Raw genomic sequence first — 54,484 nt, forward strand, 5'->3', positions numbered from 1 at the left:
CGACTCCGTCAAGCCCGCCGGTCCCGGCCCGTCGACGATGTCGCAGGGCGGGATCACCATCGGGCAGGGTCTGCAGCCCGTCGGGGCGCCCGCGTCGCCGTCGCCGAGTGCGACCGACGCCTCGGACCCGGTCCGCATCACCATGTACGTCGACTACCTCTGCGACACGTGCGCGCAGTTCGAACGGGCGAACGGCGACTACATCGCGAGCCTGGTCGACTCCGGCGCCGCCACGGTCGACATCCACCCGGTGGCCGTGCTGACCAACCGGTCGCAGGGCACGAAGTACTCGCTCCGGGCGGCGAACGCGGCGGCCTGCGTGGCCGACCGCTCCCCGGGGCAGTTCTACGCCGTGAACCAGGCGCTCTTCGCCCGGCAGCCCGAGCAGGGCACGTCCGGTCTGACGAACGCGCAGCTCGAGCGGATCGTCACCGGCGTCGACGGCGTGCAGGACCAGGCGGCGATCCGCGACTGCATCCAGGACCAGACGTACGCGAAGTGGGTCGACGAGCGCACGACCGACGTGACGGACGGCGACATCCCGGGCTCGACGCTCGACGCCTTCCCCGGACCGCCGCTGGTGCTGGTGAACGGCAAGCAGTACGAGCTGACCTCGCCCATCACGAACGACGACTTCCGCACGTTCGTGGTGTCAGCGGCCGGTTCGACCGAGTCGACGCCCACGCCGACCCCCTCGGCCAGCGCGACCCCGAGCCCGTCCGGCGACTGATCAGCCGGTCCGGATCTCGGTCAGAGGGACGACCCCGGCACGCTGAACGTGTCGCACGCGGTCGCGCCGCGCTCGTACCCGCGGGTGAACCAGGCCTGGCGCTGCTCGCTGGAGCCATGCGTGAACGAGTCCGGGTCGACGCGACCGGTCGCCCGCTCCTGGATGCTGTCGTCGCCGACCGCGCTCGCCGCGGACAGGGCATCGGCGATCTGTGACCGGCTGATCGGCTCGAAGAACGTCCGGCCGTCCGCGTCCTCGGTCGTCGCGGCCGAACCGACCCACGCCCCGGCGTAGCAGTCCGCCTGGAGCTCGACGCGGACGCTGCCCGACGACGCCCCGGTGCCGGAGCGGTCGGTGTCCGCGAAGGTGCCCTGGAGCTGCTGGACGTGGTGCCCCCACTCGTGCGCGACGACGTACATCTGGGCGAGCGGACCGCCGGAGGACCCGTACTGCGACTGCAGGTCGTCGTAGAAGGCGGTGTCCAGGAAGATCGAGCGGTCCGGCGGGCAGTAGAACGGGCCGGTGGCGGCGGAGGCCTGACCGCACCCGGTGCCGGTCGACCCGTCGAAGAGCACGAAGCCGGGCGTCTCGTACGAGATGCCGAGCTGTCGGGACTCGTCGGTCCAGTAGTCGTCGAGGGACTCGGCGGCGCCCTCCATCCGGCACTCGACCCGCTGGTTCGCGTCGCGGCCGGTCCGGCACTCCTCGGCCGGCTGCACCGTCTGGCCCTGGTCCTGGACCTGCGTGGTGCCGTCGTCGACGAAGCCGCTCAGGTCGACCCCGGTGAACTGCGCGATGAGGAACACCACGATCGCGCCGATGCCGACCGTGCCACCGCCGATCGCGGCCGTCCGTCCGCGGCGCTGCACCTTCCCGCCGCTGAGCTTCGAGTCGTCGTTGAACGTCATGCCGCAGACCGTACCCGCAGCCGGCCCGCGTAGCGTCGGGCTCGTCGTCTGAGCCGACACCTGTCGTGCAAGCGCTCGTCACCACCCGGAAGGAAGCAGCACCATGGCCACTCCGATCAGCACCGTCATGAGCCCCGCCCGCTACGTGCAGGGCAAGGACGCGATCACCCGCGTCGGCGAGTTCGTCGCCCCGATCGGCCGACGCCCGCTCCTCGTGGCGGACGACGTCGTCTGGGGCATCGTCGAGGAGGCCGTGCGCACCTCGTTCGCCGACGCCGACCTGCCCGTCGAGCGCGTCGGCTTCGGTCGGTTCGCCACCCCGCAGGCCATCGACGACCTCGTCGAGACGATCCGCGCGACCGACAGCGACGTGGTCGTCGGCCTCGGTGGCGGTTCGGCGATCGACGCCGCGAAGGCATCCGGGCACCTCGCCGGCATCCGCTGGGCGAGCGTGCCGACCGCCGCGAGCACCGACGCCCCGACCTCCGCGCTCGCGGTCGTCTACTCGGAGGAGGGGGAGTTCATCGAGTACCGCTTCTTCCCGCACAACCCCGACCTCGTGCTCATCGACACGAAGCTCGTCGCCAACGCCCCCGTGCAGTTCCTCGTCGCGGGCATCGGCGACGCCCTCGCGACCTGGGTCGAGGCCCGGGCTGCGAAGCGCGCGAACGCCGACACGATGGCGGGTGGGCTGCAGACCGAGACCGGTGTGGCCCTCGCGAAGCTGTCGTGGGAGCTCCTGCACGACAACGCGCTCCAGGCGATCGAGTCCGTGAAGGCGAAGGTCGTCACGCCCGCGCTCGAGAAGGTCGTCGAGGCGAACACGCTCCTCTCCGGCCTCGGCTTCGAGTCGGGCGGGCTCGCCGCGGCGCACGCGATCCACAACGGCCTGACCGCCGCACCCCAGGCGCACGGGCTCGCGCACGGGCAGAAGGTCAACGTCGGCACGATCGCGCAGCTCGTCCTCGAGGGCGCCCCCGCCGAGGAGATCGAGGACTTCGTCGTGTTCACCACGAAGGTCGGGCTGCCGAACACGCTCACCGAGATCGGTCTGACGGTCGACGACCGCGACGTCCTGCGGGCGGTCGCCGACGCCGCCACCGTGGAGGGCGAGACCATCCACAACATGCCGTTCCCCGTCACCGCCGAGGCCGTCGTCGACGCGCTCGTCGCGATCGAGGGCATCGCGCGCAGCATCCGTGCCGCCCACGGGCTGCCGGCGCCGGAGCTGTACCGCGCCCACTGAGTCCGCACCGAGGGGGTGCGAGCAGCATGGCGGCATGGCCGACCTCGACGAACAGCACCCCCTCTTCCTCCTCGCGATGGACCAGCGTTCCTCGCTCCTCGAGCACACCTACGGCGACGAGTCCGGCGAACCGGCCGACGAGGCCGACGCCCAGCGCGTCCGCGCCGGCAAGCAGCTGGTCTACCGCGGAGTCCTGACGGCGCTCGCCGCGGGGGCATCGCGGACACGCACCGGCGTCCTCGTCGACGAGCGGTACGGCGCCGACGTCGCCCGGCTGGTCCGGGAGGCCGGCCTCCAGCTCGCGATGCCGATCGAGCGCTCCGGTCGCGCCTGGTTCGAGCTCGAGTACGGCGACGACTGGATCGCGCACGTCGACTCGTTCGACCCCGACTTCGTGAAGGTGCTCGTCCGCGACAACCCCGCCTTCGACGCCGACGACCGGACGGCGCAGGCCGAGCGGCTCGCCGAGGTCTCCCGCACGCTGCACGACGCCGACCGGGCGTTCCTGGTCGAGCTGCTCGTGCCCGGCACCGACGAGCAGCAGGCGCAGGCCGACGACTACGACCGCGACGTCCGCCCCGGGCTCGTCGTCGAGTCGATCGGGTTCCTGCAGGAGCACGGCGTCGAGCCCGACGTGTGGAAGCTCGAGGGCCTGGACCGCGCCGAGGACGCCGAGCGCGTCGTGGCCGCAGCCCGTGCCGGTGGTCGTGACGGCGTGCAGTGCATCGTGCTCGGTCGGGACGCCCCCGAGGAGCAGCTCGACCACTGGCTCCGCACCGCGGCACCCGTCGACGGGTTCGTCGGCTTCGCGATCGGTCGGAGCAACTGGGAGGACGCCCTCGACGACGTCGTGCAGCAGGGACTCGACCACGAGGCGGCCGAGCAGCTCATCGCCGCGAACTACCGGCACTTCGTCGACACCTGGCTCGAGGCCCGTCCGGACGTGGTCGACGGGGTCGACGCCGGCGCGGCCTGACACCACCGATCAGGTGCGGACCAGCGGCTCCACGGTCGCCAGGTCCGCACCGATGCCCACGTCGACGAGCTCGATCCGACCGGCGAGCGTCGCGCCGGGGCCGGTGAGCAGGCCCGCCTTCACCCCGCCGAACGTCACCGTGACGTCGGCGTGCAGCACGTGCTCGTCCGCGACGGCACCCGTGTCGACGTCGATGCCGCTCGGCACGTCGACGGCGACGACGAACGGGGCGCGCTGGTCGCGGGCGAGCTCGCGGATCGCGTCGACGACCTGCCGAGCGGGAGAGCGCAGGGGTGTGCCGCCGCCGGCGCCGATGCCGAGGATGCCGTCGAGCACGAGGTCGGTCGCCGCGGCGGCCTCGGCGGCGACCGCCGCCAGGCGCTCGGCGTCCGACGTCGCAGCCGCCCGCAGGATGTCGGCAGCGCCCGCGTCGTCACGGTCCGCCCCGGGGTCCGACGGGCCGTCCAGGAGGCGCGCCCCGGCGTCCAGCGCCGCTGCCAGGCCCGCCTCGTGGACCCGTGCGCCGACGCGCAGCACCGCCACGTGCCTCCCGGCCGACGCCAGCCGCGCACCCGCGAACAGGGCGTCACCGCCGTTGTCGCCGCTGCCCACCAGGAGCAGGACGGACCCGGACCCGTCCTGCGGGCGCACCGCCGGGTCGTCCAGCAGGTCGCCCACGATGCGGGCGAGCCCGTCCGCCGCACGCTGCATGAGGGGTTCGCCCGCCTCGAGGTGCGGCCGCTCCGCCGCCCGGACCTGATCGCCGCCGTAGCCGTCCATGGGGACCACCATGCCCCGGTAGCCTGGTGGGGACATGTCACTCGTCCCCGAAGCGCCCCGTCCCCGTGCCGTGATGTCCCCGGACGGCCTGAAGCTCGCGACGTACGACTTCGGTGACCCGGACGCCCCCGTCGTGGTGGCCGTGCACGGGTTCGCCTCCGGCGCCGTCCTCAACTGGCACGCCTCGGGGTGGACCCGCGACCTCGTCCGCGCCGGCTACCGGGTCGTCGCGCTCGACCAGCGCGGCCACGGGGCGTCGTCGAAGCCGCACGACCCGTCGGCGTACTCGATGGAGCTGCTCGTCGCCGACGTCACGACGGTCGTCGACACGTACCTGCTCACCGACGTCGCCTTCCTCGGGTACTCGCTCGGCGCCCGGGTCGGTTGGCACACCGCCGAGCAGATCCCCGACCGCATCTCGCGGGCCGTGCTCGGCGGGATCCCCGACGCCGACCCGATGCGACGGGTGGCGGTCGACCAGGCGAAGGCGTACATCGCCGACGGCACGCCCGTCGAGGACCGCGTCACGCGCGGGTACCTGCAGATGGCCGCGAACGTCGAGGGGAACGACCTGCGGGCGCTCGTGGCGATGGTCGAGGGGATGCGGAACAGCGTCGAGCCGACGCCCGAGAACGCACCGGCGCAGCCGATCCTGATGGCGGCGGGCAGCGAGGACGGCATCCGGGACAGCGCGGTGCGCCTGGCCGAGGCGGCGCCGGACGCGTCGTTCTTCGAGATCCCGCGGCGGAACCACTTCAATGCGCCGACGTCGCGCGACTTCCGCGAACGAGCGATCGCCTTCCTGTCCCAGGGGCGCTGACCGGGCAGTGCGCTTCCCCTGACGGGTACTGGCGGGTCCCCTCGGGGCCAGCCGACCGGGCGTAGCGTCCCGCCCATGGACTACAGACTCCTCGGCAACAGCGGGACATCGGTGTCGACGCTGACCCTCGGCACCATGACGTTCGGCAGCGAAGCCGACGAACCCACCTCCCACCAGATCATCGACACGTTCGTCGCCGCCGGCGGCACCCTCGTCGACACGGCGGACGTCTACTCGGGCAACGAGTCCGAGCGGATCATCGGCCGATGGCTCGCCGCGCACCCGACCGAGGCGCAGCAGGTCGTCCTCGCCACGAAGGGCCGCTTCCCGCAGGGCGACGGCCCGAACGACCTCGGGCTGTCCCGCCGACACCTCCGGGTCGCCCTCGACGCCTCGCTCGAACGGCTCGGCGTCGAGCACATCGACCTGTACCAGATGCACGCGTGGGACGCGCTGACGCCGATCGAGGAGACCCTCCGCTTCCTCGACGACGCCGTGTCCGCCGGCAAGATCGGCACCTACGGGTTCTCGAACTACCTCGGCTACCAGGTGACGAAGGCCGTCTACGAGGCGAAGGCCCACGGCTGGGCGCCGCCGGTGACGCTGCAGCCGCAGTACAACCTGCTCGTCCGCGACATCGAGCACGAGGTCGTCCCGGCCTGCCTCGACGCCGGCATCGGCCTGCTGCCCTGGTCGCCGCTGGCCGGCGGGTGGCTCTCCGGCAAGTACCAGCGCGACGAGGCCCCCACCGGCGCGACCCGCCTGGGCGAGGACCCGAAGCGCGGCATGGAGGCGTGGGAGGCCCGGAACGCGGACGAGCGCACGTGGCAGGTGCTCGACGCGGTGTCCGCCGTCGCCGACGCGCACGGTGCGTCGAGGTCGCAGGTCGCCCTCGCCTGGCTGCTCGCCCGCCCGGCGGTCACGAGCGTCATCCTCGGTGCCCGCACGGTGTCGCAGCTCGAGGACAACCTCGGTGCGGCCGACCTCGTGCTCACGGACGAGGAGCTCCGCAGCCTGACGGACGCCAGCGCACCGCGCATCGACGACTACCCGTACGGCACGGCCGGCGTCGCCCAGCGCGAGCGGCGCATCACGGGCGGGCGCTGAGCGTCCGTCCCGGGCGGTCGTCGGGCAACCGCACGGCGACCGCCAAGCCCGGACGCAGACGGGGCAGCCGCTTCCTGCAGATCCGTGCGGGAACCCGCGGAACCGGGAGGATCGGTGGTCGCGGGACGCCGAACGGTGCGACCATCGAGGGACGACCGGCTGGTTACCGCGTCGAGCGCCCGGAACGCCCCCTGATCCGCGTTCCACGCGCCGAAGGGCCCGGACGGCTTCCGTCCGGGCCCTTCGTCTTCGTACCGGGGCCGGCAGCGGGACTCGAACCCGCAACCCCCGTATTACAAGTACGGTGCGCTACCAATTGCGCCATGCCGGCTGACGCGCCCATCCTAGCGGCGGACACGACGGGCGCGTCGGGGGGTCACTCGGCCGAGGAGTCCGCCGAGAAGTTCAGCGACAGCGAGTTCATGCAGTACCGGTCGCCGGTCGGCGTGCCGAAGCCGTCGGGGAACACGTGGCCCAGGTGCGAGCCGCAGTTCGCGCAGCGGACCTCGGTGCGGACCATGCCGAGGGACTTGTCCTCGATGAGCTGCACGGCCTCGGGGTCGACCGACTCGTAGAACGAGGGCCAGCCGCAGCCGGAGTCGAACTTCGTACCGCTCTTGAAGAGCTCCTTGCCGCACGCCGCACACGTGTAGATGCCGGCGCGCTCCTCGTCGAGCAGCTCACCGGTCCACGGACGCTCGGTCCCGGCCTGCCGGAGCACGGCGTACTGGTCCGGGGAGAGCTCCTCGCGCCACTGGGCGTCGGACTTGTCGACGTTGTACGCCATTGCTTCCTCCTGCTTCCGGTCGAGGCTCGATGGTGGTGCCCGACCCCTTCAGTAAACTCGCCACGATGTCCGAGCATTCCGTGCGCCACGTCCGCTGGACCCGCCTGACGACGGACGAACTGTACGGCATCGTGCGGTTGCGGAACCGCGTCTTCGCGCTCGAACAGCGCGTCACCGCCGAGGACCTCGACGGCCGTGACCGCGAGCCCGAGACGGAGCACTGGTGGTTCGGAGCGGACGCCGATCCGGTCGGGTACCTCCGGCTCGTCCGGCCCGCCCGGGACGAGGCGCACCCGTCGGGTCTCCAGCCGCCGGCGTGGGTGATCGGACGGGTCGCCACGCACCCGGACCACCGCGGGCAGGGGATCGCGGGTCGGTTGGTCGCCGCGGTGCTCGACCGGCACGGGCACGAACCGTTCGCCCTGCACGCGCAGGAGTACGTCGCGGGGCTGTACGAGCGGCACGGCTTCGTCCGCTTCGGGGAGCCGTACGACGAGGCCGGCATCCGTCACGTCGGCATGCACCGCCCGTGACGAGCACCCGGCAGCGCTACGCCGCCTACGCGGACCGCATCGCCGCGGTCTCGCCGTCGTACGCCGCGTGGGCCCGGTCCGTCGACGACGGCCTGGTCGCGCTGCTCGACACCGTGCCCGAGCAGCAGCGGCAGCCCGAACTCGTGTTCGCGGTCGCCCGGCGGCTCGGCGCCGACCCGTCGGACCCCGGGGCGCTGTGCGCGCTCGGACGGGAGGCTCCGCTCCCCTTCACGAGCGCCCTCGCGACCGCCACGGTGCAGGCGAACGACCCGCGGCGGCTCGGACCCGTCGTCCCGCTCTTCGCGGCGCTCGCCGCGGCCGCGGCGCGGACCGGCGACCCGCGGCCGCTCGGCCTCGTCGACGCCGGTGCGGCCGCCGGGCTGTGCTCGATCCCGGACCGGGTGACGCTCGACCACCGGACCGGGGACGCCACCGTCCGGTTCGCGACCGCGCTGGAGGACCCCGCCCTGCACCTCACCGTCGAGGTCCGGGGCACGGTCCCGGCACCCGCGACGGTGCCGGTCCGGATCGGAGCCCGGGTCGCCCTCGACCCGGCACCGATCGACCCGGGCGACCCGGACGCGTTCGCGCGGCTGGTCGAGGCGGTCCCGCCCGAGGCGACGGACCGCACCGCCCTGATGCGCGAGGCGGCGCGCGCGACGCTCGCCGTGCCTCCCGTCCGGATCCGCGGGACGCTGCCCGGCGACCTCGACCGTGCACTGGACGCCCTGCCGGACGGAGTGCGGCCCGTCGTCCTGACGACGGGCACGCTGGTCTACGTGCCCGGCGCCGACCGGCAGCGCGTGGTCGACCGGCTGCGGGAGCGGCGGGTGCACTGGATCGCCCTCGAACGCACCGGCATCCTCGGCGGTGTGGCCGCGACGCTGCCCGACGACGTCGACCAGTCGGACCCGGCCGCGTTCGCGACGGTCTCGCTCGACGGTGTCGCCCTCGCCGTCTGCGACCCGTTCGGCCTCCGCGTCCGCTGGTTCCGCCGGCCGCTCGCCTGAACCGGGCTTCGCGACAGTCCAGCCGCGTGCCAGGGTCCGGCCCCGGACCACCCCTACGATGTGCGAGACCCGTGACCCGACCGTGACCGGAAGTGCCGTGACCGCCCTCCCCACCGACGAGCTCAGCGAGCTCGACCAGCGCGTGCTCGCGTTCGAGCACGACCGGGCGCAGCACGACCGCACGAAGGAAGCCGACATCCGCGTCGAGTTCGACATGTCGCCGGCGCGCTACTACCAGGTGCTCAACCGCGTGATCGACCTGCCCGCCGCCCTCGTCCTCGACCCGCAGCTGGTCGGACGCCTGCAGCGCCTGCGGCACGCACGCACCCGCGCACGAGCGGCACGCGCCTTCGTCGCCCCCGCGCCCGATCCCCGTGAAGAGGAACGATGACCCAGAGATTCCCGCGAGACCGGTTCGACGACGCGACCGACGGGCCCCGGGTCGGCGCGCACCGTGGTGCCCGTCGTCGTGGTCGCGGGTGGATCGCGTTCGCCTGGGCCGCGCTCGCCACGGGCGTCCTGGTGCTCGTCGGGGTCCTCGTGCTCGCGCTCCTGAACGGCAGCACGTCGTTCCCGGGCGTGGCCTCGCCGTCGTCGACGCCCAGCGCCTCGGCCTCCGCGTCGGCCGCGCCGTCCGGGGAGCCGTCGGCGTCGTCCTCGTCCTCCGCCTCGCAGGCACCGAGCGCCGCGACGTCCGCCGACCAGGGTTCGACGAGCGTCGTCGTGCTGAACGGCACGACCACGACCGGGCTCGCCGCCCGGGGCAGCACGGCGCTGACGAGTGCCGGGTGGCGCGTGACCTCGACCGGCGACGCCGGTACGACCGGGGCCACCGGGTCGGTCGTGTACTACCAGCAGGCCGACCAGCAGGCGGTGGCGCAGGGCATCGCGAACGCGCTCGGCATCACGGCCGTGCAGCAGTCCGCCGCCTTCCCGAACGCCGACGTCAGCGTCGTGCTCGGGGCGGACTACCGCGGCTGATCCCGATCGGCGACCGCCCGTGTGTCGGGCGTGTTTCCGACACGTTGATTTCTGACGGCATCGTCGTGAAACAACGTCACACCTCTTGCCCTCCCGCGTGCGTTCCAGCAGAGTCGTCGCCAGACGGCGACTGCGTCGTTCGCACCAGCAGCACCAGGGAGCAAGAGATCATGGCCAACGGAACCGTGAAGTGGTTCAACGCCGAGAAGGGCTTCGGCTTCATCACCGTCGATGGAGGGGGCCAGGACGTGTTCGTGCACTACTCGGCGATCGACATGTCGGGCTACAAGGTCCTCGAGGAGGGGCAGGCGGTCACGTTCGACGTCGGCACCGGCTCGAAGGGGCCGCAGGCCGAGTCCGTCCGACCCGCCTGACGTCCCGGAACCACTGCGAACGCGCCGTCCCCTCGGGGGCGGCGCGTTCGTCGTGTCCGGCGGGCCGCGCCGTCCGCGTGGCCGCGGTGGTCAACGCCGGGCGGGGTGTGTCCTGGGAAGTCGACCCGTGCCTCCCGGCTGTGTTGCACTCGCAACCGGCGAGTGCCAGAATCGGCGTTGGCACTCGCTCACGCTGAGTGCCAGCAGGACCCCCATGCACGACGTCCGGGAGGGACGAGAAACTCACATGGCTAAGATCATTGCTTTCGACGAGGAGGCCCGTCGTGGCCTCGAGCGCGGCCTGAACACCCTGGCCGACGCCGTGAAGGTGACGCTCGGCCCGCGCGGCCGCAACGTCGTCCTCGAGAAGAAGTGGGGCGCCCCCACGATCACGAACGACGGTGTCTCCATCGCCAAGGAGATCGAGCTCGACGACCCGTACGAGAAGATCGGCGCGGAGCTCGTCAAGGAGGTCGCCAAGAAGACCGACGACGTCGCCGGTGACGGGACGACCACCGCGACCGTGCTCGCCCAGGCGCTCGTCCGCGAGGGCCTCCGCAACGTCGCCGCCGGTGCCGACCCCGTGTCGCTCAAGCGCGGCATCGAGAAGGCCGTCGCCGCCGTCTCCGACCAGCTCCTCGCCAACGCGAAGGACATCGAGACCAAGGACCAGATCGCCGCGACCGCGTCGATCTCGGCCGCCGACCCGACCATCGGTGAGCTCATCGCCGAGGCGATCGACAAGGTCGGCAAGGAGGGCGTCGTCACCGTCGAGGAGTCGAACACCTTCGGCACCGAGCTCGAGCTGACCGAGGGCATGCGCTTCGACAAGGGCTACCTGTCGCAGTACTTCGTCACGGACCCGGAGCGCCAGGAGGCGGTCTTCGAGGACCCGTACATCCTCATCGTCAACTCGAAGATCTCCAACATCAAGGACCTGCTCCCGGTCGTCGACAAGGTGATCCAGGCGGGCAAGCAGCTCCTCATCATCGCCGAGGACGTCGACGGCGAAGCCCTCGCGACCCTCGTCGTGAACAAGATCCGTGGCATCTTCAAGTCCGTCGCCGTCAAGGCTCCGGGCTTCGGTGACCGCCGCAAGGCCATGCTGCAGGACATCGCGATCCTGACCGGTGGCCAGGTCATCTCGGAAGAGGTCGGCCTCAAGCTCGAGAACGCGACCCTCGACCTGCTGGGCAAGGCCCGCAAGGTGATCATCACCAAGGACGAGACCACGATCATCGAGGGTGCCGGCGACGACGAGCAGATCGCGGGCCGCGTCCGTCAGATCCGCTCCGAGATCGAGGCGACCGACTCGGACTACGACCGCGAGAAGCTCCAGGAGCGCCTCGCGAAGCTCGCCGGTGGCGTGGCCGTCATCAAGGCGGGTGCCGCGACCGAGGTCGAGCTCAAGGAGCGCAAGCACCGCATCGAGGACGCCGTCCGCAACGCGAAGGCCGCCGTCGAGGAGGGCATCGTCGCCGGTGGTGGCGTCGCCCTCATCCAGGCGTCCGTCGCGCTCGACTCGCTCGACCTGCAGGGTGACGAGGCGACCGGTGCGAACATCGTCCGCGTCGCCATCGACGCGCCGCTCAAGCAGATCGCCCTGAACGCCGGTCTCGAGCCGGGCGTCGTCGCCGCCAAGGTCCGCGAGCTCGAGTCGGGTCACGGCCTCAACGCCGCGACCGGTGAGTACGTCGACCTCGTCGCCGCGGGCATCATCGACCCGGCCAAGGTCACGCGCTCGGCGCTGCAGAACGCTGCGTCGATCGCCGGTCTGTTCCTGACCACCGAGGCCGTCGTCGCCGACAAGCCGGAGAAGAACCCGGCCATGCCGGCCGGCGACCCCACGGGTGGCATGGACTTCTAGGCAGTCCTGACGGAAGGGCCCCGCACGCTGCGCGTGCGGGGCCTTTCCGCGTGCCGGGGCGGGGGCGGGGCGGGGCGGGGCGGCCGAGCGGGCCGAGCGGGCCGAGCGGGCGCGGGCACGTGAGTCGCGAGGTTCCAGAATTACGACATCTCGCGTGCTGCTCGCCGCAGGCGTGGGACCTCGGCGCGCCTCACACGGCAAGTCGTGGAACCTCGGTGGACTCCCGTCGCGGGTGTCGGCCGGGAGGCACGGCGCACGTCGTTCTCCACAGGCACCCGGGTAGGCGGTCACCACCGGCGAAACGTGCACGATGCTCGGTCCATGGGGAGTCGGATCGAGCTGGAAACGGGTGCCGGACCGTTCCGGGTGCGTGATGCACTGGCCGAGGGCGCGACGCGGACTCGACTCACCAGGAAGGACCTGCGGGCACCCCTGCACGGTGTCCGCGCTCCTGCGCAACTGCCACTCGAGTTGGTCGAGGCGGTGGCGACGGTGCTCCGGTCGGACCAGTTCGTCAGCCACGTCAGTGCAGCCCGACTCTGGGGAGTCCCGCTACCTCCACGGTTCGACGGAGGACCGGTGCACGTGTCATCGATCGGCACGGCGCCGGTCATGCGTCGTCCTCAGGTCATCGGTCACCGCGCTCGAGGAGACGTCGCAGTCGCCACCGTCCGAGGCGTTCGGGTGAGCGCACCAGGCCGCGCGTGGTTCGAGTGCGCGTCGCTCCTGACGCACGAGGAGCTCGTCGTCGTCGGAGATGCGCTCGTCGGCCCGGACGGCCCGGCCACCGCCGACGACCTGCGTCGCGCGATCGTCGCCGGCGCGCGCTCGGCCCACACCGCTCGCATCGCGCTGAACCGGGTGAGGAGCGGAGTCGAGTCCCCGATGGAGACCCGCTTCCGACTCACGGTCGTCGACGCGGGCTTCCCGGAACCGGAGGTGAACGTCGACGTGTCCGACGATTCCGGCACGTTCCTGGGGCGGGTCGACCTCGCGTGGCCGAGGCTGCGGATCGGGCTGGAGTACGACGGCGACCACCATCGTGACCGCCCGACGTTCCAGCACGACCGACGTCGGTCGAACGGCTTCTCCGTGAACGGGTGGATCCTCATCCACGCCACGGCGGCGGACGCTTCCCGCCCAGCCGTGCTGTTGGAGCGGCTCCGGCAGGCCTTCGTGCAGCGGCGACTCGAGGACCGCAGCGGTCGGTGAGGGCTGGCGCGCACGGTCTCTGCCGGCGAGGTCCCACAACACGCCGCGTGAGTGGCGCCGCGGTCGCACAGAACGCGGTCGTGCGCGCCGAGAGCGCAGAATTGCGGAACCTCGGCGGCGGCCGCCCTCGGGACGGGCGGGCGCAGCGGGTGGGCGGGGCAGGGCCGCGCGGCCGCGCCCGCCGGCGGCGTCAGGCGCCGGGGGCCGGGGACGCGTGGGTGGGGGTGTAGTCGCGGGGGAGCAGGGGGAGCCAGACGCGGAAGGTGGCGCCGCCGCCCTCGGTGTCGAAGACTTCGACGGAGCCGCGGTGCGCGTGCACGATGCCGGAGACGATCGCCAGGCCGAGGCCGGAGCCGCCGGTGTCGCGGGCGCGGGAGGTGTCGGCCCGCCAGAAGCGCTGGAAGATCTTCTCGCGCAGCTGCGGCGGGATGCCCTCGCCGTGGTCGATGACGTCGAGATGGGCCATGCCGCGCTCGTCGTCGACGCCGATGCCGATCTCGATCGGGTCGTCGTGCTCGGTGAACCGCATCGCGTTGCCCATGAGGTTCGTCACGATCTGCCGGATCTTGTTCTCCTCGGCGAGGACGATCGGCGGACGGGCGGGCAGCACGACCGTCGGCAGGGGCGAGGTCTCGTCGGACGGCTCGAATCCGTCGAGGCCCATGGCCCGGGTCCGACGGGCACGCAGGCGCGCGATGGTCTGCCGCGAGAACGCGATCGGACCGGTGGTGTTGGCGGAGGGCGGCGACACCGGGGCCTCGCCGGTGTCCGAGCCCTCGGTGCTGACCGGCCGCACGGCCTGCGGCACGCTCACGCCCGTCACCGAGTCCTCGACGAGCACCTGGATCTCGCGGTCCGGGTTGGAGGCCATGGTGTCGAGCGCCGAGTCGCGCGCGATCGCGACGAGGTCGACCGGCCCGAGTTCGAGCGGCTTGGACTCGTCGATCCGGGCGAGCTGGAGCAGGTCCTGCACGAGCAGGCCCATGCGCTGGGCCTCCTTCTCGATGCGGTCCATCGCCTGGGCGACGTCCTCGTCCTTGCGCAGGGCACCCATGCGGTACAGCTCGGCGTACCCGCGGAGGGACACCAGTGGCGTCCGGAGCTCGTGCGAGGCGTCCCCGACGAAGCGGCGCATCTGTGCGATGGTGCGCTCGCGGTCCTCGAACGCCGAGTCGATGCGCTCGAGCATCGCGTTCAGCGAGCGGTTCAGGCGGCCGACCTCGGTGTTCGGGGTGTCCGCCTCGAGGCGCTGGTTGAAGTCGCCCGCGGCGAAGCGTGCCGCGGTGTCCTCGACGTCGCGCAGCGGGTCGAAGGTCGCCGTCACGAGCAACCGCGTGAGCATCGCGCCGAGCAGGATGACCGAGATGCCGAAGCCCAGGAAGATCACCGTGAACCGGGCGATGGTCTGGTCGGTGTCGGCGCTCGACACCGCGACGAGCACGAAGCCCGTCTCCGAGGTCCCGCTCGACTGGTTCTGCAGCGACGCGGGGATGACCTGGGCCCGCCACTCGTGGTTGTGCTGGCTGTCGTACAGCGAGAACCGCTGCGACGACTGGGCCGCGGCGGGGAAGTCGAGGCTGCGGATGTCCGGCCGGCTGGCCGCGCGCGTCTGGCAGATCTGGTCGCCGCGGGCGTCGTACGCGGCGACGTAGGCACTCTGCGACAGCACGATCGAGAGCGTGCAGTACTGCTGGCCGTCGCTGATGTTCTGGCCCTCGAGCTGCTCGGTCGTCTGCTTGACCGTGTTGTCGAGCTGCTGCATGAGGTACGTCGACAGCACCGTCATGGTGCCGAGCCCCGCGACGAGGAGTCCGAGCGCGACGAGGAGCACCGTGATCCCGGTGATCTTCGTGCGCAGGGAGATCCCGTCCCACCAGCGGCTCATTCGCGTGTGCATGCTGCCCCAACGATAAGCGGCGACCGCCCGGTGAAACCGGACGGTCGCCGTGTGCCCGACGTCAGGACGCCTTGGTGGCCTTCAGCATGTAGCCGAACCCGCGCTTCGTCTGGATGATCGGCTCGGTCGAGTACTGGTCGAGCTTGCGCCGGAGGTACGAGATGTAGGACTCGACGATGCCCGCGTCGCCGTTGAAGTCGTACTCCCACACGTGGTCGAGGATCTGCGCCTTCGACAGCACCCGGTTCGGGTTGAGCATGAGGTAGCGCAGGAGCTTGAACTCCGTCGGGGACAGCTCGATCTGCGCGTCGCCGATGGTGACCTCGTGCGTGTCCTGGTCCATCGTGAGCTCGCCCGCGCGGATGATGGCGTCCTCTTCGTCGTTCATCGTGCGACGCAGGATGGCCTTGATGCGCGCGACGATCTCGTCGAGGGAGAACGGCTTCGTCACGTAGTCGTCGCCGCCGACCGTGAGTCCGGTGATCTTGTCCTCGGTGTCGTCCTTCGCGGTGAGGAACAGGATCGGCGAGGTGTAGCCCGACGACCGGAGGCGCTTGGTGACGCCGAAGCCGTTCATGTCGGGGAGCATGACGTCGAGGATGATCAGGTCGGGCTCCTCCTCGAGCACGGCGGAGATCGCCTGGGCACCGTTGCCGACCGCGCGGACGGCGAACCCGGCGAAGCGCAACGAGGTCGTGAGGAGGTCGCGGATGTTCGGTTCGTCGTCGACGATCAGGATCTTGGGGCCATCGGTCATGGAACCATCCTCTGACCGTTCCCTAGAGGTTTCCTGGGAGCGGGACGTGTGGTGGCTACGCGGCAGCCAGGACCTGGTCGGCGTCGAGGATCGTGTAGGCGTACCCCTGCTCGGCGAGGAACCGCTGCCGGTTCTGCGCGAAGTCCTGGTCCACCGTGTCCCGTGCCACGAGGGTGTAGAACGACGCCGGCAGACCGTCCTTGTTCGGCCGGAGCAGTCGGCCGAGCCGCTGGGCCTCCTCCTGCCGTGAGCCGAACGAGCCGGACACCTGGATCGCCACCGTGGCGTCCGGCAGGTCGACCGAGAAGTTCGCGACCTTCGACACCACCAGGACGTCGATGGACCCCTCGCGGAACGCCTGGAACAGCCGCTCGCGTTCGTCGACGGGGGTCGACCCCGTGATCTCCGCGGCGTCGAGCGACGCGGCGAGCTCGTCGAGCTGGTCGATGTACTGCCCGATGACGAGGATCTGCTCGCCGTGGTGCTTGCCGATGAGCTCGCGCACGACCGGGGTCTTCGCCGGCGAGGTCGCGGCGAGGCGGTAGCGCTCGTCGTCACCGGACGCCGCGTACTCCAGGCGGTCCTGGTGCGGCAGGTCGATGCGGACCTCGTAGCAGGCAGCGGGGGAGATGTACCCCTGGGCCTCGATCTCCTTCCACGGGGCGTCGTAGCGCTTCGGCCCGATGAGCGAGAAGACGTCACTCTCGCGACCGTCCTCGCGCACGAGCGTCGCCGTGAGCCCGAGCCGGCGACGTGCCTGCAGGTCGGCGGTCAGCTTGAACACCGGTGCGGGCAGGAGGTGGACCTCGTCGTAGACGATGAGCCCCCAGTCGAGCGCGTCGAGCAGCGACAGGTGCGTGTACTCGCCCTTCCGACGGGCGGTGAGGATCTGGTAGGTCGCGATGGTGACCGGTCGGATCTCCTTCGAGGTGCCGGAGTACTCGCCGATGTCCTCGGACGTGAGCGTGGTGCGGCGGAGCAGCTCGTCGCGCCACTGCCGCGCGGAGACGGTGTTCGTGACGAGGATGAGCGTCGTCGCCTTGACGGTCGCCATCGCCCCGGCGCCGACCAGCGTCTTGCCCGCACCACAGGGCAGCACGACGACGCCGGACCCCTGCGCGAAGAACGTGTCGACGGCCTGCTCCTGGTACGGACGCATGTGCCACGACTCGGTGTCGAGGTCGATCGGGTGCGGCTGCCCCGGCGTGTAGCCCGCCAGGTCCTCCGCCGGCCAGCCGAGCTTCACCAGCTCCTGCTTGACCTGACCGCGGGCCCACGGCTGCAGCGCGACCTCGTTCGGGGACCGCTGGTCGCCGAGCAGGGGCTTGATGCGCTTCGACCGGGTCACCTCGGCGAGCACCGCCGGGTCCTCCGCCGTGAGCAGCAGGACCGGCTGGCGCTCGAGCTCCTCGGTCGGGGAGTTCGCGATCGCCGGGGCGTCCTCGCGCTCCTCGCGCCGGATGACGAGTCGTCCGTACCGCGAGACCGTGTCGCGGATGTCGACCGTGACGCTCTGCGGGACCGGGAACTTGGCGAACCGCTCGAGCGTGCCGGTCATCGAGTCGGCGTCGTGTCCGGCCGCGCGGGCGTTCCACAGACCGAGCCGCGTGATGCGGTACGTGTGCACGTGCTCGGGCGCGCGTTCGAGCTCGGCGAAGGCCGCGAGTTCGTGCCGGGCGTCCTCGGCGTCGGGGTGGGCGACCTCGAGGAGCACGGTGCGGTCACTCTGCACGATCAGCGGTCCGTTCATGACGGATCAGCCTAGGCGGCGCGCCTGCGAGCAGTCGCCGTCAGCGCGCTGTGGTGGAGAACCGGCCCCTCCGGCACGGGTGTGCAGGACGGCCCGGGGCCTCACGCCTCGCTGTCGACCGCCACGACGAGCGACAGCGGCAGCGTGCGCTCGACGTCCACCGCGGTGTCGCGGCCCCGCACGCGGCCGGCCGCGACGGACGTCGGCACGATGGAGAACGGCCGCTCGGAGCCGTCCGGCATCCGCACCGTGAGCCGGATCGGCGTCTTGCCGCGCACCGCCAGGTCGATCTGCCGACCGAGCCACTCCTGCTCCGGCTCCGCCTCGCCGCGCTCGGTCGTCAGCCGCAGCCGCTCCACGAGCGCGCGGGCGGCCTGCTCCGGCGTCCGCCCGGCGGCACGGCGACGGACGGGAGGCGCGTCCTGCGTCACGGGTCGGGCCGCGGCCGTCAGCACGGCCGGGTAGCGCTGCTCCTCGAGCGCCGCGTGCACCACGTGCGGCGGGTGGGCGGTCGCGAGGGTCGTCAGGTCGAGGCGGTCCCAGCCCAGCTGCCGCAGCTCGGCGTCGACCCCGACCAGGTCGAGCTGGTCGGGCGTCCCGACCACCCGTGTCCCGGTACCGGTCGGGTCCACATCGACGACGATGCCCCCGTCGCGCGCCGCGACCTGGTCGACGACGTACCGCAGCGGTTGGGGCACGTCGGTCGCGGACAGGCGGTCGAGCAGCGCGAGCAGGTCGTCGCGGGTCGCACCCGCGCGGAGGGCACGGCGGACGGAGTCCTCCGAGACGCGGTACCGCGCGGCGAGGCCGGGCGCCTCGAGGTCGGCGACGCTCCGGAGCGCCTCGTCGTCCGCGGGGGAGAGCGGGCCGGGAGCGATGACGGTCAGGTCGTGCTGCAGGTACACGCCCTCGACGGTCGGCGGCAGGTCCGCCGTGGCCGCCGCGACGTCGCCGTCGAGCACCGCACGGCCGGTCGGGGTCACCCGGCCGTCGACGGCGGTGCCGAGGACCTCGGCCGTGCCGCCGACGTCGAGCAGGACCGCGTCGAGCCAGCGCGCCCCGGCCGGGAACGCCCAGCGCCCGACGGACACCAGGTCGCGGAGGTCGTCGTCCGCGGCTGCGAGCACGTCGTGGACGGCGGGGTCGAGCGACCGCCACCACCGCGTCGCGAGGTCGACCCAGCGCTCCGGCCAGGCGGTGCCGAGCCAGGAGCGACCGTCGTCCGTGACGCTCCACCGGCCCTCGCCGGCGTCCGCGAGACTCGTCCGACCGAGCAGGGCCAGGCGGTCCGGCACCACCTCGGGCTCGGCGCCGACGCGCTCGCCGAGCGTCCGGGCGAGCGGTGTGCCGATGCCGCCCTTGACCAGTTCGCGGACCTCGCCCGCGTCGACCGCGCGCAGCAGCTCGGCGAGCACCGTCATCGTCGCGAAGGCGCGCTCCGCTCCGGTGGCACGGGCGCGGGCCGGATCGGTGTCTGTGGCTGTGTCGGCCGTCTCCGGAGCGGCGGCCGCGGGGCGGGGCTCCTCCGTGCCTCCCGTCCGCAGCGCCGTGACCTCGGGGGAGGCGGCCAGGCGGGCGGCGACCGCGTCGTCGACGGCGCCCGCGTCGTCCGCCAGGCCGAGTGCGACCGCAGGTGCCAGTGCGTCGGGGTCCGCGGCGCCGTCGCGGAGCGCGAGGAGCGTGGCGCGCGGCAGGTGCTCGAGCGCGGCGTCCACCGCGTCGTCGGTGCGGAGCGCCTCGGCCAGGTCGAAGAAGTCGGACGCGTGCTGGGGCCCGGAGTCGGCGAGGACGGCTGCGGGCAGCCGTCGGGCGACGACGAGCCGCTCGAGCTCGTCGTCGGGCATCGCCCGGAGGCGGGCGGCCAGGTCGGCGGTGGTCGTCATCGTCCGCCCCGACGGTCGGCGCGGGGGATCAGCGTGCCGACCGGTTCTCGCGGGCGCGCTTCGACCACGTGATGCCGAGCAGGACGATCACGAGCACCATCCCGATCGGCAGACCGATCAGCGGGATCGCCATGATGACCGGCCAGGGCATCGAGCCGTTGGCGCTCGGCACCGTCAACCACATCACGACCATGGCGATGATGCAGAGGATGCCGGCGACGAAGATCCCACCGATCATGAACCCGAGGACGCGTTCGGTACGATTGAACGTCATCGAGGGCTCCGCTGCTTCGCGGGGGGTCCCGGTGGATCGGGTCGGCTTGGCCATCGGCCCAGGATATCCGACGCACCACGGCCGTTCCACGACCACGAGGAGACCACGCATGCCCACCGGCAAGGTCAAGTTCTACGACGAGCAGAAGGGCTTCGGGTTCATCACCGGCGACGACGGCGAACCCGTGTTCCTGCACGCGTCCTCGCTGCCGGACGGAACCACCTCGGTCAAGGCCGGCACGCGCCTGGAGTACGGCGTCGTGCAGGGCAAGAAGGGCTCGCAGGCGCTGACCGTGCGGCTGCTCGAGACCCAGCCGTCGCTGTCGAAGCGCTCCCGGCGCTCGGCGGACGACATGGCGGTGATCGTCGAGGACCTCGTGAAGGAGCTCGACAGGATCAGCGGGGACCTCCGCCGCGGTCACTACCCGAAGAACGGCGAGCGTCTCGCCGCGATCCTGCGCCACGTCGCAGACCAGCTGGACGCCTGATGGAGGACGTCACGGAGCTCGCGCGCACGGCGCTGCTCGAGGTCACGCCCGAGTCGACGGTCGGTCAGCAGGTCGGCACGGTCGACGAGGGCGACGGGGTCGTCTCCGTCCTCTTCGCGAACCGCATGCCCGGCTACCCCGGCTGGCGCTGGACGGTCTCGGTCGCGCAGGTCGAGGGCGACGAGCCCACCGTGCTCGAGGTCGAGCTCATGCCGGGGGACGGGTCGCTGGTCGCGCCGGAGTGGGTGCCGTGGGCCGACCGGATGGCGGAGTACCGCGCCGGACAGGACGACGAGGGCGACGACGACGAGTCGGACGACGAGGGCGACGACGAGGGCGACGACGACGACCTCGACGAGGACGCCGACGAGGAAGCCGACTACGAGGACCCGGACGACGACGAGGCGGACGACGACGCCTCGGACGACGACGACGACGCCGACGACGACGAGTTCGACGACGACGAGGACGACCTCGGGGAGTCGGACGACGACGAGCTCGACGGGGTCGACGTGGACGCTGCCGCCGAGCAGGACGACGCCGAGCAGGACGAGGGCGACGCCATTGACGAGGAGACCGTCCCGACGCGCTCCCGCGGCGCCCGCCGCCGGGCGTCCCGCGTCCGTCCGACCGACCCCGACGAGGATCTCGAGGTCGACCGGCTCGACCCGGGGGAGACGGACCCGGAGCGCCACGGGGCCTGACCGCGGGTCACCCGGTCGGACCTGACGGACGACGGACGGGAGGCGCGGTGCCAGCCGGCACCGCGCCTCCCGTCCGTCGTGCTGGTGCGTCAGCCGCGCAGCGCGTCGACGACGTGGTCGATCGCCCGGACGAGCTTCGCGACGTCGTCCGGGTCGATCGCCGTGAAGGTCGCGACGCGGAGCTGGTTGCGGCCGAGCTTCCGGTACGGCTCGGTGTCGACGATCCCGTTCGCGCGGAGCGTCGCGGCCACGGCCATCGCGTCGACCGAGTCGTCGAGGTCGATGGTCGCGACGACCTGCGACCGGGCTGCGGGGTCCGTCACGAACGGCGTCGCGTAGTCGGAGGCCTCGGCCCAGTCGTACAGCGTCGAGGACGACGTCCGCGTCCGGGTGTCCGCCCACGCCAGGCCACCGGACTCGTTGATCCAGCCGATCTGGTCGTCGAGCAGCAGCAGGGTCGCGAGCGCCGGGGTGTTGAGGGTCTGGTCGAGCCGGGAGTTGTCGACGGCGTTCTTGAGCGACAGGAACTCGGGCACGTACCGGTCGCTCGCGGCGATCCGCTCCACGCGCTCGAGCGCGGCGGGGGAGAACAGCGCGAGCCAGAGGCCACCGTCCGACGCGAAGTTCTTCTGCGGGGCGAAGTAGTAGACGTCCGTCGCGGAGACGTCGAACGCCGCACCGCCGGCGGCGCTCGTGGCGTCGACGACGGTCAGTGCGCCCGCGTCGCCCTCGGCCCGGACGACCGGGGCCATGACGCCGGTCGAGGTCTCGTTGTGCGGGTACGCGTAGACGTCGACGCCCTCGACCGGTTCGAGTGCGGCGAGGGAGCCGCCGGGTGCCTCGACGACGTGCGGCGCCTCGAGCCACGGGGTCTGCACGGCCTTGGCGAACTTGGAGCCGAACTCGCCGAAGGACAGGTTCTCGGCGCGGCGCTCGACGAGCCCGAAGGCGGCGGCGTCCCAGAACGCGGTGGAGCCGCCGTTGCCGAGGACGACCTCGTAGCCGTCCGGCAGCTGGAAGAGGTCGGCCAGGCCACGGCGGACGCTGCCGACCAGGTCCTTGACGGGCTTCTGGCGGTGGGACGTGCCGAGGATCGTCGCCCCGCGGGTCACGAGGGACTCGAGCTGTGCGCCACGGATCTTGGACGGGCCGCAGCCGAAGCGTCCGTCGGTGGGGAGGAGTTCAGCGGGGATGACGATGTCTGCCATGCGCCGATCCTAGCCAGTGGTATCCCAGCGCTCCCGCCCCTGGACCGGCCGGACGGGGCGGAGGTGCGCCGTGCCTCCCGTCCGTCCAGCGTGCCGGCGGTGCCGCCTCGTCGTCGTGCTCAAGTAGGGTGGACCGGGCTGGTCCCGGACATGAGAGGCGACACGCGTGACCGATCTCGTCGACACCACGGAGATGTACCTGCGGACGATCCTCGACCTCGAGGAAGAGGGGATCGTCCCGCTGCGCGCGCGCATCTCCGAGCGGCTGGGGCACTCCGGTCCGACGGTCTCGCAGACCATCGCCCGCATGGAGCGCGACGGCCTGGTCGTCGTCTCCGGCGACCGGCACCTGGAGCTCACCGGCGAGGGACGCTCCCGCGCGACCCACGTGATGCGGAAGCACCGGCTCGCCGAACGCCTGCTCGCCGACGTCATCGGGCTCGACTGGGCGTTCGTGCACGACGAGGCCTGCCGGTGGGAGCACGTGATGAGCGAGCAGGTCGAGGTCCGCCTGCTCGAGATGCTCGGCAACCCGACCGAGTCCCCCTACGGCAACCCGATCCCCGGGCTCGCCGAGATCGGCGGTCCCACCGCCGGACACTTCCTCGACGGCGTGCAGAACATCGTCGCGGCGACGGACGGCACCGACGCGGTGGCGACCGGTGTCGTGCGGCGTCTCGGGGAGCCCGTGCAGTTCGAACCGGAGCTGCTGCACCAGCTGCGCATCGCGGGCGTCATGCCCGGTCGCGTCGCGAGCGTGCAGCGTGCCGGGGCGTACGTGGCTGTCCGGGTCGAGGGCGAGGACGCCGGCATCGAGCTGCCGACCGAGGTCGCCCAGCACGTCTACATCGAGCGCTCCTGAGGCGAGCCGGAGCCACCCGAGCCTGAGAATGGGCTCATGCTGGCGCCCGGGTCCCGCTCCTGACCAGGGCTTCGTGATCGTTCCGTTACCGAACGGTCGTTTCGTCTCGACAAGGTAACGGCCCCCACGTACACTCGTCGAGTCCCCGGGCCGCCCACAGAGGCCCAGGACCCGTGGCAGGACGTCTCGACCCGTCTCCTGCCTGGATCGGAGACGATGACGAACGGATGGGGTCCACCCCTCCGCCCCACCCAGGCGGAGACGGGGGACGAGACGCCGGAGACACCGCCCTTGACGCAGACCGGTTCCGCCGCGGACGCCCCGACGCCCGCAGCTCCGACGCCCGCCCTTCCGATGGCCGCAGCCCGCACGACCACCGCGGACGCCACCGCCGCGCCGCTCACCCGACGAGCAGCCCGCGAGGCCTCGACGCCGGTCCGCCGCGTCACCCCGGTCCGCGACGCCCCGCTGCCCGGCGGACGCCGTGCCGCGCAGGCCGCCCGCGCCGCCGAGACCGCCAAGGCGAGCATTGCGGCCCGCAAGCGTCGCTTCCTCGCCCCGGTGGTGCTCACCGTGGCCGCCGGCATGTTCGGCACCGTCGCCGTCGCCCCGGCCTTCGCGGCGACGCAGCAGACCGGGACCGACGCCGCGACCGCGCAGCGCCAGGTCCGTGCCGCCGAGGCGCAACAGTTCTCGGTCTCCGACGCCGTCGCCCTCGCCGGGACCTCGCGTGACGGCTTCGGTGCCACCGCGCAGTCGACGCTCGACGCCGAGGCAGCGCAGCAGGCCGCCGCGAAGGCAGCGCAGCAGGCCGCGGCGAAGCAGGCCTCGGACGCGGCCGCCACGCAGGCAGCGCGCGCCCAGACCGCGAAGCAGTACTCGTCGTACAGCGGCCCGAGCGCCGACGAGATCGCCACGTCGGCGACTGCCGCGAACACCCCGTTCTCGCTCCCGGCCGTCGTCGCGACCGCGAAGCAGTACATCGGCACCCCGTACGTCTTCGGCGGCGCCGACCCGTCCGGCTTCGACTGCTCCGGCTACGTCATGTACGTGTACGCGCAGTACGGCATCAGCCTCGCGCACTCCGTGCCGCTGCAGGACCAGGCCGGCACCACGATCCCCGAGTCCGAGGCGCAGCCCGGCGACGTGGTCATCTTCAACAACGAGGCGCACGACGGCTTCTACATGGGCAACGGCATGATCATGGACGCGCCGAAGCCCGGCGGTGCCGTCTCGATCCGCCCGATCTGGACGAGCGACTACCACATCGTCCGCTTCGGCATCTGACGCCAGCCCGCGCACCACGTCGGACGGCCCTCGTGTCGTTCCCGTGAACACTCCCGGAAACCGGCCCGCACACCCTCGTGCTGGGCCGGTTCCTGACGTAGCCTGGTCCCGCACCGGTCCGATCCGGCCCGAACACGGGAGACCTCATGTCAGCGTTCCGCACGACCCGCACCACGGGTCGGCGCGCGCTCGTGGACATACGGTCGACCGCCCCCTGCGTGCACCATCACGCCCCTGTCTGACGAGAGCACTGCCCATCCGGGTGGTGCTCTTCGCGGTTCCGGGCGTGGTCGCAGACCGCGGTCCCCTGTCGGCGACGCTCGGCCCGACGCACCCGCAGCGCCTGGAAGCCGTCCAGGCACCGTCGGAAGGGAACCCATGCGCACTCTCGTCCTCAACGCCGGTTACGAGCCCCTCGCGGTGATCTCGGACCGACGGGCCCTCGTGCTGGTCATGAACCAGAAGGCCGCCATCGTCGCCGCCGACGCCGACCACCCGGTCACCGGGTCGACGACGAGCTTCGACCGACCGTCCGTCATCATCCTCACCCGGTACGTCCGCATCCCCCACGCGCGGCTCGTGCCCGTCTCGCGCCGCGGGGTCCTGCGGCGTGACGGCAACCACTGCGCCTACTGCGGTCGGCACGCGACCACGATCGACCACGTGCAGCCGCGGTCACGGGGCGGCCAGGACTCGTGGGAGAACCTCGTCGCCTGCTGCCTGGCGTGCAACAACACCAAGGGCGACCGCACGCCGCAGGAGATGGGGTGGCGCCTCCGGTTCCGGCCGAAGGCACCGCACGGGGCGTCCTGGGCCGTGCGCGGGATCGAGCGTCCGCAGTCGGAGTGGGACGAGTACCTGGTGGCCGCGTAGCGGTCAGTCGGGTCGCGTCGGGACGGACGGGAGGCGCGTGGCGGGGTCGCCACGCGCCTCCCGTCCGTCCGCGGTCGCGGTCGTGCGGGCGCTGGTGCCGGTGGGCGCTGGGCGCTGCTGCCGGGTGGTTCCGGGCGTACCGGGGCGGGTCGGGGGTACCTGGTCGTTCCGGACCACCAGGTACGCCCGATCCCGCTTCCCATCGCGACCGTCGTGGGAAGGAACGGGCGGGCGTAGCGTGCGCAGCATGAGCGAGACGCCGGTGATCGACGACGCCACCATCCAGGACCTCCGCACCCGGCTCCGTGCCACGCGCTGGCCGGACGCACCCGCCGGCACCGGGTGGTCGCTGGGCGTCGACGTGGACGAGCTCCGGCCGCTCGTCGAGTACTGGGCCGACGGCTTCGACTTCGACGCGCACCGGGCGGCGCTGGCGGCACTGCCCTCGCGCCGGGTGGCCGTCGACGGGATCGACTTGCACGTGCTCCATGCCCGGGCGGACACCGAGGACCCGCTGCCCCTGCTGCTGGCGCACGGCTGGCCGGATTCAGGGTGGCGGTACCGGAAGGTGCTGCCGGTGCTCGTCGCTGCCGGGTTCGACGTCGTCGTGCCGGACATGCCCGGGTACGGGTTCTCGGACGCGCCGCCGCGGGTGCTCGACGCCCGCGAGGTCGCCGGCATGTGGGCCACGCTCATGACCGACCTCGGGTACGAGCGCTTCGCCGTGTCCGGCGGGGACATCGGCACGCACGTCGCCCGGTACCTCGCGCTCGACCACCCCGACCGGGTCGTCGCCGTGCACCGGATCGACGGCGGCCTGGCCTGGCCGGGGCTCGACGAGACCGAGCTGTCGCCCGCGGAGCGCTCGTTCGTGCGTGCGACGGAGCAGTGGCGCACGGCGGAGGGCGCGTACGCGATGATGCACCGCACGAAGCCCCAGACCGCCGCGGTCGGCCTCACGGACTCGCCGGCCGGGCTCGCGGCGTGGATCGTCGAGAAGCTCCGGTCCTGGAGCGACTGCGGCGGCGACCTGTGGTCGGTGTACACGCGGGACGAGGTGCTCGCACTCCTGACCGAGTACTGGGCCACGGCGACGATCGGGTCGGCGATGCGGATGTACCACGCGAACGCGGCGATCCCGGCGGCGCAGCTGTCCCGTCGGGTCGAGGTGCCGTCCGGCTTCTCGGTGTTCCCGGGCGACATCGTCCGGGCGCCGCGGGAGTGGCTCGAGCGCACGACGAACCTCGTGTACCACCGGGAACTCGAGCGCGGCGGGCACTTCGCACCGTTCGAGGTGCCGGAGCTGTACGTCGAGGAGCTCCGGACGTTCCTGGAGCCGTACCGCGGGGCGATCCGCCGCTAGAGTGGTGGGGCCAGCCTCTGTAGCTCAACGGAAGAGCAGTTCCGTCCTAAGGAAACGGTTGGGGGTTCGAGTCCCTCCAGGGGCACATTTTCTCGAGCCGGACCGGGCCGGGTTCTCCACAACCGTCGCGCTGGACGGTAGCGCGGGCCGCGCGCCCCGTACGATTGACCCCGTGTCCAAGGTCCTGAGCAGTCTCCCCGTCGGCGAACGAGTCGGCATCGCGTTCTCGGGAGGGCTCGACACCTCCTGCGCGGTCGCCTGGATGCGCGAGAAGGGAGCGGTGCCCTGCACGTACACGGCCGACATCGGCCAGTACGACGAGCCGGACATCGACGCCGTCCCCGGTCGCGCGAAGGAGTACGGCGCCGAGATCGCCCGCATCGTCGACGCGAAGAGCGCCCTCGTGGAAGAGGGCCTCGTCGCGCTGCAGACCGGCGCCTTCCACATCCGCTCCGGCGGCAAGACCTACTTCAACACGACGCCCCTCGGCCGCGCGGTGACGGGCACGATGCTCGTCCGCGCCATGAAGGAGGACGGCGTCGACATCTGGGGCGACGGCTCCACCTACAAGGGCAACGACATCGAGCGGTTCTACCGCTACGGCCTCATGGCGAACCCGCGCCTGCGCGTCTACAAGCCGTGGCTCGACACCGAGTTCGTCGAGGAGCTCGGCGGTCGCAAGGAGATGAGCGAGTGGCTCGTCGCCCGCGGGTTCCCGTACCGCGACTCCACCGAGAAGGCCTACTCGACCGACGCGAACATCTGGGGTGCGACCCACGAGGCGAAGAGCCTCGAGGAGCTCTCGAGCGGTCTGGACATCGTCGAGCCGATCATGGGCGTCGCCGCCTGGCGTGACGACGTCGAGGTCGCCACGGAAGAGGTCTCCGTCCGCTTCGAGGCCGGTCGCCCGGTCGCGATCAACGGCACCGAGTTCGCCGACGCCGTCGCCCTCGTCTACGAGGCGAACGCGATCGGCGGTCGCCACGGCCTCGGTGCGTCGGACCAGATCGAGAACCGCATCATCGAGGCGAAGAGCCGGGGTATCTACGAGGCCCCGGGCATGGCCCTGCTCCACATCGCCTACGAGCGACTGCTCAACGCGATCCACAACGAGGACACCGTCGCGGCGTACCACAACGAGGGTCGCCGCCTCGGTCGCCTGATGTACGAGGGCCGGTGGCTCGACCCGCAGTCCCTCATGCTGCGCGAGTCGCTGCAGCGCTGGGTCGCCTCGGCCGTCACGGGCGAGGTCACGCTGCGCCTGCGTCGCGGCGACGACTACACGATCCTCGACACGACCGGTCCGGCGCTGTCGTACCACCCCGACAAGCTCTCGATGGAGCGCGTCGGCGATGCGGCCTTCGGTCCGGACGACCGGATCGGCCAGCTCACCATGCGGAACCTCGACATCGCGGACTCGCGTTCGCGCCTCGAGCAGTACGCGGCGGCCGGGCTGATCGGCGGCGCGACGGGCGAGCTCGTCGGCGAGCTGCAGTCGGGCGAGGCGGAGGAGATCCTCGGCGGAGCGATCGTCTCCAGCGAGGACGAGGCGCTCGGCCGCGCGACCGACGCGGCGTCCGAGGGTGCCGCGTTCGACTCCGGCACGGACTGACCCGCACCGCAGACGGACGGGAGGCGCGGTGCCAGCCGGCACCGCGCCTCCCGTCCGTCTGCTGTGACCGACTACCGCCGCTCGGCGGTCTCCGGACGCTTCTGCCGCCAGGGCAGGGCCGGCTGGCCCGGCGCGTCCCACACCTGCACGGCACCCCAGGCCGCCGCGAGCAGCGGGACCGAGATGATCGCACCGGTGATGCCGGCGAGGACCGTACCGGCGGTCAGGCCGATGAGGATGACCAGGCCGTGCAGCTTGAGCGTCTTGCCCATCAGGACCGGCTGCAGCAGGTTGCCCTCGAGCTGGTTCACGAGCACCACGACGCCGACGACGAAGAGCGCGGCGACCGGCCCGTTCGCGACCAACGCGACGAGCGCGGCGAGGATCCCGGCGGCCGTGGCACCGACGATCGGGATGAAGGCGGTGATGAACACGACGACGGCCAGGGGGAGCGCCAGCGGGACCCCGATGATCGCCAGACCGACGCCGATGCCGACCGCGTCCACCGCGGCGACGCTCGCCGTCCCGCGGACGTAGCCGCCGAGGGTCTGCACGACGCGGTCACCCACCCGGCGGGCGCGCTCGTAGCGGGCGCCGGTGAACGGGCGCAGCAGGAACTCCCAGATCGCCGGGCCGTCCTTGAGGAAGAAGAAGAGCACCACGATCATCAGCACGAGGCCGGTGAGGAAGTTCGCGGTGGCGGATGCCCCGGCCAGTGCGCCGGAGCCGAACTGCGAGCTGGTCAGGAAGCCCTGGACGCCCTTGACGGCCTCGTCGACCTGCTGGTCGGAGATCGCGAACGGCAGGTGCGCCACGAAGTCCTGCAGCTGGCCGAAGCCCTCGACGGCGGACTTCTGCAGGTCCGGCCACTGTGAGATCACCGCGACGACGATGAGCCAGCCGACGAGCCCGAGGACGATCAGCACCCCGACGAGGACGATCAGGGTCGCCAGCACGGACGGGACCTTGTGGCGGCGCAGCCAGGACACGACGGGGTGCATGGCCGAGGCGATGATGAGTGCGAGGAGCACCGGGATCGTCACGACGCTGAGGGTCGCAGCCGCGTAGACGATGCCGATCGCGATGACCAGCACGATGATCACCTGCAGGCACCGGGTGGCGAGGCTGCCGAAGCCGTCCGTCCACTTGCGGACGAAGGGGCCCGGGGTGGCGTCGGACGGGGCGGCGGTGTTGCCGAACAGGGGCATGGGGCTCCTCGGTGTCGTGCGGAGCCACCACGCTACCGATGCCGCGGCTCCTCGGGTCGGGCACCGACGGACCCGTGGAGAGCGCGGTCAGCCGACGGGCGCACGCGGATGCGGTCGCCGGTAAACGCATCGTCGTGGACGCGTGGTCCACCCACTCCTACCCTGGAGCAACCGGGTTCTCCTTCAGGGTCCCGTCGTCACGATGCCCTCGCGGTCTGCGAGGTCTGGCACAGCGGGACGGCCCGGTCGGATCCGGAGTGCGCACCACTCCGACGGAAGGCTGTCTCGTGACCGCCATGCGCTGCACGTGCTCCACGCACCTCGACTTCTCCGCGGGCCAGACCCGCTACCCCGTGTCCTCCCCCTTCGTCACGACCGCGCTGTCGGTGCTCTCGTGACGCCCCGCTTCGCAGAGGACTGGCACCGGCACGGCCTGCGTTCCCCCGACGAGGTCGCCCAGATGATCGCCGACCGCGTCGGCGGTACCTCCGACGCCGCGGGCCCGGCGGGCGCCGACCACGACGAACCGTCCTACGCCGACTTCCTCGGCAAGCAGGTCTGACGGCCGAGCAGGTCTGACCGCCGCGGCTACGGGACCCCCGGACAGGGGTATCGCGGCGCGGTGTGGCCCACGTGGAGAATCTCGGCAAGGGCTCCCAGGAGCCCTCCTCCGCCTCACCAGCGGAGTCCGGATCAGGGAGGACCCGACGTGCACGACCACGACACCCATCCGTTCGACCGTCACATCGGACCGCCGCACGTCGAGCGGTTCCGGTTGAGCCGCACCGACGAGACCCTGCGGGTCGTCTGCACGTGCGCGATCGGGGCGGACCACGACAACACGATCCGGCACGTCGCCCCGACGATCGGCTGAGTCCGGCCGGACGAGTCGGCCCGGTGAACGGGAGCCGGGTGCCCGCGGTGAATCCGGGCGCGGGTGGGGACGGCGCGCGATACTGGTCGCGTGCGTGAACTCCAAGCCACCATCGCCGCGGACCTCGACGTCCAGCCGACCATCGACCCGGAGCAGGAGGTCGCCCGACGCGTCGGGTTCCTCCGTGACTACCTGACCACCACCGGTGCGAAGGGCTACGTCCTCGCCGTGAGCGGCGGCCAGGACTCGACGCTCGCCGGGCGCCTCGTGCAGCTCGCCACCGAGTCCCTCCGGGCCGAGGGGCACGACGTCCGCTTCGTCACCGTGCGGATGCCGTACCGGGTGCAGGCGGACGAGGACGACGCGCAGCTCGCCCTGCAGTTCATCGCCGCCGAGCCGGGCATCGTCGTCAACATCGAGCACGGCGTCGACGGGGTCGTGCAGGACACGGCGGCGTCGGGCGTCGAGCTGAGCGACTTCGTCAAGGGGAACGTCAAGGCGCGGACGCGGATGGTCGCGCAGTACGCGGTCGCGGGGCAGCTCGGGCTCCTCGTCGTGGGGACGGACCACGCGGCCGAGGCCGTGACGGGCTTCTTCACGAAGTACGGCGACGGCGGCGTGGACCTCACGCCGCTCACCGGCCTCACGAAGACGCAGGGCCGGCAGCTGCTCGAGCACCTCGGTGCTCCGGCCCGCCTCTACGAGAAGGCACCCACCGCGGACCTGCTCGACGACCTGCCCGGTCAGACGGACGAAGCGAACCTCGGGCTCACCTACCTCGAGATCGACGCGTACCTGCAGGGGCACGACGTGCCGGACGAGGTCGCCGAGGCGATCGAGACGCGCTACCGCGCGACCGAGCACAAGCGTCGCGTCCCCGCGACGCCCTTCGACGAATGGTGGCAGCAGGGCGCGTAGGCACCCGACGCGACCACCGGACGGGAGGCGCGGTGCAGGTCCCGACCTGCACCGCGCCTCCCGTCGTGTCCGGCGGGGTTCTCCACAGCCCCCGTCCCGGGGCTGCCGCGGCACCGCGCCGCGCTCCTAGGATGGGCGCAACGGAACAACAGATGCGGAATCCCGGTCACGACCGACCGTGGCGGGCCCGCTCGGGGGAATCACCATGGAAGTCCTGCTCGCGCTCGGCGCCGTCCCGCTCGTCATCGTGGGGATCGTCGTCCTCGCCGTCATCGTGCTCGTGTACGCCAAGCTCGTCTACCGCAACGCCGGTGCGGACGAGGCGCTCATCATCACCGGCAAGCGGTCCCGCAAGGTCAAGAACCCGGACGGCACCGAGACGGTGGAGTCCGGCATCAAGGTCGTGCTCGGCGCGGGTGTGCTCGTCCGGCCGTTCTTCGAGCGGGTGGCGAAGATCTCGCTGTCCTCGCGGGCGATCGACATCAACGTGAACGCCCAGGACTCCCGCGGCGTCACGATCGACGTCGAGGCCGTGGCGCTCGTCAAGGTGGGCGAGGCCGACGCGTCGATCCGCGCGGCGGCGCAGCGCTTCCTCGGCCAGGAGAAGAAGATCGACGACTTCGCACGGGAGGTCCTCTCCGGATCGCTCCGCGCCTCGATCGGTGCCACCGACGTGTCGACGATCATCCGCAACCGCGACCAGCTCACGGTCGCGGTGCTCGACGTTGCGAAGGACGCCCTGCACAGCCAGGGGCTCGACGTCGACTCGTTCGAGATCAAGGGCATCTCCGACCGCAACGACTACATCAGCGACCTCGGTCGGGCCGAGCGTGCCCGCGTGCGGCTCGAGGCCGAGAACGCCGAGGCGCAGGCCGACCGCGAGGCACGTGAGGCCCGGGCCACCGCGGACCAGGCGATCGCCGAGGCCGAGAACACCCTCGCCATCCGTCGTGCCGCGCTGCAGCTCGACGCCGACCGTGCCTCCGCCGAGGCCGCTGCCGCCGGCCCGCTCGCCCAGGCACGGGCGTCCCAGGGCGTCGTCGAGCAGGAGCAGATCACCGCGCAGAAGCGAGCCGAGCTCCGTCGAGCCGAGCTCGAGTCCGAGGTCTCCGCCGTGGCCGAGGCGAACGCACGGAAGACCCGGGTCGAGGCCGAGGCCGCCGCGGCCGCACAGGTCGAGACCGCCCGCGCCCAGGCCGAGGCCCGCCGCATCTCGGCCGAGGCCGTCGCCGCCGAGGCGCAGGCCGAGGCCGCTGCCCGCAAGCTGGCGGCCGACGCCTCCCGTGCCGAGGGCGAGGCCGCCGCCGACGCGATCCGCGCCAAGGGCCAGGCCGAGGCCGACGCGACGAAGGCCCAGGCGGACGCACTCGCGCAGCACTCCGAGGCCGTCCTCCGCGTCAAGGCCATCGAGACGCTGCCGAGCATCGCCCGCGAGCTCGCCGCCCCGATGGGGAACATCGACAAGCTCACCGTGGTGTCCTCGGACGGCGCCGGTGCCCTGTCCAAGAGCGTCGTGAGCCAGTTCAGCGAGGTCGACGCGCTGCTCGGGACCACGGCCGGGTTCACGCTGAGCGACATCGTCAAGAGCACCACGACCGGCCAGGCCGCGGCGCGTGCCGTCGTCCGTGAGCAGGAGACCGCGACCGCGGACTGATCGGACGACCGGGCACGTCACGACGGGCGCGGCGGGATGCTCCCCGCCGCGCCCGTCGTCGTCCGTCCGGATGGTCCCGCCGTGGGACGGTCCCGGTGTCGGTCAGTCCTGCTCGCTGCCGTCCTCGTTGCGACGCTGCTGGCCGCCGGCGTCCTCGCGCTCGCCGAGCCCGTCGCGCTCCGCCGCCAGCCGCTGCTGCCACACGACGCTGCGCGCAGCACCGCCGAGGACGTCCTCGACGCTGCCGCCCGTCTTCGCCGCGAGTGCGCCGCTCAGTCCGGCGGTGAGCGTGCCACCGGCGGCGGCGAGCCGCTCCACCACCTCCTCCTGCCGCGGGGTGAGGGGTTCGTCGACCATGCTGTCGACGGTGTCGCGGATGTTCGCCTCGCTGGCGTCCAGCGCGGCGTCGTCCCCGGCGTGCAGGGCAGCGGCCTCGCCGACCACGACGAGTCCGAGTCGTGCAGCGTCGTCCTCGGGGCGGGAGCGTTCGGTGTCGTCGGTCATGGCGGGGACGGTACGCGCTGCACCCTGGGTCCCCCGGCATCGCGTGCGACCCGGGTGCGCCGAGCCTTGCGGTACGACGACGACACCCCGGGCCCGCGTCGTGCGGTCCCGGGGTGTCAGCGGTGCGGGAGGCTGCGTCAGCGGCGCGCGCCCCGCCCGGCGAAGCGCGTGTAGAGGAACAGGACGATGACGGCACCGATGATCGAGCCGATGATGCCGGCCGGCTGGAAGAAGCCGTCCATCGGGTCGTGCTGGAAGATCAGGAAGCCGAGGAACCCGCCGACGAACGAACCGACGATGCCGAGGACGATCGTCATGAGGATCGACATCTGCTGCTTGCCGGGGATGATCAGCCGCGCGAGGGCACCCGCGATGAGGCCGATGATGATGAGGCTGATGATGAGACCGAGCACGGTGTCCTCCTGGGGTCGGACCTTGCCGCGGTCAGGGGTGCCCGCGATCGTGGTCGGTGCCCGAGTGAACACCGGCTTCCCTCAGCACGTACCCAGCCTGCGCGGAGGTTCAGGTCCCGGGCGCCGGACCGGACCCGTCAGACGACGCCGCTGGCCGTCAGTGCGGCCTGCAGTTCGGCGTCCGAGGGCTCGACGAGGTGCCGGCCGTCCGGCAGGACCACCACGGGGATGTTCTTGCGTCCGCTGATCGCCTCCGCACGGTCCGCCGCGGACGGGTCCGCCTCGACGTCGACGTAGTCGTGGTCCACGCCGAGCCGGTCGAGCAGCGCCTTCGAGCGTCGGCAGTCGCGGCACCAGTCCGCACCGAACATGGTCACCTTGTCGTACGTCGCGTCGGTCATGTCCCAACAGTACGTCCGGCCGGGAACGGACATTCCCCGCACCGGGCAGCCGTGGCGGGGAGCACGATGGCGCCATGACCGCGATCCCGGACGGCGCCGTCCACCCGCACCACCGCCACGGCTGGTGGTGGAAGACCCTGCTCGCCGGGTTCCTGCTCTGGGTGGTGACGATCGTCGTCACCGTCGTCACGAGCAACACGAACCTCGTGCCGACGATCATCCTGCTCGGCAGCTTCCTGGTGCCGTTCACGGTGGTGCTCTTCGTCATCGAGCGGGTGACCGGCACGGTGAGCACGCTGCAGCTCGTCACGGCGTTCTTCGTGGGCGGGATCCTCGGCGTGCTCGGGGCGTCCCTGCTCGAGGCCGACCTGCGCCAGGACGCGTTCATCTACGTCGTGGTCGGGTTCGTCGAGGAGTTCGTCAAGGCCGTGCTGCTGCTCGTCGTCGGCTGGCGGGTGCGACCGAAGTCCGCGCGCCAGGGCGCCCTGCTCGGCGCGACGATCGGTGCCGGCTTCGCCGCGTTCGAGTCCGCCGGGTACGCCTTCAACGCGGCGATCACCCAGCGCGGCATCGACCTCGTCTCGCTGCTGCAGACCGAGGTGGTCCGCGCCGTGCTCTCGCCCGTGGGGCACGTGCTCTGGACGGCGATCATCGGCGCCGTCCTGTTCGGTGCCGCCCGCGGCGGTGCCCGGTTCCGGTGGTCGTGGTGGATCCCGGTCGCCTACGTCGTCTCCGCGGTGCTGCACGGCCTGTGGGACAGCAACGGGACGCTGTCGACCGTGCTTGCGTTCGTGCTCACGGGGACGCCGTTCTCCGCGGCGGCCTCGGGATCGGTGCCGCCGGGGCTCGCCGGCGTCGCGACGACGCTGTACGTCGTCGGGCTGCTCGTGGTGACGGCCGTCGGCGTCGTGGTCCTCGTCGGGGTCCTGCTCCACCACCGCCGCGTCGACCGTGCCCGATTGGACGCGCGGACCACCGACGCCCCGGTCTGGGCGACGACCCCGCCACCGCACGCCCCCTGACCACCCGACCCCGCCGTGGAACCGGCCAGCACCGCCACGGCACCGACCCGACCGCCGCGCGCCCTACGATTGCCCCATGCCGCAGCGACCCGACCCCGAGCGGGCCGTCTGGGCCTCCGCCGCCGTCCGTCGTTGCGCCGCCGCGACGAACCTGCTCCTCGCCGGCCGCGCCGTCCGGGTCCTCGGTGGCGACCCGCGCGACGCCGCGGCGCTCGCCGGGCTGCTGACGGCCCTCGGCGCCCGCGTCGCAGCGGACGACGAGCCGGTCGACCAGCTCTGGTGCCTCGGCGACCCGGACGAGTCGACCGCGGCCGTCGAACGTGCGGCCGACCGGCCCCGCGGCGCCACCCTCGTCGTCGTCGACGCCGGTCGGTACGCCCCGGCCGTCGACGAGGACGCCTTCGGCCCGGTCGCCCCGGCCCGCCCCGGGGTCCTCGCCGTCCCGGCGCTGTCCGACGACGTCTTCCTCGTCTCGACGGGCAGGGAGCCGGAGCACGACCCCGCCGCGGCCGCCCGGATCCGCTGGGCCCGTCGGTCCATGCCGGTCTCCCGTGCCCTGGCCGCCGACCTCCGCGACGACGGTCTGCTCCGCGGGACCCGGGTCGTCGTCGCGATGGTGCTCGAGCCGAAGACCGCGGTGCTCAGCCTGCTGCTCCGCGACGCGGGCGCCGACGTGGTCGTCTACGCCCACGCGGACGAGACCGACGACGCCGTCGCCGCGGTGCTCCGCGAGGCCGGCCTGCCCGTGCACGCGAGCAGCACCGCGTCGCTCGCCGAGCAGCGTGCGCTCGCGCTCGCCGCGCTCGACACCCGGCCGCACGTGCTGCTCGACGACGGGTCCCACCTGATCCGGCTCGCGCACCAGGAGCGGCCGGACCTGCTGCCGACGATGCTCGGCGCGGCGGAGGAGACGACGAGCGGCCTCCGCCCCCTGCGGGTGATGGCGGAACGCGGCACGCTGGGGATCCCGGTCGTCGCGGTCAACGACGCCCGCACCAAGACCGTCCCGGACAACCGGTACGGCACCGGGCAGTCGACGGTGTTCGCGACGCTCGACCTGGTCGACGGGCTCCCGTCCGGTGCCCACCGCGTCCGGCCGGGAGGCGCCGCCGTCGTCGCCGGGTACGGTCCGGTCGGCGAGGGGGTCGCCCAGGTGCTCGCGGGGCTGGGTCTCCGGGTGACGGTCGCCGACGTCGACCCGGTGCGTGCCCTGCAGGCACGGCTCGCCGGGCACGCCGTCGCGCCGCTGGTCGACGCCGTGCGCGGGGCGGACCTCGTGGTGAGCGCCTCGGGCGTGCCGGACACGATCGACCACGCGGTGCTCCGTGCGTGCGCCGCCGGTGCGGTCGTGTCGGTCGCGGGCGGCGTGGACCACGAGGTGGCCCTCGTCGACGCGGCGACCGCGGGTGCGGTCCGGGCGGCCGAGGCCCCGCACGCGGAACGGCTCACCTGGCCGGACGGGCACCAGGTGGTGGTGCTCGCCGGCGGCAACGGCGTGAACACCAGCGCCGCCGAGGGCAACCCCGTCGAGGTCATGGACCTGTCGTTCGCCGTGCAGCTCGGCGCGGTGCGGATGCTCCTGGAGCGCGGCGACGAGCTCGAGCGGGCCGTCGTGCCGGTCGACCCCTCGGTGGACGAGGCAACCGCCCGTGCGGCGCTCGCCGCATGGGGGAGCCGCCACGCGCCTCCCGTCCGGCTGGCCGCGCAACTCGCCGCGCAGCCCACCGACCGCGAGCCCGACGTCCGGACGCACCGTTTCGGGGACCCTTCGTGAGCGCAGCCTCCGTCGTGCGCGCGACCACGGCACCCGTCGTGGTGCACTCGGCGCGCGTCGTCGTCCCGATGACCGCGCCGCCGATCGCGGACGGCGCGGTCGCGGTGCAGGACGGCCGCATCCTGCACGTCGGCGACCGCTCGTGGGTCGTCGACCAGCTCGACTCGGTCGGGCGACCGTGGTCGGAACGGCGGTGGCGGGGCGCCCTCCTGCCGGGCCTGGTCAACGCGCACACGCACCTGCAGTACACCGGCATGTCCGGTGTCGGGCAGCGGCAGTACGCCGGCTTCGAGGCCTGGGCGGCCGCGTTCAACGAGGACTACGCGCTCCCGCACGACTGGCGCGCGGAGGCGTCGGCCGGAGCGGTCGCCTCGCTGGCGGCCGGGGTCACCAGCGTCGCGGACGTCGTCACCGACATCGAGGCCGCGGACGTCCTCGAGCAGCACGGCCTGGGCGGGATCGCGTACTGGGAGGTGATGGACTGGGAGAACGCCGCATGGGAGTCCCGCGGGCGCGACCAGGTCCTCGACGAGCTCGCACGCATCCCGACCACGCCCGGCGCGGGACTGTCCCCGCACGCGCCGTACTCGCTCGACGTGGCACCGCTCCTCGAGCTGCCGGACATCGTGCGCCAGCGGGGCCTCCGCCTGCACCTGCACCTCGGTGAGGCCGCCTTCGAGGGGGAGCGGATCGCCCTCGGACCCGTCCCCGGGCTCGAGGGGGTCGACGGCGTCGCGCGCTCCGCGGACTGGCACACCGCCGACTGGCACCTGGCGAACGTGCCGTCCTTCCGGGCGATGCGTGCGCTCGGCTTCGGGGCGAGCGCCACCGCGTTCGTCGACCGGCTGGGCGTCCTCGGCCCCGACTGCCACATCGCGCACGGCGTGTACGTGACCGCATCGGACCGGGCACTGCTCCGTGCACGCGGCACGACGGTCGCGCTCTGCCCGCGGTCGAACGCGGTGATCGGCCTCGACCCGCCGCCGGTCGCCGACTACCTGCGCGAGGGCAGCCCGATCGCCGTCGGCACGGACTCGCTGTCGTCCTCGCCCTCACTCGACCCGATGGCGGACGTCACCGCGCTGCACCGGATCGCCCGCGCGCAGGGCTACGGCCACCGCGACCTGCACGAACGGCTGCTCGCGGCCGTCACGCTCGGCGGCGCGCACGCCATGGGCACGGCGGTCGGACCGGACCGGGTCGGGCACCTGGCGGTCGGTGCCCGTGCCGACCTCGCGGTCTTCGACGTCGACGCGCGAACCGTGCCGGACGCCCTGGCCGAACTCGTCGAGGACGGAGCCGGTCGGGCCGTCGCGACGGTCGTGCGCGGCGCGGTCCGCGCGACGGACGGCGTCGTCCACCCCACCGCCGGCGCGGTCCCTCCGACCGCAGCCCACCCGATGCACCCCGCCCCCACCCGTCCCCTGGAGGAACGATGACCGACACCGCACCCCGCCCCGGCATGGTCGCCCGCCGCACCGTCACCGGTGAGCTGATCGAGTGGCTCGACGTGCCGCAGCGGGCCGTCGCCCTCGGCATGGACCCGCACCCGGAGGGTGGCTGGTACGCCCGCACCTGGACCTCGCCGGCGACCGTCGAGACCCCCGCGGGCGAGCGTCCCGCCGCGACGCTCATCCACTTCCTGCTGCCCCCGGGCGAGGCCTCGGCCTGGCACCGGGTGACGAGCGACGAGATCTGGATGTGGCACGGTCCGGACACCGTCGTGCTCGAGCTCGGCGGGTCCGGCGACCAGCCGGAGCCGGGCGACCGCATCACCCTCGGACCCGACGCCGGCCGGCACCGGGTGCACGACGCACAGGCGTTCGTCCGCGGCGGCGTCTGGCAGCGGACGCTCCCGGGCGAGGGCGAGGTGCTCCTCAGCTGCCTGGTCTCGCCGGGCTTCTCGTTCGACGACTTCACGATGGCGGAGTGAGCCGCGCCGGCGGTGCCGTCCTCCCGGCGTCACGAGCGGTCGTCGCCTTCGCGCTGGTATCCCACTCGCCGGTACACTGCGTCCTGCCCCCGCCCCTCCTGACGAAGGCCCGCCCGTGACCTGCACCCGCCGTCTCTCCCTCGCCGTCGCGACCGCCGCGGTCGCCGCCCTCGCGCTCGCCGCATGCTCCGCCGGTGGCAGCGGCAGCGGCGGCGACACCGTCACCGACGGCAAGCTCACCATCGCCACCGGCCAGCCGGCGTACTCGCCCTGGGTCGAGGACGACGCGCCGCAGTCCGGCAAGGGCTTCGAGTCCGCCGTGGCGTACGCCGTGGCGGAGGAGATGGGCTACGCGAAGTCCGACGTGGTCTGGAAGCGCAGCACGTTCGACAGCGCCATCGCGCCCGGCCCGAAGGACTGGGACCTCAACGTCCAGCAGTTCTCGATCGACGCGAAACGCAAGAAGGCCGTCGACATGTCGTCGGCGTACTACACGACGACCCAGGCCGTGGTGACCACGAAGTCGTCGAAGGCGATCGACGACACGACCGTCGCCGCGCTGAAGGGCGACACCATCGGCGTTGCGTCCGGTTCGACGAGCATCAGCAGCGTGAAGGACGTCCTCGGCGTCACTCCGCAGGTGTTCAACTCGAACGACGACGCCGTCCTGGCGCTCAAGTCCGGCCAGATCGACGCCATCGTCACCGACCTGCCCACCGCCTTCTACATGGCCGCCGCGCAGCTCGACGACGGCACGGTCTCGGCGCAGTTCCCCGAGGACGGCTCGGGCGACCAGTTCGGCTTCGTGCTGCCGAAGGGCTCGGCGCTGACGAGCAAGGTCGACGACGCCCTCGCCGCGCTGCGCAAGGACGGCACGCTCGAGCAGCTGCAGACGAAGTGGCTCTCCTCGGCGACGAACACCCCCGTGCTGAAGTAGTCGCGTGACCGCCCCAGCAGGCGCCGGCACCCCGGTCGCCGCCCCCGCGCCGAGCCCGGTCGAGGCCGAGCGTCGGCTCTACCGCCGGCAGCGTGGCCGTCGCTCGGTCGTGGTGTCGGTCGTCTCGACGCTCGTCGTCGTCGTGGTGGTGTGGCTCGGTGTCGTGAACACGCCGGGGTGGGCCGCGGTCCAGCAGTCGTTCTTCGACCCGCAGACCGCGATCGACACCTTCCCGGACGTCCTGCTCGGCCTGTGGCTCAACGTCCGGATCCTGTTCTTCAGCGCGATCGGCGTCGCGGTGCTCGGCACCCTGCTCGCCGTGGTGCGGGGGCTGCGCAACCCGGTGTTCTTCCCGCTGCGGATGCTCGCCACGGCGTACACCGACCTGTTCCGCGGGCTCCCGCTCATCATCGTGCTGTACCTGGTCGGGTTCGGCGTCCCGGGCCTCGGCATCTTCCCGCGCCAGCCCCCGGAGGTCTGGGGCACCATCGCGATCGTGCTGACGTACTCGTCCTACGTCGCCGAGGTGCTCCGCGCCGGGATGGAGGCGGTGCACCCCTCCCAGCGCCTCGCCGCGCGGTCGCTCGGGCTCTCGCACGCGGGGACGTTGCGCCTGGTCGTCCTGCCGCAGGCGGTCCGGAAGGTCACGCCCGCGCTCATGAACGACTTCGTGTCCATGCAGAAGGACGTCGGGCTCGTGTCGATCCTCGGTGCCGTCGACGCGGTCCGGAGCGCCCAGATCGCGCAGGCCGAGACCTACAACTTCACGCCGTACCTCGTCGCGGGGCTGCTGTTCGTCGTGATCAGCCTGCCGCTCATCCGCGTGACGGACGCGATCGCACGGCGGCAGCAGCAGCGCGAGCAGATCGGGGGGACGGTGTGAGCGAGCCGGTGGTGCTGGAACTGCGCGGCCTGCGCAAGGCGTTCGGCGAGCACGAGGTCCTGCGCGGGATCGACCTGACCGTGCACCGGCACGAGGTGATCTGCGTCATCGGCGCCTCCGGCTCCGGCAAGTCGACGCTCCTGAAGACCGTCAACCTGCTCGAGGGCATCGACGACGGCGAGGTCCTGCTGCAGGGCACCGACATCGCCGACCCGCGCATCGACGTGGACGCCACCCGCGCGCGGATCGGCGTCGTGTTCCAGCAGTTCAACCTGTTCCCGCACATGACCGTGCTCGACAACGTGACCCTCGCGTCGCGGCGGGTGCACGGCATCGCGAAGGCCGAGGCCGAGGCGACCGCCCGACGGCTGCTCGACCGGATCGGCCTGGGTGACTTCGCCGGGGCGTACCCGGACCGGCTCTCCGGCGGCCAGCAGCAGCGCGTCGCCGTGGTGCGCGCGATCGCGACGTCGCCGGAGCTGCTGCTCCTCGACGAGGTGACGAGCGCGCTCGACCCGCAGCTGGTCGGCGAGGTGCTCGACCTCGTGCGGGAGCTCAAGGAGCAGGGGGCGACGATCCTCATGACGACGCACGAGATGGCCTTCGCGCGGAACGTCGCCGATCGGATCGTGTTCCTGCACGAGGGCGAGGTGGTCGAGCAGGGCGCCCCGGCGGACGTGCTCGACCGACCGCAGCACCCGGCGCTCGTCGCGTTCCTGTCCCGCGTGCACGCCTGATCCCGCGCCCGGGCTACGGCGTCAGCAGCACCTTGCCGATGACCTCGCCGTCACGGACCCGGCGGTGGGCCTCGGCTGCCTCGGCCAGGGGCAGGACCGAGTCGACGACCGGACGGACGCTGCCGTCGGCGACGAGCGGCCACACGTGCTCGCGCACGGCGGCGACGATCGCGGCCTTCTCGTCCGCCGGCCGGGCGCGCAGGGTGGTCGCGCTGATCGTCGCGCGCTTGCGCATCATTGCGCCGAAGTCGAGCTCGCCCTTCTGGCCGCTGCCCGCGGCGATCACGGCGATGTGCCCGTTCGGGGCGAGCACCTCGAGGTGCTTCGCCAGGTAGTCCGCGCCGACCACGTCGAGCACGACGTCGACCCCGCGGCCGTCGGTGAACGCCAGGGCGCGCTCGACGAAGTCCTCGGTGCGGTGGTCGACGACCAGGTCGGCGCCGAGCTCCTGCGACGCCCGGACCTTCCGCTCCCCGCCGCTCGTCGCGATCACCCGCGCACCGAGCGCCTTCGCCCAGACCACCGCGTGCGAGCCCATGCCGCCGGTGCCGCCGTGCACCAGGAGCGTCTGCCCCGCTCGGAGGCCCGCGATCATCCCCACGTTCGAGTACACCGTGCACGCCGCTTCGGGCAGACCGGCGGCCTCGACGAGGTCGACGCCGTCGGGCACGGGCAGCACCTGCGCCGCGGGGACCGCCACGAGCGTCGCGTAGCCGCCGCCGGAGAGCAGGGCGCAGACCCGGTCGCCCACGGCGAAGCCGTCGACGCCGTCGCCGAGCGCGCGGACGGTGCCGGAGACCTCGAGGCCGAGGACCTCGGAGGCACCGGGCGGCGGCGGGTAGTTGCCGGCGACCTGCTGCAGGTCCGCGTTGTTGACGCCGGCGCCGGCGACCTCCACCAGGACCTCGCCGGGCCCGGCCACCGGGTCCGCGTGGTCGTCGAGTCGGAGTCCGCCGTCGTGTGCCGTGATCGCCTGCATGCCCTCGACCGTACGCGCCGCGGAGGACCGGACGCAGACGACCGGCGTCCGGCCCGCCGCGGAGGGGTCAGGGGGTCAGGCGGCGGGCTGCGACCGGTCCAGCCGCTCGACGTCCTCGTCGCGCAGCTTGATCGTCGCCGCCACGACCGAGTCGAGGATCGACTGCGGCCGCGATGCGCCCGGGATCGGGACCACGACGTCGCTCTGCTGCAGCTCCCACGCCAGGGCCACGACCTGCGGCGAGACGTCACGCTCGCGGGCGATCACGGCGAAGTCCTCGTACGCGGTGCCGAGGTCCGCCGCCTTCGCGATGCCACCGAGCGGGCTCCACGGCAGGAACGCGATGCCGAGCTCGTCGCACAGGTCGAGTTCCGGCTGGCTGGAGCGGAACGCCGGCGAGTACTGGTTCTGCACCGACGCGAGTCGCCCGCCGAGGACCTCGTTCGCCGTGCGGATCTGGTCGGGGTCGGCGTTCGAGATGCCCGCCATGCGGATGACGCCCTCGTCGAGGAGCTCCGCGAGCGCCCCCACCGAGTCGGCGTACGGCACCGCGGGGTCCGGCCGGTGGAACTGGTACAGCCCGATCGCGTCGACGCCGAGCCGAGCCGCCGAGGCCTTCGCGGCCTCCTTGAGGTACTCCGGCCGACCGTCCTGCGCCCACGGGCCGGCCTCCGGGCGCAGGTGCCCGCCCTTGGTGGCGATGAGCACGGCGTCCGTGTCGCCGCGGAACTCCCGCACCGCCTTCGCGATCAGGAGCTCGTTGTGGCCGACCTCGTCGTGGCCCGCCTGGTGGTAGGCGTCGGCGGTGTCGATGAGCGTGACGCCCGCCTCGAGCGCCGCGTGGATGGTGGCGACCGCCTGTCGCTCGTCGGGACGCCCCTCGATCGACATGGGCATGCCGCCCAGTCCGATGGCGCTGACCGACACGTCTCCGATGACTCGTTGCTTCATGCCCCGAGCATGCGCCGGGGCGGCACCGCGACTCCCAGCGTCGACACGGACGGGAGGCGCGGTGCCGGCCCGCACCGCGCCGTGCGTCCGGTGGTCGGTCGCGCCTCAGCCGGCGGTCGGCTCCGCGGGTCCGCTCGCGGCCGCCGCGGTCACCGACCCCGCCGCGCTGCCGTCCGTGGCCTCGGCGAAGACGACCCCGCCCCACGTGACGACCGCGATCGCGAGCACGAAGCCGATCGCCGCGATCCACCAGGACGAGCGCCGGCGCACCCACGCGCCGATCGCGAGCACGACGGTCACGACACCGATCACGAAGGATCCGCCGGCCGCGATCGCGGCGCCGCCGAGGAACCGGCCGGGCGAGCACCCCGCCGCAGCGTCGCAGCTCGCGGCGGCGGACACGACCGCGATGATCCCGATCACGACGGCGAGCACCGTCAGCACGGCGCCGGACGCGAGCAGCAGGACGGTGGAGACGCGGTCGGCGACCCGACCGGCGGGGAACAGCGTCGTGCCCCCGCGCTCCCAGGCGGCGCGTTCGGCACCGCTCGGCCCCGAGGGCGAGGACTGCGGCGGACCGCCGGACGGGTGCGACCAGGTCATGGGGACCGGTCTACCGTGCCTCGACGCCGAACGCCCGGGCGAGGCGCTGGATCTTCTGCGCACGGCCGAGCCGCGGCAGGTCGGACCCGTCGCGGATGACCTGCCCGCGGGCGTCGAAGTCGTCGAGGAAGTCCTGCGCCCACGCCACGTCGGTCGGCGTCGGCGAGATGACCTCGTTGATGACCGGGAGCTGCTCGGTGTCCAGGCAGAGCTTGCCGGTCAGGCCGAGCGACACCGCGACCTGGGACTGCTCACGGAGGATGGCGTGCGCCGAGCCCACGGTGGGTCCGTCGATCGGGCCGGGCAGGTCGCCGACGCGCGACGCGACGACCAGCCGCGAGCGGGGGTACGCCATCGCGAGCGTGTCGGCCGAGGTGCCGGTGTCGCGCCGGTAGTCGCCGGAGCCGAACGCCAGACGGAACGCACCCTGCGCCCGGGCGATCGAGGTGGACTCCTCGATGCCGAGCGCGGACTCGACGAGTGCGATGACCGGCGTGTGGCCGCCGAGCCGGTGCCACGTGTCCGTGACCTGCGCCGGCGACTCGGTCTTCGCGAGCATCACGCCCTGGAGACCGGGCAGGCCGCGGAGCTCCTCGACGTCGTCCTCCCAGAACGGGGTGGTCACGTCGTTGATCCGGACCCAGGCCTCGCCGCCGCCGGCGAGCCACGAGGCGACGGTCTGTCGTGCACCCGGCTTGGCGGCCGGGTCCACCGCGTCCTCGACGTCGAGGATGATCTGGTCGGCGCGGGACCGCTGCGCGCGCTCGAAGCGGTCGGCCGCGGTGCCCGGCACGAGGAGCCAGGAGCGGGAGATCTCGGCGGGGACCGATCGGCGGCGGTCCGGGCCCGCCGTCGAGGTGGCGGGGGCGGACGGGGCGGTGCGGTCGTCGGTGGCCATGTCCTCGTTGGTACCACACCGGCCCTCCCGAACCGGCATCGGGCTCCCGCGGAAACCCCGAAACCTCGGGTCATTGCCCGAGAGGTCGCCCGCTTCCGCCTACAGTGTCGGATGTGTGGCGAGACAGGGTGACCGACGGCGCGGACGACGGAAACGACGACGTCCCCGTCGATGCTGCCCCGACGCCCGAGGCCGGGCAGCAGCAGGAGACCGTCGTGACGGACGAGCCGGACCGCACCCTGCGTCCCGAGCTGCAGCTCACGAGCCCGCAGGCGATCAGCCTGGGTGACCCGCGCCTCCAGGCCGGCAACGCCGCCGAACCGACGTGGGACGCGTGGCGGACGCAGCTGACCGGTGTCGGTGGCACGAGCCCGCTCACCCACTTCAGCGACCACCCGCGCGCCCGGATCGAGCTGTCCACGACGCACCCGGGCGGACTCGCACAGTTCATCACGGGCAAGACGACGCTGCTGTCGAGCCTCATCCGCGACGAGGTGGCGCTGCGCGCCGCCCGCATCGCCGCCGCCCGTGTCGAGGCGAAGGGCACCGAGCTCGCGACCGTGCGCGGCATCGACGCCGTCAAGCTCGGCATCGGCATGGCGGACTGGCAGCACGGCGACGAGCACTTCCGCGGACCGGTGCTCCTGCGCCCGCTCGCGATCCGTCGCCACGGCCGCGACTTCGAGGTGCGCCTGCTCGGCGAGCCCGTCCTCAACCCCGGCCTCGCGGACGCGCTGCACGAGCAGCACGGCGTCATCCTCGACGCGCAGTCCTTCGTCGCGCTCGCGCAGCAGGACGGCTCGTTCACGCCGAACCCGGTGATCGACCGGCTCCGTGGCCTGACCGCACACATCCCCGGCTTCTCGGTGCACGCGCGCCTGGTCGTGTCGACCTTCGCCGAGGTCGCCAGCGGCATGGTCGAGGACACCGGCGACCTGTCGCACCCCGTGCTCGACGCCCTCGCCGGCAACCCGAGCGCGAAGTGGCAGGTCGAGCAGTCCTACCACCCGGTCGAGCAGACCCCGTCGGACGAGCGCAGCCCGGAGACGGACACGCTGCTCCTCGACGCCGACGACGAGCAGGAGAACGTGATCGCGCAGATCACGGCCGGCAACTCGATCGTCGTGAAGACGCTGCCGGGCACCGGCGGGACGCAGACCATCGTGAACGCGCTCGGCGGCCTCGTGGCGGCGAACAAGCGCGTCCTCGTGGTCAGCCCACGCCGGGCGACGCTCCGCGGGATCGCGGCCCGGTTCGCCGAGGTCCAGCTGCCCGGCGTCGCGGTCACCCCGGCCACGCTGCGCCGGGACGTCGTCCGGGCCATCGCCCGCAACGAGAAGTCGCAGCGTCCGAACCTCCGCGAGGTCGACGACGCCCTGGTCCGTCTCCGCAAGGTCCTCACCGACTACCGCGGCTCGCTCACCCGGGTCGACCCGGACTTCGGCGTCTCGGTGCTCGACTGCCTCGTCGAGCTGTCCCGCCTGTCGCTCCTGCCGGTGCCGCCGTCCACCACAGCGCGCCTGTCGAAGCGCTCGGTGACGAGCATGGTCGAGGGGCGTTCGCGCGTCGCCGAGACGATGGTCAGCGCCGCGAACCTCGGCGAGTTCCGCTACGGCCCCGACGACTCGCCCTGGTACGGCGCGAAGTTCGGCTCGAGCGACGGCGCGCAGCGCGCCCACCGCACGGCGCAGGACCTCGACACCGAGGGCCTGCCGACGCTGCTCCGCCGCGCGCACGACCTCGTCGCGACGACCCGGATGCGGCAGTTCACGACGATCAACGAGCTCGGCATCTACCTCCGCCTGCTCACCGAGATCCGCGACACCCTCGACCGCTTCCTGCCCGTCGTGTTCGACCGGTCGGTCTCCGAGCTCGTCGCCGCCACCGCACCGCGGGGCGAGGGCGCTCCGATGTCGTCGACGAACCGTCGTCGCCTGAAGAAGCTGGCACGCGAGTACGTCCGCCCCGGCGTGCACGTGTCCGACCTCCACGAGGCCCTGACCCGCGTGCAGCAGCAGCGCGTGCTCTGGCAGCGGTACGTCGCCGCGGGCGTGAACCCCGAGGTGCCCACGGGCATCGGCGACGTGCAGGTGCTCTTCTCGAACGTCGTGCAGGACCTCGCGCGGCTCGACGAGCCCCTCGGCCGCACCGACCGTGACCGGCAGCTCGCGAACCTGCCGATCGACGAGCTCGTGCCGACCATCGCCGAGCTCGCCGCCGAGTCCGACGTCCTGCACAACCTGCAGGAGCGCACCGAGCTCATGCAGACCCTCCGCGACCTGCAGCTCGAGCCGCTCATCACCGACCTGGCGAACCGGCACGTGCCGGACCTGCAGGTGCCGGCCGAGCTCGAGCTCGCCTGGTGGCAGTCCGCGCTCGAGACGATGCTCGAGTCCGACCGGGCACTGCTCGGCGGCAACACCGACATGCTCGACCGGGTGGAGGCCGACTTCCGCCTGGTGGACGACGCGCACGCGGCCGGGGTCTCGCAGGGCCTGGCGTGGCAGCTCGCCGAGAACTGGAAGGTCGGCCTCGTCGACTGGCCGGACGAGGCGACCGCGTTGAAGACGCAGCTCAAGGAGGGCGCGATCACCTCGCGCCTGCTGCAGGACTCCGCGCCGCACCTGTCCCGTTCGATCGCGCCAGTCTGGCTCGCGAGCCCGTACGAGGTGCCCGACATCGCCGACACGATGCCGTTCGACACGGTGATCCTCGTCGACGCCGGTGCGGTCACGATCGCCGAGACCGTCGGCGCCGTCCGTCGTGCGCGGCAGACCGTCGTCTTCGGCGACCCGGTCACGCAGACCCCGTCGCCGTTCGGCATCGCCGTCGACCCCGACCGCCGTGCCCTGCAGGTCGACGAGGGCACGCTCGACGCCCTGCACGCCGACTCCGCGCTCGCGAAGCTGTCGACGCTCCTGCCGACGCTGTCGCTCACCCGCTCGTACCGCGCCGGCGGCGAGGACCTCGCCGAGCTCGTGAACCGCCGCTTCTACGGCGGCCGCATCGAGTCGCTGCCGTGGGCCGGGTCGTTCCTCGGGCACGGCTCGATCGCGATCGACTACGTCAGCGACGGCAAGGCCGTGCCGGACCCCGAGTCCGGTGCCGTGGAGAGCGTCGACGCCGAGGTCGACCGCGTCGTCCGGCTCGTGCTCGACCACGCCCGCACCCGGCCGACCGAGTCGCTCATGGTGATCACCGCCTCGGCGAAGCACGCCGTGCGCGTCGAGCAGGCCGTGCTCACCGCGGCGCAGGGGCACAAGGACCTGACCGAGTTCGTCATCGGCGACCGCGCCGAGCCGTTCATCGTCGCGACGCTCGAGCAGTCCGTGGCCCAGAGCCGCGACCGGGTCGTGTTCTCGATCGGCTACGGCCGGACACCGCACGGTCGGGTGCTCCGCGACTTCGGTCCGCTCGGCAAGCCGGGCGGGGAGCGCCTGCTGGCGGTCGCGATGACCCGGGCGCGCCGCTCGATGATCATCGTCACCTGCTTCCAGCCCTCGGACATCGAGGCCGAGCGCATGGGCCACGGCACCGTCGCGCTGGCGGAGATCCTCGCCGAGGTCCGCGCCCGCACGGCGGCCGAGTACGTGCCGGACGACTCCGACCCGCTGCTCGTCGACCTGGCCCGCCGGCTCGAGATGCGCGGCATCCCGGTCGCGCTCGGCCACCGCGGCAAGCTCGGCCTGGTGGCCGCGCACGGCGGTGTCTGCGTGACGATCGAGACGGACGCCTCGCTGGTCCGTGGTTCCCTGCGCGAGACGCTGCGGCTCCGGCCCGAGGTGCTCCGCCGACTCGGGTGGCACTACGTGCGCGTGCACGCCTTCCAGCTGTTCTCCGACCCGGACCGCGTCGCGGACACGGTCGCGTCGGTCCTCGGTGTCGACCGCGGTGCGACGCAGGAGATCTCCATCCCACCGATCCCCGCTCGCCGGTGAGCAGGCCGGAGATGCATCCCAGCGTGCCCGCTCCGGGCCCCGCTCGCCCATGACCCGGTCCCGGCGTGCGTCCCGCGCCGCCGGGCCGGTGACGTCGGAGACCGACCAGCTGGTGGGCACGTGGACGCGGGCCGACGACGCGGCGGAGGCCGCGCCTCCCGTCCGCCCCGCGGCCGACGGCGTCCCCGCTGCGGATGACGGCGTCCGTCCTGCAGACGACACGGCGGCACGGCCGGGAGGCGCCTCCCGCCCCGGCAGGCGCGTCACCACCCGCCCGGTGCCGGGCTACGACCCGGCCGCGCCGCCGGAACCGGCCCGCCACCGCGAGGGCGAGAACGACGCCCGACTCCGGGGGGACGTGCCCCCGCACTGGTGACGGGTAGCCTGGGGGCGATGACTGACACCGCGCGACAGCGACCCGACTGGCAGACGTGGCCGAACCTGATCACGCTCGTGCGCTTCGTGCTCATCCCCGTGTTCATCGGGTTCGTCGTCGCCGGTCACCCGGGGTGGGCGCTCGTCACGCTCGTCGTGCTCGGCGTCAGCGACTGGGCCGACGGGTTCATCGCCCGGAAGTTCGACCAGGGGTCGGAGCTCGGCAAGGCCCTCGACCCGATCGCCGACCGGCTCGCGATCATCGCGATCGTGCTCTCGCTCGTGCTCGTCGGCCTGCTGCCGTGGCCGAGCGTGGCGATCATCGTGCTCGTGGACCTGGTGCTCGTCGTGCTCTCGTGGCTGTGGTTCCGCGGCAACCCCGACCTCGACGTCACGTGGACGGGCAAGATCCGGTCCGCGCTGCTCTTCGTCGGGCTGCCGCTCCTGCTGTTCTCCTCGACGTCGTGGGCGTCGCAGTACGACTGGATCCGCGTGCTCGCGCTCGTGTTCGTCTGGCTCGGCACGATCGGCCACGTCATCGCGGGTGCCCAGTACGCCGCGGCCCTCGCCGCGAAGCGCCGCACGGTGTCCCGCACGGCCTGAGCCGCCGGCCGGCCTTCGCCCCGCCTCCGTCTTCGTGGAACCACGGAACCGACGTCGAACCCGCCCTGCAGCGTGGTTCGACGTCGGTTCCGTGGTTCGACGCGACTAGAGCTTCGTCGAGCCGCCGATGCCCGGACCCTCGGGCGCGGTCGACGGGGCCACGTGCGCGCCGCCGCCGGTGTCCGCCGCGACGCCGTTCTGCGTCCGGAGCAGGTCGCGGATCTCGAGCAGCACCTCGACGTCGGTCGGCGGGACGTCCTGCGGCGTCTGCTGCTCGTCGTTCTTGACCCGCTCGAAGGCGATCTTCTTGAGCCGGTTGACCGGGACGACCAGGGCGAAGTACACCACCGCGGCGACGATCACGAAGTTCAGCGCGGCGCCGATGATCGCGCCGAAGTAGAGGGTCGCGGGCTTGCCGCCGCTCACCGTCGGGATGTCGACCTTGAGCGCTTCGTCCAGCGAGGACGCGTTGAAGACCGCGCCGATGAGCGGGTTGATGAGCGCGTTGACGATCGTCGTGACGATGGCGGTGAACGCGGCACCGATGACGACCGCGACGGCCAGGTCGATGACGTTCCCGCGGAGCAGGAACTCCTTGAAGCCCTTCACGCGGGCCTCCTTCCGTGTCGAGGAGACCCCACCGTACCGACGGTGGCGAGCGTCCGTCAGGAAGCGCTGGGAGCGGCCGGCTTCGACTCGGTCTTCTTCGGTTCGCTCTTCTTCGGCTCGCTCGTCGACGACGTGCCGGACGCCGACGACGACCCCTCGGCCTTCGGCGTCGACCGCGAGTCGGTGCGGTAGAACCCGCCGCCGTTGAAGGTGACGCCCACCGGCGAGAACACCTTGCGCAGGGCGCCGCCGCACACGGGGCACTCGGTCAGGGTGGCGTCGGAGAACGACTGCTTGACGTCGAAGGCGTTGTCGCACTCGGTGCAGCGGTACGAGTAGGTGGGCACCCTAGCTCCGGAAGGTGATGATGCGCGACGGCGTGATGATGCCGTCGACGGGTTCGTCGTGGGCCTCGCGCGGGACCTCGTCGAGGTACTCCGCGTCGAAGATCACAGCATAGACGGGCGGGCGGTTCGCCATCGACCCGAGGGTCTTGTCGTAGTAACCCCGTCCCCAGCCCATCCGGCAACCGTCGTGCCCGACCGCGGCCGCCGGCGCGAGGATGGCGTCGACGTCGCCGAGCGCGAGCGGGGAGAGCAGCTCGCCGACCACCTCGGGCATGCCGTGCAGGCCCTGCTGCTCGGTCGAGCCGTCGCCGACCGCCCAGTCGAGCAGGCCGTCCTCGCGGGTGATCGGCAGCAGCACCCGGACGCCGTGCTCGTGCGCCCACACGAGGAAGGGACGCACGTCGGGCTCGTCGGGGGCGGACAGGTAGAGCGCGAGCGAGCGGACCTGCCGCTCCTCCACGAAGCGCTGCAGCGTGGCGGTCAGCCCCACGGTGTCCGTGTCGCGCTCGGTCGTGGTCCGGGTGCGCCGCCGCTGCCGGAGCTCGGCTCGCAGGGCGCGCTTCTCGTTCCCGAGATCGGCGGTCATGGCGGGGAGTCTACCGAGACCGGGTTTGCGGCTTCCCGCCGCAGGACGCGGCTTGCCGTGTCCCCCGAAAGGCCCATGCCACGGCTCAGTGGTCGTCCGGTACGTTCATCCGCATGGGCTTCCAGATTTCGAAGGCGGTGATCCCGGCCGCAGGCCTGGGCACGCGCTTCCTCCCCGCGACCAAGGCGATGCCGAAGGAGATGCTCCCGGTCGTCGACAAGCCGGCGATCCAGTACGTGGTCGAGGAGGCCGTCGGCGCCGGTCTCACCGACGTGCTGATGATCACCGGACGCAACAAGAACGCGCTCGAGAACCACTTCGACCACGTGGCCGAGCTCGAGGAGACCCTCAAGAAGAAGGGCGACCACGAGAAGCTCCAGAAGGTCAACCAGTCGACCGACCTCGCCGACATGCACTACGTCCGCCAGGGCGACCCGCTCGGCCTCGGCCACGCGGTGCTCCGCGCCAAGATGCACGTCGGGCGCGAGCCGTTCGCCGTCCTGCTCGGCGACGACATCATCGACGCCCGCGACCCGCTGCTCAAGCGCATGATCGAGGTGCAGGGCCAGAAGAACGCGACGATCGTCGCGCTCCTCGAGGTCCCCGAGTCGCAGACCCACATGTACGGCATCGCCACGGTCGAGGAGACCGACACCGACGACGTCGTGAAGATCACCGGCCTGGTCGAGAAGCCCCCGCAGGGCGAAGCCCCCTCGAACCTCGCCATCATCGGCCGCTACGTCATCCGCCCCGAGGTCTTCGACGTCCTCGAGAAGCAGGAGCCGGGCAAGGGCGGCGAGATCCAGCTGACCGACGCGCTCATGAAGATGGCGGGCGCCGAGGAGTGGACCGGCGGCGTGTACGGCGTCGTGTTCCGTGGACGCCGGTACGACACGGGTGACAAGCTGGACTACATCAAGGCGATCGTGCAGCTCGCCTCGGACCGCGACGACCTCGGCCCGGACCTCAAGGCCTGGCTGAAGGACTTCAACGCGGGAGAGTAGCCACCCCGTCACGAACGGGTCCGGGGTCGCCCCCGGGCCCGTTCGTGCATCCACCCGGTCGACCACCGGGCACCGGAGGAACCACAGCGATGACGACGATCCCGACCCTGTCCCACGGGCGGGTCACCATCCGGCCCCTCCGGCTCCGTGACACCCGCGACCTCGACGTCGCGCTCGCCACCAACCGGTCGTGGCTCCGGACGTGGGAGGCGACGAACCCCTCCGGGCACGTCTCCACCGACGTCCGCGGCAGCATCCGGGCGCTCCAGGCGAACGCCCGGGCGGGGCTCGGGCTCCCGTTCGCGATGGAGCTCGACGGCCGCTTCGTCGGGCAGCTCAACGTCTCCGGGATCACCTACGGGTCCCTCGGCAGCGCGTCGATCGGCTACTGGGTCGTCGAGGACGCCGCCGGGCACAACGTCACCCCGATCGCCGTCGCGATGGCGGTCGACCACTGCTTCCGCGTCGTCGGCATCCACCGCGTCGAGATCTGCATCCGACCGGAGAACGCCCCGAGCCTCCGCGTCGTCGAGAAGCTCGGCTTCCGGTTCGAGGGCCTGCGCCGCCGCTACATCCACATCAACGGCGACTGGCGCGACCACTTCTGCTTCGCGCTCGTGGCCGAGGAGGTCCGCGAGGGCGTCCTCGACCGCTGGGTCGCCGGCCGGGTGCCGTCCGGCGTCGGCAGCGTCCCGCTCGCCGCGCGCGACGAGGCGGCGGTCCCGCTCGACACGCGCCCCCGGATCTGACGCACCGCCGCTGACGGACGGGAGGTACCGCCTCCTCCGACGGATTCCGTCGCGACTCGCGCAACACGCGTCCGGCAATCAGCGGCCGGGGGAACCCGCACCCCTACCGTGTCCCCATGGCAGGTATCGGCTCCTGGGGCGGCGGCATCGTCCTGCTCATCGCGGCCGTGCTCTGGGTCGTCTACCTCATGCCGTCCTGGGCGGCTCGTCGCCAGTACCTCGCCACCGAGCGGAACGCGATCCGGCTGCAGCAGACCCTGCGCATCCTCGCCCAGACCGCCGAGCTCCCCGACGAGGTCCGGGTCGAGATGAACGCACGGTCCCTCGCGGAGGCGCAGCGCGTCGCCCGGTCCGAGGAGGCCAAGCGCACCGCGATCGTCCGCGCCCACGAGGCGGCGCGGCAGCGGGAGATCACCCGGCGTCTGGCCGAGCAGCAGCCGACCCTCGAGCGTGTCTCGTCCGTCCCCGCGCTCACCGCGATGCGCATGCGTCGGTCCCGGCTCGGTGCGACCCTGTTCGGCACGCTCGGGATCGTCGTCGCGCTCGTCGTCCTCGTCGCGGCACCCGGAGCGTGGCTCGTCGCCGTCGCGGGGCTCGTCGCCGCGGGCGGGTCCGCAGCGGTCCTCGCACAGCTGCACCAGGTGGCGCAGGCGCGGAAGGCGCGTGCCGCGGCCGGGGCTGCGGAGGCGACCCGTGCCTCCCGTCCGGCCGCCACCTGGACGGACCCGGCGCCGCCGCTGTCCACCGAGCAGCCCGCCGGACCCGCCCGTGACCGCAGCTGGACCCCGGCCGGTGTGCCGAAGCCGCTCTACGTGCAGCGGCCGTCGGCGCCGGCGCCCACGCCGGAGTCGTCGGCGGAGCTCGCCGCCCGGCTGCGCGAGCGCGTCGCCGCGGCGAAGGCCGAGGCAGACGCCGAGGCGGCGGCGATCCGCGCGGGGGAGCAGGACCCGTCGCTCGCGCGGGTGTCCCGCCTGCGTGCCGACGTCGAGGAGGCCGCGGCCTCGCTGTCCTCGCACGACCAGGGGCGCCTGGCGGAACGGCTCGGGCTCCGTGCACCCGCGTCCGCCGACGCGTCCACCGCTCCGGCCTCGCCGGCCGCAGCAACCGCTCCGGCTGCTGCGGCGCCCGAGCCCGAGCAGCCCGCGACGCCGAGCCGCTGGGCCGGCATGGGCGTCATCGGCGACGACGACTACCGGCAGACCGACCTCGACGCGGTCATGCGTCGACGTCGAGCGGTCTGACGCCGCGGCACGCCCGGCCGCCGCGTCCCGATTTCGGATCGCGCTCACGGTGGTG

General features: G+C 72.6%; 56 protein-coding genes and 2 tRNA genes (1 of these 58 only partly in view). 37 read left to right on the forward strand and 21 right to left on the reverse strand.

What is annotated here, in order from left to right; all coding sequences use genetic code 11:
- Positions 1-730, forward strand: the 3' portion of a protein-coding gene (locus H7A69_RS05620) for a DsbA family protein (RefSeq protein WP_182046159.1). The gene continues 185 nt to the left of window position 1, outside the view; the window shows 730 of its 915 coding nt (coding positions 186-915); its start codon lies beyond the left edge, outside the window; it ends in the stop codon at positions 728-730.
- A 20-nt stretch (positions 731-750) separates the two neighbouring features.
- Here H7A69_RS05620 and H7A69_RS05625 read toward each other — a convergent pair whose 3' ends face one another.
- The gene (locus H7A69_RS05625; RefSeq protein ID WP_182046160.1) at positions 751-1,638 is read right to left on the reverse strand and encodes a neutral zinc metallopeptidase; all 888 of its coding nucleotides are present in this window, start codon (positions 1,636-1,638) and stop codon (positions 751-753) included.
- Between the two features lie 103 nt (positions 1,639-1,741).
- On the opposite strand from H7A69_RS05625, the gene H7A69_RS05630 reads away from it, so the two are divergent.
- Both H7A69_RS05630 and H7A69_RS05635 read left to right on the forward strand, forming a co-directional pair.
- Complete coding sequence (locus H7A69_RS05630; protein ID WP_182046161.1) at positions 1,742-2,884, forward strand: glycerol dehydrogenase; 1,143 nt, start codon at positions 1,742-1,744, stop codon at positions 2,882-2,884.
- Positions 2,885-2,918: 34 nt separating this feature from the next.
- Positions 2,919-3,860, forward strand: coding sequence for a 2-deoxy-5-keto-D-gluconate 6-phosphate aldolase domain-containing protein (locus tag H7A69_RS05635; RefSeq protein ID WP_182046162.1), 942 nt, complete (start codon positions 2,919-2,921; stop codon positions 3,858-3,860).
- Between the two features lie 9 nt (positions 3,861-3,869).
- Here the strand turns inward: H7A69_RS05635 and H7A69_RS05640 are convergent, their stop codons facing one another.
- Positions 3,870-4,652, reverse strand: a complete 783-nt coding sequence (locus H7A69_RS05640; RefSeq protein ID WP_182046163.1) for an NAD(P)H-hydrate epimerase — start codon at positions 4,650-4,652, stop codon at positions 3,870-3,872.
- A 22-nt stretch (positions 4,653-4,674) separates the two neighbouring features.
- Between H7A69_RS05640 and H7A69_RS05645 the strand changes: the two genes are divergently transcribed.
- A complete protein-coding gene (locus H7A69_RS05645) occupies positions 4,675-5,460 on the forward strand; it encodes an alpha/beta fold hydrolase (RefSeq protein ID WP_182046164.1) in 786 nt (261 codons plus the stop codon).
- A gap of 75 nt (positions 5,461-5,535) precedes the next feature.
- Positions 5,536-6,567 (forward strand): aldo/keto reductase, encoded by a 1,032-nt coding sequence (locus H7A69_RS05650; RefSeq protein ID WP_182046165.1) that lies wholly within the window; start codon positions 5,536-5,538, stop codon positions 6,565-6,567.
- Between the two features lie 258 nt (positions 6,568-6,825).
- Here the strand turns inward: H7A69_RS05650 and H7A69_RS05655 are convergent.
- Positions 6,826-6,898, reverse strand: a tRNA-Thr gene (locus H7A69_RS05655).
- A 45-nt stretch (positions 6,899-6,943) separates the two neighbouring features.
- Positions 6,944-7,354, reverse strand: coding sequence for a peptide-methionine (R)-S-oxide reductase MsrB (gene msrB / locus H7A69_RS05660; RefSeq protein WP_069713313.1), 411 nt, complete (start codon positions 7,352-7,354; stop codon positions 6,944-6,946).
- A 65-nt stretch (positions 7,355-7,419) separates the two neighbouring features.
- Between msrB and H7A69_RS05665 the strand changes: the two genes are divergently transcribed.
- From H7A69_RS05665 to H7A69_RS05695, 7 genes are all read left to right on the forward strand, one after another.
- Positions 7,420-7,887, forward strand: a complete 468-nt coding sequence (locus H7A69_RS05665) for a GNAT family N-acetyltransferase (protein ID WP_182046166.1) — start codon at positions 7,420-7,422, stop codon at positions 7,885-7,887.
- A complete protein-coding gene (locus H7A69_RS05670; protein ID WP_182046167.1) occupies positions 7,884-8,897 on the forward strand; it encodes a DUF2332 family protein in 1,014 nt (337 codons plus the stop codon). Before H7A69_RS05665 ends, H7A69_RS05670 begins: the two co-directional genes overlap by 4 nt.
- 97 nt (positions 8,898-8,994) lie before the next feature.
- Positions 8,995-9,288, forward strand: a complete 294-nt coding sequence (locus H7A69_RS05675; protein WP_223246633.1) for a DUF3263 domain-containing protein — start codon at positions 8,995-8,997, stop codon at positions 9,286-9,288.
- Entirely contained in the window at positions 9,285-9,878 is a 594-nt protein-coding gene (locus H7A69_RS05680) for a LytR C-terminal domain-containing protein (protein ID WP_182046168.1), read from the forward strand. Before H7A69_RS05675 ends, H7A69_RS05680 begins: the two co-directional genes overlap by 4 nt.
- 170 nt (positions 9,879-10,048) lie before the next feature.
- On the forward strand, positions 10,049-10,252 hold the full coding sequence (locus H7A69_RS05685; protein WP_022903461.1) for a cold-shock protein: 204 nt from the start codon (positions 10,049-10,051) through the stop codon (positions 10,250-10,252).
- A gap of 247 nt (positions 10,253-10,499) precedes the next feature.
- Positions 10,500-12,119: a chaperonin GroEL gene (gene groL / locus H7A69_RS05690; protein WP_182046169.1), complete on the forward strand. Its 1,620-nt coding sequence runs from the start codon at positions 10,500-10,502 to the stop codon at positions 12,117-12,119.
- 684 nt (positions 12,120-12,803) lie between these two features.
- Positions 12,804-13,331: a hypothetical protein gene (locus tag H7A69_RS05695; RefSeq protein ID WP_182046170.1), complete on the forward strand. Its 528-nt coding sequence runs from the start codon at positions 12,804-12,806 to the stop codon at positions 13,329-13,331.
- 190 nt (positions 13,332-13,521) lie between these two features.
- On the opposite strand, the gene H7A69_RS05700 is transcribed toward H7A69_RS05695, so the two are convergent.
- From H7A69_RS05700 to H7A69_RS05720, 5 genes are all read right to left on the reverse strand, one after another.
- On the reverse strand, positions 13,522-15,228 hold the full coding sequence (locus H7A69_RS05700; RefSeq protein ID WP_182046171.1) for a sensor histidine kinase: 1,707 nt from the start codon (positions 15,226-15,228) through the stop codon (positions 13,522-13,524).
- A 61-nt stretch (positions 15,229-15,289) separates the two neighbouring features.
- A complete protein-coding gene (locus H7A69_RS05705) occupies positions 15,290-15,985 on the reverse strand; it encodes a response regulator transcription factor (RefSeq protein WP_069713320.1) in 696 nt (231 codons plus the stop codon).
- Between the two features lie 55 nt (positions 15,986-16,040).
- A complete protein-coding gene (locus H7A69_RS05710) occupies positions 16,041-17,735 on the reverse strand; it encodes a DNA repair helicase XPB (protein WP_182046172.1) in 1,695 nt (564 codons plus the stop codon).
- A 101-nt stretch (positions 17,736-17,836) separates the two neighbouring features.
- Positions 17,837-19,618, reverse strand: a complete 1,782-nt coding sequence (locus H7A69_RS05715) for a helicase-associated domain-containing protein (protein ID WP_182046173.1) — start codon at positions 19,616-19,618, stop codon at positions 17,837-17,839.
- Between the two features lie 28 nt (positions 19,619-19,646).
- Positions 19,647-19,946, reverse strand: a complete 300-nt coding sequence (locus tag H7A69_RS05720) for a hypothetical protein (protein WP_141719005.1) — start codon at positions 19,944-19,946, stop codon at positions 19,647-19,649.
- A 55-nt stretch (positions 19,947-20,001) separates the two neighbouring features.
- Here H7A69_RS05720 and H7A69_RS05725 point away from each other — a divergent pair, with 55 nt between their 5' ends.
- Together H7A69_RS05725 and H7A69_RS05730 are read left to right on the forward strand one after the other, a co-directional pair.
- Entirely contained in the window at positions 20,002-20,379 is a 378-nt protein-coding gene (locus tag H7A69_RS05725; RefSeq protein WP_182046174.1) for a cold-shock protein, read from the forward strand.
- On the forward strand, positions 20,379-21,083 hold the full coding sequence (locus tag H7A69_RS05730) for a DUF3027 domain-containing protein (protein WP_182046175.1): 705 nt from the start codon (positions 20,379-20,381) through the stop codon (positions 21,081-21,083). Before H7A69_RS05725 ends, H7A69_RS05730 begins: the two co-directional genes overlap by 1 nt.
- A gap of 89 nt (positions 21,084-21,172) precedes the next feature.
- Here the strand turns inward: H7A69_RS05730 and serC are convergent, their stop codons facing one another.
- Complete coding sequence (gene serC / locus H7A69_RS05735; protein WP_182046176.1) at positions 21,173-22,291, reverse strand: phosphoserine transaminase; 1,119 nt, start codon at positions 22,289-22,291, stop codon at positions 21,173-21,175.
- Between the two features lie 166 nt (positions 22,292-22,457).
- Between serC and H7A69_RS05740 the strand changes: the two genes are divergently transcribed.
- From H7A69_RS05740 to argG, 6 genes are all read left to right on the forward strand, one after another.
- Entirely contained in the window at positions 22,458-23,153 is a 696-nt protein-coding gene (locus tag H7A69_RS05740) for a metal-dependent transcriptional regulator (RefSeq protein WP_069713327.1), read from the forward strand.
- Positions 23,154-23,444: 291 nt separating this feature from the next.
- On the forward strand, positions 23,445-24,440 hold the full coding sequence (locus H7A69_RS17610) for a C40 family peptidase (RefSeq protein ID WP_182046177.1): 996 nt from the start codon (positions 23,445-23,447) through the stop codon (positions 24,438-24,440).
- 378 nt (positions 24,441-24,818) lie between these two features.
- Positions 24,819-25,313, forward strand: a complete 495-nt coding sequence (locus H7A69_RS05750) for an HNH endonuclease (protein ID WP_182046178.1) — start codon at positions 24,819-24,821, stop codon at positions 25,311-25,313.
- Between the two features lie 247 nt (positions 25,314-25,560).
- A complete protein-coding gene (locus tag H7A69_RS05755; RefSeq protein ID WP_182046179.1) occupies positions 25,561-26,676 on the forward strand; it encodes an epoxide hydrolase family protein in 1,116 nt (371 codons plus the stop codon).
- A gap of 13 nt (positions 26,677-26,689) precedes the next feature.
- A tRNA-Arg gene (locus tag H7A69_RS05760) sits at positions 26,690-26,761 on the forward strand.
- 87 nt (positions 26,762-26,848) lie between these two features.
- On the forward strand, positions 26,849-28,288 hold the full coding sequence (gene argG / locus H7A69_RS05765) for an argininosuccinate synthase (RefSeq protein ID WP_069713331.1): 1,440 nt from the start codon (positions 26,849-26,851) through the stop codon (positions 28,286-28,288).
- Between the two features lie 71 nt (positions 28,289-28,359).
- On the opposite strand, the gene H7A69_RS05770 is transcribed toward argG, so the two are convergent.
- Positions 28,360-29,496, reverse strand: a complete 1,137-nt coding sequence (locus tag H7A69_RS05770; protein WP_182046180.1) for an AI-2E family transporter — start codon at positions 29,494-29,496, stop codon at positions 28,360-28,362.
- 394 nt (positions 29,497-29,890) lie between these two features.
- Between H7A69_RS05770 and H7A69_RS05775 the strand changes: the two genes are divergently transcribed.
- From H7A69_RS05775 to H7A69_RS05790, 4 genes are all read left to right on the forward strand, one after another.
- On the forward strand, positions 29,891-30,058 hold the full coding sequence (locus H7A69_RS05775) for a hypothetical protein (RefSeq protein ID WP_182046181.1): 168 nt from the start codon (positions 29,891-29,893) through the stop codon (positions 30,056-30,058).
- Positions 30,059-30,205: 147 nt separating this feature from the next.
- Positions 30,206-30,370 carry a hypothetical protein gene (locus H7A69_RS05780; protein ID WP_182046182.1) on the forward strand — a complete coding sequence of 55 codons (165 nt, stop codon included), beginning with the start codon at positions 30,206-30,208 and terminating at the stop codon, positions 30,368-30,370.
- A 90-nt stretch (positions 30,371-30,460) separates the two neighbouring features.
- Complete coding sequence (nadE, locus tag H7A69_RS05785) at positions 30,461-31,288, forward strand: ammonia-dependent NAD(+) synthetase (protein ID WP_182046183.1); 828 nt, start codon at positions 30,461-30,463, stop codon at positions 31,286-31,288.
- A 205-nt stretch (positions 31,289-31,493) separates the two neighbouring features.
- Complete coding sequence (locus H7A69_RS05790) at positions 31,494-32,942, forward strand: flotillin family protein (RefSeq protein ID WP_182046184.1); 1,449 nt, start codon at positions 31,494-31,496, stop codon at positions 32,940-32,942.
- 102 nt (positions 32,943-33,044) lie between these two features.
- On the opposite strand, the gene H7A69_RS05795 is transcribed toward H7A69_RS05790, so the two are convergent.
- The 3 genes from H7A69_RS05795 to H7A69_RS05805 form a co-directional block, all read right to left on the reverse strand.
- Entirely contained in the window at positions 33,045-33,446 is a 402-nt protein-coding gene (locus tag H7A69_RS05795) for a hypothetical protein (RefSeq protein ID WP_141718792.1), read from the reverse strand.
- 137 nt (positions 33,447-33,583) lie between these two features.
- Positions 33,584-33,859: a GlsB/YeaQ/YmgE family stress response membrane protein gene (locus H7A69_RS05800; RefSeq protein ID WP_069711455.1), complete on the reverse strand. Its 276-nt coding sequence runs from the start codon at positions 33,857-33,859 to the stop codon at positions 33,584-33,586.
- A 137-nt stretch (positions 33,860-33,996) separates the two neighbouring features.
- Complete coding sequence (locus H7A69_RS05805) at positions 33,997-34,260, reverse strand: glutaredoxin family protein (protein ID WP_182046185.1); 264 nt, start codon at positions 34,258-34,260, stop codon at positions 33,997-33,999.
- A 74-nt stretch (positions 34,261-34,334) separates the two neighbouring features.
- Here H7A69_RS05805 and H7A69_RS05810 point away from each other — a divergent pair, with 74 nt between their 5' ends.
- The 7 genes from H7A69_RS05810 to H7A69_RS05840 all read left to right on the forward strand — a co-directional run bounded on the left by H7A69_RS05810 (position 34,335) and on the right by H7A69_RS05840 (position 41,546).
- On the forward strand, positions 34,335-35,282 hold the full coding sequence (locus tag H7A69_RS05810; RefSeq protein WP_182046186.1) for a PrsW family intramembrane metalloprotease: 948 nt from the start codon (positions 34,335-34,337) through the stop codon (positions 35,280-35,282).
- 76 nt (positions 35,283-35,358) lie between these two features.
- Entirely contained in the window at positions 35,359-37,056 is a 1,698-nt protein-coding gene (locus H7A69_RS05815; protein WP_182046187.1) for an adenosylhomocysteinase, read from the forward strand.
- Positions 37,053-38,495, forward strand: coding sequence for an amidohydrolase family protein (locus H7A69_RS05820; RefSeq protein ID WP_310648879.1), 1,443 nt, complete (start codon positions 37,053-37,055; stop codon positions 38,493-38,495). The genes H7A69_RS05815 and H7A69_RS05820 overlap by 4 nt, the downstream gene beginning before the upstream one ends.
- Positions 38,492-38,989, forward strand: a complete 498-nt coding sequence (locus H7A69_RS05825) for a cupin domain-containing protein (RefSeq protein WP_259346102.1) — start codon at positions 38,492-38,494, stop codon at positions 38,987-38,989. Before H7A69_RS05820 ends, H7A69_RS05825 begins: the two co-directional genes overlap by 4 nt.
- A 115-nt stretch (positions 38,990-39,104) precedes the next feature.
- Positions 39,105-39,926, forward strand: coding sequence for an ABC transporter substrate-binding protein (locus H7A69_RS05830; RefSeq protein WP_182046188.1), 822 nt, complete (start codon positions 39,105-39,107; stop codon positions 39,924-39,926).
- 4 nt (positions 39,927-39,930) lie between these two features.
- The gene (locus H7A69_RS05835; protein ID WP_069711303.1) at positions 39,931-40,809 is read left to right on the forward strand and encodes an amino acid ABC transporter permease; all 879 of its coding nucleotides are present in this window, start codon (positions 39,931-39,933) and stop codon (positions 40,807-40,809) included.
- Positions 40,806-41,546 (forward strand): amino acid ABC transporter ATP-binding protein, encoded by a 741-nt coding sequence (locus tag H7A69_RS05840; protein WP_182046189.1) that lies wholly within the window; start codon positions 40,806-40,808, stop codon positions 41,544-41,546. Before H7A69_RS05835 ends, H7A69_RS05840 begins: the two co-directional genes overlap by 4 nt.
- Before the next feature lie 13 nt (positions 41,547-41,559).
- Here the strand turns inward: H7A69_RS05840 and H7A69_RS05845 are convergent, their stop codons facing one another.
- From H7A69_RS05845 to H7A69_RS05860, 4 genes are all read right to left on the reverse strand, one after another.
- On the reverse strand, positions 41,560-42,525 hold the full coding sequence (locus H7A69_RS05845) for an NAD(P)H-quinone oxidoreductase (protein ID WP_182046190.1): 966 nt from the start codon (positions 42,523-42,525) through the stop codon (positions 41,560-41,562).
- Positions 42,526-42,600: 75 nt separating this feature from the next.
- Positions 42,601-43,476, reverse strand: a complete 876-nt coding sequence (locus H7A69_RS05850) for an aldo/keto reductase (protein ID WP_182046191.1) — start codon at positions 43,474-43,476, stop codon at positions 42,601-42,603.
- 105 nt (positions 43,477-43,581) lie between these two features.
- Positions 43,582-44,079: a DUF6264 family protein gene (locus H7A69_RS05855; RefSeq protein WP_182046192.1), complete on the reverse strand. Its 498-nt coding sequence runs from the start codon at positions 44,077-44,079 to the stop codon at positions 43,582-43,584.
- A 10-nt stretch (positions 44,080-44,089) separates the two neighbouring features.
- Positions 44,090-44,977 carry an HpcH/HpaI aldolase/citrate lyase family protein gene (locus H7A69_RS05860; protein ID WP_220456195.1) on the reverse strand — a complete coding sequence of 296 codons (888 nt, stop codon included), beginning with the start codon at positions 44,975-44,977 and terminating at the stop codon, positions 44,090-44,092.
- Between the two features lie 113 nt (positions 44,978-45,090).
- On the opposite strand from H7A69_RS05860, the gene H7A69_RS05865 reads away from it, so the two are divergent.
- The 3 genes from H7A69_RS05865 to H7A69_RS05875 are packed head-to-tail and all read left to right on the forward strand — an operon-like array spanning position 45,091 to position 49,893.
- Positions 45,091-48,915 (forward strand): AAA family ATPase, encoded by a 3,825-nt coding sequence (locus tag H7A69_RS05865; RefSeq protein ID WP_411469350.1) that lies wholly within the window; start codon positions 45,091-45,093, stop codon positions 48,913-48,915.
- A 49-nt stretch (positions 48,916-48,964) separates the two neighbouring features.
- On the forward strand, positions 48,965-49,291 hold the full coding sequence (locus H7A69_RS05870; RefSeq protein ID WP_182046193.1) for a hypothetical protein: 327 nt from the start codon (positions 48,965-48,967) through the stop codon (positions 49,289-49,291).
- A gap of 17 nt (positions 49,292-49,308) precedes the next feature.
- Complete coding sequence (locus H7A69_RS05875) at positions 49,309-49,893, forward strand: CDP-alcohol phosphatidyltransferase family protein (protein ID WP_182046194.1); 585 nt, start codon at positions 49,309-49,311, stop codon at positions 49,891-49,893.
- Between the two features lie 105 nt (positions 49,894-49,998).
- Here the strand turns inward: H7A69_RS05875 and mscL are convergent, their stop codons facing one another.
- From mscL to H7A69_RS05890, 3 genes are read right to left on the reverse strand one after another with little or no spacing between them, the layout of a single operon-like run.
- The gene (gene mscL, locus H7A69_RS05880; RefSeq protein ID WP_182046195.1) at positions 49,999-50,502 is read right to left on the reverse strand and encodes a large conductance mechanosensitive channel protein MscL; all 504 of its coding nucleotides are present in this window, start codon (positions 50,500-50,502) and stop codon (positions 49,999-50,001) included.
- A gap of 56 nt (positions 50,503-50,558) precedes the next feature.
- Positions 50,559-50,849: an FmdB family zinc ribbon protein gene (locus H7A69_RS05885; RefSeq protein WP_069711293.1), complete on the reverse strand. Its 291-nt coding sequence runs from the start codon at positions 50,847-50,849 to the stop codon at positions 50,559-50,561.
- A 1-nt stretch (position 50,850) separates the two neighbouring features.
- Positions 50,851-51,435 (reverse strand): 5-formyltetrahydrofolate cyclo-ligase, encoded by a 585-nt coding sequence (locus H7A69_RS05890; protein ID WP_069711292.1) that lies wholly within the window; start codon positions 51,433-51,435, stop codon positions 50,851-50,853.
- A gap of 113 nt (positions 51,436-51,548) precedes the next feature.
- On the opposite strand from H7A69_RS05890, the gene galU reads away from it, so the two are divergent.
- From galU to H7A69_RS05905, 3 genes are all read left to right on the forward strand, one after another.
- Positions 51,549-52,439: a UTP--glucose-1-phosphate uridylyltransferase GalU gene (gene galU / locus H7A69_RS05895; RefSeq protein ID WP_069711291.1), complete on the forward strand. Its 891-nt coding sequence runs from the start codon at positions 51,549-51,551 to the stop codon at positions 52,437-52,439.
- An 89-nt stretch (positions 52,440-52,528) separates the two neighbouring features.
- The gene (locus H7A69_RS05900) at positions 52,529-53,188 is read left to right on the forward strand and encodes a GNAT family N-acetyltransferase (RefSeq protein WP_069711290.1); all 660 of its coding nucleotides are present in this window, start codon (positions 52,529-52,531) and stop codon (positions 53,186-53,188) included.
- Between the two features lie 116 nt (positions 53,189-53,304).
- A complete protein-coding gene (locus tag H7A69_RS05905; protein WP_182046196.1) occupies positions 53,305-54,429 on the forward strand; it encodes a hypothetical protein in 1,125 nt (374 codons plus the stop codon).
- Positions 54,430-54,484 lie beyond the last annotated feature (55 nt).

Source organism: Curtobacterium sp. ME26 (assembly GCF_903970945.1).
Lineage (GTDB): Bacteria > Actinomycetota > Actinomycetes > Actinomycetales > Microbacteriaceae > Curtobacterium > Curtobacterium citri.

Bases quoted from the DNA above. Each gene is read 5' to 3' on its own strand.
- H7A69_RS05825 (WP_259346102.1), top strand. From the start codon at position 38,492: ATGACCGACACCGCACCCCGCCCCGGCATGGTCGCCCGCCGCACCGTC.
- H7A69_RS05890 (WP_069711292.1), bottom strand. From the start codon at position 51,435: ATGACCGCCGATCTCGGGAACGAGAAGCGCGCCCTGCGAGCCGAGCTC.
- H7A69_RS05805 (WP_182046185.1), bottom strand. From the start codon at position 34,260: ATGACCGACGCGACGTACGACAAGGTGACCATGTTCGGTGCGGACTGG.
- H7A69_RS05730 (WP_182046175.1), top strand. From the start codon at position 20,379: ATGGAGGACGTCACGGAGCTCGCGCGCACGGCGCTGCTCGAGGTCACG.
- H7A69_RS05870 (WP_182046193.1), top strand. From the start codon at position 48,965: ATGACCCGGTCCCGGCGTGCGTCCCGCGCCGCCGGGCCGGTGACGTCG.
- H7A69_RS05795 (WP_141718792.1), bottom strand. From the start codon at position 33,446: ATGACCGACGACACCGAACGCTCCCGCCCCGAGGACGACGCTGCACGA.
- H7A69_RS05705 (WP_069713320.1), bottom strand. From the start codon at position 15,985: ATGACCGATGGCCCCAAGATCCTGATCGTCGACGACGAACCGAACATC.
- H7A69_RS05810 (WP_182046186.1), top strand. From the start codon at position 34,335: ATGACCGCGATCCCGGACGGCGCCGTCCACCCGCACCACCGCCACGGC.
- H7A69_RS05680 (WP_182046168.1), top strand. From the start codon at position 9,285: ATGACCCAGAGATTCCCGCGAGACCGGTTCGACGACGCGACCGACGGG.
- H7A69_RS05630 (WP_182046161.1), top strand. From the start codon at position 1,742: ATGGCCACTCCGATCAGCACCGTCATGAGCCCCGCCCGCTACGTGCAG.
- H7A69_RS05665 (WP_182046166.1), top strand. From the start codon at position 7,420: ATGTCCGAGCATTCCGTGCGCCACGTCCGCTGGACCCGCCTGACGACG.
- H7A69_RS05875 (WP_182046194.1), top strand. From the start codon at position 49,309: ATGACTGACACCGCGCGACAGCGACCCGACTGGCAGACGTGGCCGAAC.
- H7A69_RS05640 (WP_182046163.1), bottom strand. From the start codon at position 4,652: ATGGTGGTCCCCATGGACGGCTACGGCGGCGATCAGGTCCGGGCGGCG.
- msrB (WP_069713313.1), bottom strand. From the start codon at position 7,354: ATGGCGTACAACGTCGACAAGTCCGACGCCCAGTGGCGCGAGGAGCTC.
- H7A69_RS05770 (WP_182046180.1), bottom strand. From the start codon at position 29,496: ATGCCCCTGTTCGGCAACACCGCCGCCCCGTCCGACGCCACCCCGGGC.
- groL (WP_182046169.1), top strand. From the start codon at position 10,500: ATGGCTAAGATCATTGCTTTCGACGAGGAGGCCCGTCGTGGCCTCGAG.
- H7A69_RS05900 (WP_069711290.1), top strand. From the start codon at position 52,529: ATGACGACGATCCCGACCCTGTCCCACGGGCGGGTCACCATCCGGCCC.
- H7A69_RS05710 (WP_182046172.1), bottom strand. From the start codon at position 17,735: ATGAACGGACCGCTGATCGTGCAGAGTGACCGCACCGTGCTCCTCGAG.
- H7A69_RS05755 (WP_182046179.1), top strand. From the start codon at position 25,561: ATGAGCGAGACGCCGGTGATCGACGACGCCACCATCCAGGACCTCCGC.
- H7A69_RS05625 (WP_182046160.1), bottom strand. From the start codon at position 1,638: ATGACGTTCAACGACGACTCGAAGCTCAGCGGCGGGAAGGTGCAGCGC.
- H7A69_RS05750 (WP_182046178.1), top strand. From the start codon at position 24,819: ATGCGCACTCTCGTCCTCAACGCCGGTTACGAGCCCCTCGCGGTGATC.
- H7A69_RS05650 (WP_182046165.1), top strand. From the start codon at position 5,536: ATGGACTACAGACTCCTCGGCAACAGCGGGACATCGGTGTCGACGCTG.
- galU (WP_069711291.1), top strand. From the start codon at position 51,549: ATGGGCTTCCAGATTTCGAAGGCGGTGATCCCGGCCGCAGGCCTGGGC.
- H7A69_RS05700 (WP_182046171.1), bottom strand. From the start codon at position 15,228: ATGCACACGCGAATGAGCCGCTGGTGGGACGGGATCTCCCTGCGCACG.
- H7A69_RS05645 (WP_182046164.1), top strand. From the start codon at position 4,675: ATGTCACTCGTCCCCGAAGCGCCCCGTCCCCGTGCCGTGATGTCCCCG.
- H7A69_RS05725 (WP_182046174.1), top strand. From the start codon at position 20,002: ATGCCCACCGGCAAGGTCAAGTTCTACGACGAGCAGAAGGGCTTCGGG.
- H7A69_RS05635 (WP_182046162.1), top strand. From the start codon at position 2,919: ATGGCCGACCTCGACGAACAGCACCCCCTCTTCCTCCTCGCGATGGAC.
- H7A69_RS05845 (WP_182046190.1), bottom strand. From the start codon at position 42,525: ATGCAGGCGATCACGGCACACGACGGCGGACTCCGACTCGACGACCAC.
- H7A69_RS05850 (WP_182046191.1), bottom strand. From the start codon at position 43,476: ATGAAGCAACGAGTCATCGGAGACGTGTCGGTCAGCGCCATCGGACTG.
- serC (WP_182046176.1), bottom strand. From the start codon at position 22,291: ATGGCAGACATCGTCATCCCCGCTGAACTCCTCCCCACCGACGGACGC.
- H7A69_RS05790 (WP_182046184.1), top strand. From the start codon at position 31,494: ATGGAAGTCCTGCTCGCGCTCGGCGCCGTCCCGCTCGTCATCGTGGGG.
- H7A69_RS05855 (WP_182046192.1), bottom strand. From the start codon at position 44,079: ATGACCTGGTCGCACCCGTCCGGCGGTCCGCCGCAGTCCTCGCCCTCG.
- H7A69_RS05905 (WP_182046196.1), top strand. From the start codon at position 53,305: ATGGCAGGTATCGGCTCCTGGGGCGGCGGCATCGTCCTGCTCATCGCG.
- H7A69_RS05715 (WP_182046173.1), bottom strand. From the start codon at position 19,618: ATGACGACCACCGCCGACCTGGCCGCCCGCCTCCGGGCGATGCCCGAC.
- H7A69_RS05685 (WP_022903461.1), top strand. From the start codon at position 10,049: ATGGCCAACGGAACCGTGAAGTGGTTCAACGCCGAGAAGGGCTTCGGC.
- H7A69_RS05860 (WP_220456195.1), bottom strand. From the start codon at position 44,977: ATGGCCACCGACGACCGCACCGCCCCGTCCGCCCCCGCCACCTCGACG.
- H7A69_RS05720 (WP_141719005.1), bottom strand. From the start codon at position 19,946: ATGGCCAAGCCGACCCGATCCACCGGGACCCCCCGCGAAGCAGCGGAG.
- H7A69_RS05815 (WP_182046187.1), top strand. From the start codon at position 35,359: ATGCCGCAGCGACCCGACCCCGAGCGGGCCGTCTGGGCCTCCGCCGCC.